Annotated in this window: 35 protein-coding genes and 1 riboswitch (2 of these 36 only partly in view); of the genes, 11 read left to right on the plus strand and 24 right to left on the minus strand. The window is 71.7% G+C overall.

The features are described 5' to 3' along the window. Positions 1-2,142 carry the 5' portion of a cell division protein PerM gene (locus ACZ9QC_RS15265; protein WP_472920637.1) on the minus strand. 15 nt of this gene lie to the left of the window's left edge, so 2,142 of the gene's 2,157 nt are visible here — the first part of the coding sequence; it begins with the start codon at positions 2,140-2,142; the stop codon falls past the left edge of the window. Between the two features lie 402 nt (positions 2,143-2,544). Between ACZ9QC_RS15265 and ACZ9QC_RS15270 the strand changes: the two genes are divergently transcribed. Beyond that, entirely contained in the window at positions 2,545-3,396 is an 852-nt protein-coding gene (locus ACZ9QC_RS15270; protein WP_472921699.1) for a SigE family RNA polymerase sigma factor, read from the plus strand. 146 nt (positions 3,397-3,542) lie between these two features. Here the strand turns inward: ACZ9QC_RS15270 and sucD are convergent, their stop codons facing one another. From sucD to ACZ9QC_RS15300, 6 genes are all read right to left on the minus strand, one after another. Beyond that, complete coding sequence (sucD, locus tag ACZ9QC_RS15275) at positions 3,543-4,427, minus strand: succinate--CoA ligase subunit alpha (RefSeq protein ID WP_086804565.1); 885 nt, start codon at positions 4,425-4,427, stop codon at positions 3,543-3,545. An 18-nt stretch (positions 4,428-4,445) separates the two neighbouring features. Continuing rightward, complete coding sequence (gene sucC, locus ACZ9QC_RS15280) at positions 4,446-5,624, minus strand: ADP-forming succinate--CoA ligase subunit beta (RefSeq protein WP_316726205.1); 1,179 nt, start codon at positions 5,622-5,624, stop codon at positions 4,446-4,448. A gap of 617 nt (positions 5,625-6,241) precedes the next feature. Further along, positions 6,242-7,372, minus strand: coding sequence for a hypothetical protein (locus tag ACZ9QC_RS15285; RefSeq protein WP_472920638.1), 1,131 nt, complete (start codon positions 7,370-7,372; stop codon positions 6,242-6,244). 254 nt (positions 7,373-7,626) lie between these two features. Then, the gene (locus ACZ9QC_RS15290) at positions 7,627-8,793 is read right to left on the minus strand and encodes a VWA domain-containing protein (RefSeq protein WP_472920639.1); all 1,167 of its coding nucleotides are present in this window, start codon (positions 8,791-8,793) and stop codon (positions 7,627-7,629) included. A gap of 151 nt (positions 8,794-8,944) precedes the next feature. Further along, positions 8,945-11,377, minus strand: a complete 2,433-nt coding sequence (locus ACZ9QC_RS15295; protein WP_472921700.1) for a DUF5682 family protein — start codon at positions 11,375-11,377, stop codon at positions 8,945-8,947. 65 nt (positions 11,378-11,442) lie between these two features. Beyond that, the gene (locus ACZ9QC_RS15300; RefSeq protein ID WP_472920640.1) at positions 11,443-12,669 is read right to left on the minus strand and encodes an ATP-binding protein; all 1,227 of its coding nucleotides are present in this window, start codon (positions 12,667-12,669) and stop codon (positions 11,443-11,445) included. Between the two features lie 133 nt (positions 12,670-12,802). On the opposite strand from ACZ9QC_RS15300, the gene ACZ9QC_RS15305 reads away from it, so the two are divergent. Together ACZ9QC_RS15305 and ACZ9QC_RS15310 are read left to right on the plus strand one after the other, a co-directional pair. Continuing rightward, complete coding sequence (locus ACZ9QC_RS15305; protein WP_472920641.1) at positions 12,803-14,179, plus strand: SWIM zinc finger family protein; 1,377 nt, start codon at positions 12,803-12,805, stop codon at positions 14,177-14,179. A gap of 92 nt (positions 14,180-14,271) precedes the next feature. After that, positions 14,272-15,930, plus strand: a complete 1,659-nt coding sequence (locus ACZ9QC_RS15310) for a DUF5691 domain-containing protein (RefSeq protein ID WP_472920642.1) — start codon at positions 14,272-14,274, stop codon at positions 15,928-15,930. Positions 15,931-16,032: 102 nt separating this feature from the next. Here the strand turns inward: ACZ9QC_RS15310 and ACZ9QC_RS15315 are convergent, their stop codons facing one another. After that, positions 16,033-16,449, minus strand: coding sequence for a cobalamin B12-binding domain-containing protein (locus ACZ9QC_RS15315; RefSeq protein ID WP_472920643.1), 417 nt, complete (start codon positions 16,447-16,449; stop codon positions 16,033-16,035). A 648-nt stretch (positions 16,450-17,097) separates the two neighbouring features. On the opposite strand from ACZ9QC_RS15315, the gene ACZ9QC_RS15320 reads away from it, so the two are divergent. Together ACZ9QC_RS15320 and ACZ9QC_RS15325 are read left to right on the plus strand one after the other, a co-directional pair. After that, positions 17,098-17,958, plus strand: coding sequence for an esterase/lipase family protein (locus tag ACZ9QC_RS15320; protein WP_472920644.1), 861 nt, complete (start codon positions 17,098-17,100; stop codon positions 17,956-17,958). Positions 17,959-18,377: 419 nt separating this feature from the next. Continuing rightward, entirely contained in the window at positions 18,378-19,976 is a 1,599-nt protein-coding gene (locus tag ACZ9QC_RS15325; protein ID WP_472920645.1) for a M23 family metallopeptidase, read from the plus strand. Between the two features lie 121 nt (positions 19,977-20,097). Here ACZ9QC_RS15325 and pcrA read toward each other — a convergent pair whose 3' ends face one another. Continuing rightward, positions 20,098-22,614, minus strand: a complete 2,517-nt coding sequence (gene pcrA, locus ACZ9QC_RS15330; RefSeq protein WP_472920646.1) for a DNA helicase PcrA — start codon at positions 22,612-22,614, stop codon at positions 20,098-20,100. 241 nt (positions 22,615-22,855) lie between these two features. Then, positions 22,856-23,027, plus strand: a riboswitch (cyclic di-AMP (ydaO/yuaA leader). Positions 23,028-23,036: 9 nt separating this feature from the next. Here pcrA and ACZ9QC_RS15335 point away from each other — a divergent pair. Then, positions 23,037-24,227: a C40 family peptidase gene (locus ACZ9QC_RS15335; protein WP_472920647.1), complete on the plus strand. Its 1,191-nt coding sequence runs from the start codon at positions 23,037-23,039 to the stop codon at positions 24,225-24,227. 39 nt (positions 24,228-24,266) lie between these two features. Here ACZ9QC_RS15335 and ACZ9QC_RS15340 read toward each other — a convergent pair whose 3' ends face one another. Then, entirely contained in the window at positions 24,267-24,620 is a 354-nt protein-coding gene (locus ACZ9QC_RS15340) for a hypothetical protein (RefSeq protein WP_472920648.1), read from the minus strand. A 482-nt stretch (positions 24,621-25,102) separates the two neighbouring features. Between ACZ9QC_RS15340 and ACZ9QC_RS15345 the strand changes: the two genes are divergently transcribed. Beyond that, positions 25,103-26,182: a C40 family peptidase gene (locus tag ACZ9QC_RS15345; protein ID WP_472920649.1), complete on the plus strand. Its 1,080-nt coding sequence runs from the start codon at positions 25,103-25,105 to the stop codon at positions 26,180-26,182. 234 nt (positions 26,183-26,416) lie between these two features. Here ACZ9QC_RS15345 and ACZ9QC_RS15350 read toward each other — a convergent pair whose 3' ends face one another. Then, entirely contained in the window at positions 26,417-27,292 is an 876-nt protein-coding gene (locus ACZ9QC_RS15350) for a LuxR C-terminal-related transcriptional regulator (RefSeq protein WP_472920650.1), read from the minus strand. Then, positions 27,289-28,614, minus strand: a complete 1,326-nt coding sequence (locus tag ACZ9QC_RS15355) for an ATP-binding protein (protein ID WP_472920651.1) — start codon at positions 28,612-28,614, stop codon at positions 27,289-27,291. The genes ACZ9QC_RS15350 and ACZ9QC_RS15355 overlap by 4 nt, the downstream gene beginning before the upstream one ends. 131 nt (positions 28,615-28,745) lie before the next feature. Between ACZ9QC_RS15355 and ACZ9QC_RS15360 the strand changes: the two genes are divergently transcribed. Beyond that, positions 28,746-30,215 (plus strand): PspC domain-containing protein, encoded by a 1,470-nt coding sequence (locus tag ACZ9QC_RS15360; RefSeq protein ID WP_472920652.1) that lies wholly within the window; start codon positions 28,746-28,748, stop codon positions 30,213-30,215. 618 nt (positions 30,216-30,833) lie between these two features. Here the strand turns inward: ACZ9QC_RS15360 and ACZ9QC_RS15365 are convergent. Further along, on the minus strand, positions 30,834-31,382 hold the full coding sequence (locus ACZ9QC_RS15365) for a DoxX family protein (protein ID WP_472920653.1): 549 nt from the start codon (positions 31,380-31,382) through the stop codon (positions 30,834-30,836). A 496-nt stretch (positions 31,383-31,878) separates the two neighbouring features. Continuing rightward, positions 31,879-33,159, minus strand: a complete 1,281-nt coding sequence (locus ACZ9QC_RS15370; protein WP_472920654.1) for a hypothetical protein — start codon at positions 33,157-33,159, stop codon at positions 31,879-31,881. Positions 33,160-33,515: 356 nt separating this feature from the next. Between ACZ9QC_RS15370 and ACZ9QC_RS15375 the strand changes: the two genes are divergently transcribed. Next, positions 33,516-34,472: a DUF4429 domain-containing protein gene (locus ACZ9QC_RS15375; protein WP_472920655.1), complete on the plus strand. Its 957-nt coding sequence runs from the start codon at positions 33,516-33,518 to the stop codon at positions 34,470-34,472. A gap of 101 nt (positions 34,473-34,573) precedes the next feature. On the opposite strand, the gene ACZ9QC_RS15380 is transcribed toward ACZ9QC_RS15375, so the two are convergent. Continuing rightward, positions 34,574-35,368: a class II aldolase/adducin family protein gene (locus tag ACZ9QC_RS15380; RefSeq protein WP_184904509.1), complete on the minus strand. Its 795-nt coding sequence runs from the start codon at positions 35,366-35,368 to the stop codon at positions 34,574-34,576. A 255-nt stretch (positions 35,369-35,623) separates the two neighbouring features. On the opposite strand from ACZ9QC_RS15380, the gene ACZ9QC_RS15385 reads away from it, so the two are divergent. Continuing rightward, on the plus strand, positions 35,624-36,106 hold the full coding sequence (locus ACZ9QC_RS15385) for a pyridoxamine 5'-phosphate oxidase family protein (RefSeq protein ID WP_472920656.1): 483 nt from the start codon (positions 35,624-35,626) through the stop codon (positions 36,104-36,106). Positions 36,107-36,121: 15 nt separating this feature from the next. Here the strand turns inward: ACZ9QC_RS15385 and guaA are convergent, their stop codons facing one another. After that, entirely contained in the window at positions 36,122-37,702 is a 1,581-nt protein-coding gene (guaA, locus tag ACZ9QC_RS15390; protein ID WP_184904513.1) for a glutamine-hydrolyzing GMP synthase, read from the minus strand. A gap of 677 nt (positions 37,703-38,379) precedes the next feature. Here guaA and ACZ9QC_RS15395 point away from each other — a divergent pair. Continuing rightward, positions 38,380-38,667: a chorismate mutase gene (locus ACZ9QC_RS15395; RefSeq protein WP_472920657.1), complete on the plus strand. Its 288-nt coding sequence runs from the start codon at positions 38,380-38,382 to the stop codon at positions 38,665-38,667. Between the two features lie 406 nt (positions 38,668-39,073). On the opposite strand, the gene ACZ9QC_RS15400 is transcribed toward ACZ9QC_RS15395, so the two are convergent. The 8 genes from ACZ9QC_RS15400 to ACZ9QC_RS15435 all read right to left on the minus strand — a co-directional run. Beyond that, positions 39,074-39,814 (minus strand): hypothetical protein, encoded by a 741-nt coding sequence (locus ACZ9QC_RS15400; protein ID WP_472920658.1) that lies wholly within the window; start codon positions 39,812-39,814, stop codon positions 39,074-39,076. 289 nt (positions 39,815-40,103) lie between these two features. Next, complete coding sequence (locus tag ACZ9QC_RS15405) at positions 40,104-41,885, minus strand: GMC family oxidoreductase N-terminal domain-containing protein (RefSeq protein WP_472920659.1); 1,782 nt, start codon at positions 41,883-41,885, stop codon at positions 40,104-40,106. Positions 41,886-41,936: 51 nt separating this feature from the next. Continuing rightward, on the minus strand, positions 41,937-43,592 hold the full coding sequence (locus ACZ9QC_RS15410; RefSeq protein ID WP_472920660.1) for a succinic semialdehyde dehydrogenase: 1,656 nt from the start codon (positions 43,590-43,592) through the stop codon (positions 41,937-41,939). Positions 43,593-43,764: 172 nt separating this feature from the next. Then, on the minus strand, positions 43,765-45,723 hold the full coding sequence (locus tag ACZ9QC_RS15415; RefSeq protein WP_472920661.1) for a serine/threonine-protein kinase: 1,959 nt from the start codon (positions 45,721-45,723) through the stop codon (positions 43,765-43,767). Positions 45,724-45,783: 60 nt separating this feature from the next. Further along, complete coding sequence (locus tag ACZ9QC_RS15420; RefSeq protein WP_472920662.1) at positions 45,784-47,175, minus strand: diacylglycerol/lipid kinase family protein; 1,392 nt, start codon at positions 47,173-47,175, stop codon at positions 45,784-45,786. Positions 47,176-47,318: 143 nt separating this feature from the next. Then, positions 47,319-47,828 carry an Imm21 family immunity protein gene (locus ACZ9QC_RS15425; protein WP_472920663.1) on the minus strand — a complete coding sequence of 170 codons (510 nt, stop codon included), beginning with the start codon at positions 47,826-47,828 and terminating at the stop codon, positions 47,319-47,321. After that, a complete protein-coding gene (locus ACZ9QC_RS15430; RefSeq protein ID WP_472920664.1) occupies positions 47,809-54,687 on the minus strand; it encodes a polymorphic toxin-type HINT domain-containing protein in 6,879 nt (2,292 codons plus the stop codon). The genes ACZ9QC_RS15425 and ACZ9QC_RS15430 overlap by 20 nt, the downstream gene beginning before the upstream one ends. 242 nt (positions 54,688-54,929) lie before the next feature. Then, positions 54,930-57,671 carry the 3' portion of a LamG-like jellyroll fold domain-containing protein gene (locus ACZ9QC_RS15435; RefSeq protein ID WP_472920665.1) on the minus strand. 894 nt of this gene lie beyond the right edge of the window, so the window shows 2,742 of its 3,636 coding nt (coding positions 895-3,636); the start codon falls outside the window, past its right edge — the gene reads right to left on this strand; it ends in the stop codon at positions 54,930-54,932.

The following is a 57,671-nucleotide window of genomic DNA, read 5'->3' on the forward strand; positions in this document are numbered from 1 at the left end:
GGGCCGGACCTCGGCGCCGGTGTCGACCGCCGACGCGCCCTCGGACGAGGCAGGGGCAGGGGCAGGGGCAGCGATACCTCTACCGGAGCCGCCCTGGTCGGAAGGGGCGGGGCCTCGATCACTTGCGCCCCCGAGCGTCAGCGCCTCGCGCAGCGCCGCCCAGCGGGCTTCACGCGAGGCGGGGTCCCAGACGGGCGGTGACGGGGAGACGGCGGCCGCTTGGACGGACGCGTCGAGGGTGGGACCGGCTCCAGGGTTGGTACGGGGAACAATGCCCGGGCCGGCGTCGGGAACGGTGACTGGGCCGGCGTCTGCCTGCGGGGCCGTGGGCGTGGAAGTGGTCGAGGTCCGCAGTTCAGCCGCGTGCGCCCCAGCCAGCCCGTCCCGCACTGCCACACCCCGCACACCCCGCGCCGTCTCCTCGCGTGCCGTCTCATCCCGTGCTGTCTCATCCCGTGCTGTCTCTGCCCCCGACACCTCCACCGCGCCGTCCTTCACCACACCGTCCTCCCCCGCGTCCCCCGCGCCCCCCGCCTGATCCCGACCGACCTCGGCCCCCTGCATCCTCTCCGGCCCCACCCCAACCGCCGGCGCATCGAGCACCCTCTCCCGCCCCGTTCCGCCCTCCGGCGCCTCCACCGTCTTACCGCGCCCCGTCGCCACCCCCGGCGCCCCCGCCGCCCTCTCCCGCCCGGCTCCCCTCGCCCCCGGCACCCCCGTCGCCGTTCGTGGGCCGGTGGTCGGCGCGGCGGACTTGGGCTTTCGGGGCCGTACCCGTGCCCAGCGCGTCATCAGCGCGACCGGGAGTGCCACCGCTCCCACCCAGGCACCGGCCGCGCCACCCGCACGCCACCACACGGGACCGAAGTCGGTGAGCGCGGCGACGCCGAGGGGGCCTCCGGCGAGGTGGGCGAGGAGAGCGAAGGCGGCGGCGGACAGCAGCGCCGCGAGGAGAGCCGCGGCGGCCGTACGCCGTACGGACCACGGCTTCGACCGGTCGGCGGCGGCCCGTCCCGCGATGAACGACCCGACCGTGACCCCCGCGGCCAGCGGCACCGCCCCCACCACCCAGTACACCGGCGCACCCCCGCCCGCCGGAACGGCGGCGAGCAACGGGAAGGACGGCAGAAGCGGGGCGGGAGCGACCGCGCTCAACGGCGCGACGGTGTGCCCGGCGCTCAGCACGAAGCCGGGCCCGAGCGCGTACGCCGCCGCCCACAGCGCCGCGTTCGGGACGAGGGCGATGCAGAGCAGCAGGACGGCGAACCGCCCGGACAGCCCTTCGGTCAGCTGGAGGAACGCGTCACGGGTCGCCGTTCCGTGCCAGACCAGGGACACGGCCACCAGCAGGGCACCCCCACCGGTCAGGACGAGCACACCCGCCCCGGCGGCCCGTCCGGCGGTGACCGCCAACTGCCGCCGCCCTTCCGTCCCGGGGGCGCCCCCGAGGAGCGCGGGCAGGGGCAGCCGGGAGCCCCGGCGCGCCGCCCACACCCCCGTGCCCGCCGCGAGCGCCGCCAGCAGCGGCACGCAGAGCGCGGCCCACAGCCACGACGGCCGCAGCACGCCCCCGGAGGCGTACAGCGTGACCACCGCGCCGACCGTCCCGTATCCGATGACGAGTCCGGCCCAGGTCGCCCGAGCACTCACCCCGGAGCCGTCCCCCGCGTGATCGCGGGCCGAACGGTGCAGCAGAAACACCGGCAGCGCGAGCAGGAGGAGGGGGACGAGGCCGACCGGGGCGGGAGCTCCGGAGAGCGTGTCGGTGCGGACGAACTCCACGCCGTGGGAGAGCAGCCACAGGGCCGCCGCCACGTGCAGCGCCCCGGCGGGCCCGCTGTCCGGGTACGGTGAACTGATCCAGAGCACGGTCACGAGCGCGGTGAACACCGCACACCCGAGGCCCGCCGCGAGGGCTCCGCCCAGCACACCGGAGACGAGCTTGGACGACCGGCGGCGCGCTCGCCGAAGCAAGGGCGAGATCGGGGACCGCGGCGACGACGAGTACAGGGAGGCGGTCGACTCCCCTGGCCTGAGGGGCATCCCGGGTGCCGTGGACGATGCCGCCCAGCCGTGGCCGGTGGGGTGGCCCGGCCCGGTGGCCGGGTCGTTCGGGTCGGTCGCGTGCGTCACGTCGGCCATGCTCCCAACGACACGCGCTTTACCGGCGTAACGGACGTTTCCTGCACGTGTCGCCCAATATGTGCTTATGTGTTTTTTCGTACGAGGGTTGGTCCAACGGAGGTCGCCACGGCGGGAGGCGACCCGGTGACCGCGCCCGGGGCCGAGCCCGGAGCCGGACATCGAAACAGGACGGGAGCCGGGAGGGGAACCAGGACTGGAGCCAGAAGCGGAGCCAGAACGGGCGCTGGTACCGGCTCCGGCACCGGCACCGGAGCCGGAGCCAGAGTCGGAGCCAGAACGGGCGCCGGGGTCGGCATCGGCGCTGAAAACGGAACCTCATCCGGAACCGCGGCCGCGCCTTCCGGTGAGCCGGCGGTCCAGGGTGAGGCCGAGTGGTATCAGCAGCCCCTTGGCACAGGCATCGACGCCGATGCCGAGGATCCGACCGCGGCCTCGGTGACGTCCCCACCACGCCTGACGCCCGCCCAGGCATTCGACGCGCTCTACGCGTACTGCGCCCCCACCCTCGTACAGCAGACCTATCTGCTCACCGGGCAGCGCCGCCTCGCGCGCGAGGCCGTCGAGCGCGCCTTCCAGCTGGCCTGGCACCGCTGGCCGGAGGTGGCGGTCGACCGCGACCCGGCGGGCTGGGTGCGGGCGGCGGCCCACGACTACGCCCTCTCCCCCTGGCGCCGTCTGCACCCCCGGCCCTTCCAGCGCCGCGAACCACCGCCGGCCGACCCCGCCGACCGTGCCCTGCTGACCGCCCTCCTGGAACTGCCGCCCCCGTACCGCCGGGCCCTGCTCCTCTACGACGGCGTCGGCCTCGACCTGCCCGACACGGCCGCCGAGACGGAGGCCAGCACCCCCGCCACGGCCGGCCGTCTCCTCTACGCCCGCGAGACCGTCACCGCACGCCTCCCCCAGCCGGTCGCTCCCGACGACCTCAACCGTCTCCTCGCCGCGCTCCCGTCGGACGTCCGCCCCGGCCCGACCCAGCCCGTCGACCTGCGCGCCCGGGCCGACCTGCGCGCCCGGCGCTGGATCCACGCCGCGATCGCCTTCACCACCCTCCTCCTCACCAGCACCGCCCTCACCCTCCACACCGCCCCCGACCACTACGAGCCTCCGGTCCCGCCCGGCGCCCCGGTCCAGGGCGTGCCCCCGCGGGCGGCCCCCGGCCCCCTCTCCAAGACCGAACAGAAGCTCCGGGCCAAGCTCAGGTCGGAGGCGGCCGCCGGGCCTGAACGCCTGCATCCGGAAGCCGGCTGACGACTGACGACGAGGGCTGACGGCTGGCAGCTGGCAGCTGGTGATTGACCGGCAACGCCGCCGGACCGGCCCCGCCCGGAGACGCCAGTGGGCCCGCACCCCGTGACCGGGGTGCGGGCCCACAAAAGGCTCGGCCGAGCCGAAGGTCAGCCGTTGAGGATCTCGCGCGCGAGCTTCGCCGTCTCGGTCGGCGTCTTGCCGACCTTGACGCCGGCGGCCTCCAGGGCCTCCTTCTTCGCGGCGGCCGTACCGGAGGAGCCGGAGACGATGGCACCGGCGTGGCCCATGGTCTTGCCCTCGGGCGCGGTGAAACCGGCGACGTAACCGACGACCGGCTTCTTCACGTTGGCCTTGATGAAGTCGGCGGCCCGCTCCTCGGCGTCGCCACCGATCTCACCGATCATCACGATCAGGTCGGTGTCGGGGTCGGCCTCGAACGCGGCGAGCGCGTCGATGTGCGTGGTGCCGATGACCGGGTCGCCACCGATACCGACGGCCGACGAGAAGCCGATGTCACGCAGCTCGTACATCATCTGGTACGTCAGCGTGCCGGACTTCGAGACCAGGCCGATGCGGCCCGGCTTGGTGATGTCACCGGGGATGATGCCGGCGTTCGACTGACCGGGGGTGATCAGACCCGGGCAGTTCGGGCCGATGATCCGGGTCTTGTTGCCCTGCGACACGGCGTACGCGTAGAACGCGGCCGAGTCGTGGACCGCGATGCCCTCGGTGATGACGACCGCGAGCGGGATCTCGGCGTCGATGGCCTCGACGACGGCCGCCTTGGCGAAGGCCGGCGGTACGAAGAGGACGGACACGTTCGCGCCCGTCTTCTCGATCGCCTCGGCGACGGTGCCGAAGACCGGGATCTCGGTGCCGTCGACGTCGACGCTCGTGCCCGCCTTGCGGGGGTTCACGCCACCGACGATGTTCGTGCCGTCGGCCAGCATGAGCTTGGTGTGCTTCATGCCCGTGGCACCGGTCATGCCCTGGACGATGACCTTGGAGTCCTTGTTGAGGAAGATAGCCATGGCTGTGTTCCCTCGTCCTTACTTCGCAGCCGCGAGCTCGGCGGCCTTGTCGGCCGCGCCGTCCATGGTGTCCACGCGCTGCACCAGCGGGTGGTTGGCGTCGGAGAGGATCTTGCGACCCAGCTCGGCGTTGTTGCCGTCCAGGCGGACGACGAGGGGCTTGGTGACTTCCTCGCCCCTGTCCTTGAGCAGCTGCAGCGCCTGCACGATGCCGTTGGCGACCTCGTCACAGGCGGTGATGCCACCGAAGACGTTGACGAAGACGGACTTGACGTCCGGGTCGCCGAGGATGATCTCCAGGCCGTTCGCCATGACGGCGGCGGAGGCGCCACCGCCGATGTCGAGGAAGTTGGCCGGCTTCACGCCACCGTGGTTCTCACCGGCGTACGCGACGACGTCCAGGGTGCTCATGACGAGACCCGCGCCGTTGCCGATGATGCCGACCTCACCGTCGAGCTTGACGTAGTTGAGGTTCTTCTCCTTGGCGGCGGCCTCGAGGGGGTTCGCGGCCGCGTGGTCGACGAGCTCCTCGTGGTCGGGGTGGCGGAAGTCCGCGTTCTCGTCCAGGGAGACCTTGCCGTCGAGGGCGAGGACATCGCCGGAGGCGACCTTCGCCAGCGGGTTGACCTCGACGAGGAGGGCGTCCTCCTCGATGAAGGTCTTCCACAGGGTGACGAGGATGTCGGCGACCTTGTCGGCGACCTCGGCCGGGAAGTTCGCGGCCTCGACGATGCCACGGGCGACCTCGGGGGTCACACCCACGTTGGCGTCGATGGGCGTCTTGGCGACGGCCTCGGGGCGGGTGGCCGCCACCTCCTCGATCTCCATGCCGCCCTCGACGGAGGCGATGGAGAGGAAGGTGCGGTTGGTGCGGTCGAGGAGGTAGGAGACGTAGTACTCCTCGACGATCTCCGGAGCGGTCTCGGCGATCATCACCTTGTGGACCGTGTGGCCCTTGATGTCCATCCCGAGAATGTCCGTCGAACGGGCGACAGCCTCGTCCGGGGTGGCGGCGAGCTTGACGCCGCCGGCCTTGCCTCGACCACCGACCTTCACCTGAGCCTTGACGACAGACTTGCCGCCCAGCCGCTCGGTGATCTCGCGCGCCGCCTCAGGCGTGTCGATGACTTCACCGGCCAGCACCGGTACACCGTGCTTGGCGAAGAGGTCCCTCGCCTGGTACTCGAACAGGTCCACGCGCTTCCGTCCCTATCAGTGATCGCGGTTCGTTGGATGCGTGGGCGTGCCGCGAAGGGCAACGTGACGTCCGCCGAGAGTCACAAGGGAGGCGCACACGGTGTCCGAGCGCGCGGCATGTCCGTCTCGCAGGTTATCGCTGCTTGCGGGAGCCCCCTAAATCGCGGGTCACACCTGAGCGGTGATACCTGTCACATGATGCCGTGCTCACTGGCACCGCGTGCCGCGCGTGCGGAACCTCACCGGACGGGGGTACGTCCGGTGAGGTTCCCAGAGGCCCTCCACCGACGTGGAAGGGGCCCCCGACGGGCGGTCTCCTCCCCATGGGAGACCGTCCGTCACCGCCCCCGGCATCCGCCCGGACCGGGCCGACGGCTTTCGGCCGTCCGGGTTTCCGCACGGAGGGTCGGTCGACTGTGGCCGCGTCCCCTACGGCGTAGGGGCAGCGCGGTGCACGAAAGGGGATCGGGATGACCTGACGGCGGGCAGCGAGGGCGGTGCAACCACCGCTCTTCGTGGTCCGCCGGTCCCCCGCACCGCGGCGGGGCGTCCGGACGGCGGGCCGACGTGGTCGGCCGCCGCGGAGCTACAGGTCTGCGCGGTGAGGAGACCGGCCCTCAGCCGGGGAACTCGGGGATGTCCCGGTGCCGGTCCCGGGTCCCGCCCGGGGTGTCGGTCGCGAGGGCGCCGGGCACGAGGCTCAGCGGCGTCGGGTCGAGAGCGGCGACGGCGTGCGGCTCGGCGTGCCGGGGCCCGCCGTTGTCGACGGCGGAGTGCCGGCCGAGGGCACCCGTGGGAACACCGTCCGGGTCGTGCTGCGCGGGCACGCGGACGCCGGGCGAGCCCTCTGCGTCCAGGTCGCCGGCGGTCCGGTGAGGGGCCGACACAGCGGCCGTACCGCCGACCACGGCCTTCGGCCCGTACGTGACGGAAGCCGGACCGGTGGCCCCTCCGACGCCATGCCCGGCGCCACCGTCCGAGGCCGGGCCCGGGTTCTCGGGCTTTTTCGGCCCCGACTCCTGAGGCACGCCGCCGACGGGCAGGGACTCGACGGGCAGGGTGTTCCATTCGGGCTGCCCAGGCAGCCCGGGCAGTGTCGGCAGCTCCGGAAGCCCCGGCCCCGGCACTCCGGGCAGCGCCGGCAGGGCCACCGGCGGCAGCTGAGACGTCACCCCGCCCAGCCCTCCGGTCACCGACTCCACGAGGTCGCCCACCGGCACCACGACACCCTCGGTGACGGGCCGCACGACGCCGTCGGTGACCGGCCGCACGACCGACTCGGTGACCGGCCGCAGGACATCCCCGACTACCGGCTCCAGGACTCCGCCGGTGACTACCTCAGTGGCTCGCCCGGTGGCTCTCTCGGACGCCGGCCGCGCGGGCTGCTCGCTGACGGGCCGCACCACATGCTTGCTGACGGGCCGCACCACTTGCTCGGTGACGGGCCGCGACACCTGCTTCGCGACGGACTTCACGGCGGTCCCGGTGACCGGTACGGCCACCTCGGCGACCGGCCGCACCCTGTGCTCGGCGACCGGCCGTACGACGTCTTGCGTGACGGCGGCCAGGAGGGACGGGGACGGCGAAGTCGGTGCCCCGTCCGCGGCGCTCGCCCGCTCCCCGCACAGAAGGCCCAGCACGAACAGCCCACCCACCAACAGCGCCACGCGCACCAGACGGCACCCGGCGGCCCCGCGCACCACGCGCAGGACGCCACCGGCACCGGGAAGCGCGGTCGCTGAGGTCAAGACGGAAAAATCCTCCGGTGCGGCGGAACGGCGGAGTCCGGGGCGAAGATGCGCGAGATGCGAACACCCGTGTGAAGACTGTGAAGTGTTGCCGATCCTCGCACGGGACGCCAGCCGCCGCGCAAGCCCCCTGTCACCGACGTGTTCTCATGTCCGTTTTTCAACCTCCCTTGTCCTGTTACCGCCTGCCACCCCGACCACGACCGCCGCCACCCGCGACCGCTCCGCCTTCACGCGCGGCCGCCGCCCCGCCTTCACGCGCTGTCCGGTATCGGCAACGGCCGTTTCTCGATCGCCGCCGCCATCACCTCCGGGAAGAGGTCGGGCGTACAGGCGAACGCCGGTGCGCCGAGCGCCGCCAGGGCCGCCGCGTGCTCACGGTCGTAGGCCGGCGCTCCCTCGTCGGAGAGGGCGAGCAGGGTCACGAACTGCACCCCCGACGCCTTCATCGCCGCCACCCGCTTCAGCATCTCGTCGCGTATGCCGCCCTCGTAGAGGTCGCTGATCAGCACGACCACGGTGTCCGCGGGCCGGGTGATCTGCGACTGGCAGTACGCCAGAGCCCTGTTGATGTCCGTGCCGCCGCCGAGTTGGGTGCCGAAGAGGACGTCGACCGGGTCGTCGAGCTGGTCGGTGAGGTCGACGACGGCCGTGTCGAAGACGACGAGCCGGGTGCTGATGGACCGCATGGACGCCAGCACCGCCCCGAACACGGAGGCGTAGACGACGGACGCCGCCATGGACCCCGACTGGTCGATGCAGAGGACGACCTCCTTCTTCACCGACTGCGAGGCCCGTCCGTACCCGATGAGCCGCTCGGGCACGACGGTCCGGTACTCCGGCAGGTAGTTCTTGAGGTTGGCCGCGATCGTGCGGTTCCAGTCGATGTCGTGGTGGCGGGGCCGGTTGACGCGCGCGCTGCGGTCGAGGGCGCCGGTGAGGGTGGCCCGGGTGCGGGTCGCGAGCCGCTTCTCCAGATCCTCGACGACCTTCCGCACGACGGCCCGCGCGGTCTCCTTCGTCGTCTCCGGCATGGCCTTGTTGAGGGAGAGCAGGGTGCCGACGAGGTGGACGTCGGCCTCGACCGCCTCCAGCATCTCCGGCTCCAGCAGCAGCGCGGACAGCCCCAGGCGGTCGATGGCGTCCCGCTGCATCACCTGGACGACGGAGGAGGGGAAGTACGTCCGGATGTCCCCCAGCCAGCGCGCCACGGACGGCGCCGACGCCCCGAGCCCCGCCGCACGGTCCCGCCCCGTCCCCGCCCTGTCGCCCTTCCCGTACAGGGCGGTCAACGCCTGGTCCATCGCCGCGTCCCGCCCGCCGAGCGCGCACCCGGTACCGTCGGCCGACTCCCCGCCCAGCACCAGCCGCCACCGCCGCAGCCGCTCGGCCGCCGCTTCCGCCCCGGTCCCTGCCGTCATCGGTCCACCCCCGCACGGAACCGGGCCCAGAGGGGCATCACGGTGACCGTTGTCGGGCGGTCGCCCGAGCGCGGCCCGTGTCCCTGTCCCTGCCCGTCCCTGCCGTCCCCCGCCACGGCGGCCCGCCTCGGCTCACGCCGTCCGTCACTCGTCATCCCGCCACCCCCACAAGGTCGTTGTCGCCGGCCTTCTCGTGATCCGTCTTCTCCTGCTCGGCCTGCACCCGCTCGGCCTTCTTCTGCTCGGCGTTCTGCCCGTCGCCGTGATCGTCCTGAGCGCCCTGGGCTCTCTCGTGGGCGTCGTCCAGGCCCAGCAGCAGCCGCACCACCGGCAGCACCGCGTCCGCGCGGTCGCCGTCGAGTTCTTCGGCGAAACCCGGTATGCCGCCGCCGACGGCCGGCGCGCTCGTCGGTCGGCCCGGCCCGCGGCGGACCAGCTCGCCGAGGGTGCGGCGCACCCCCGGCTCGTACGCCGAGAACGTCCGGCGCAGCAACGGCAGTACGTCCGTGAACGCGTCCCCCGGAACTCCGGTGAGCCAGGCGTCCACCAGGCCCAGGAGCCGTTCGTCGTGGACCAGCAGCATCCCGCCGCCGGAGCCTCCGCCGACGAAGCCCTCGATCCAGGCCGCCGCGTCGGCCGGTGCCGTACCCGGCGAGAGCACGAGCCCCATGAGCCGGGCGGCCTCGTCCTGCGCCAACTCCCCGTCGTCCAGCAGGAGTCGTACGGCGCGTCCCCGTATGACACCGGGCACCGTGTCCCGCCCCGCGAGGACATGGAGCACCGAGTGCCAGCGCGGCCGCAGCCCGTCGTCTCCCGGCGCCCGCTTCCCCGGCACGGCGTCGCCCAGCAGCCCCACCGCCCCGTGCACGGCGTCGACATGGCGGCGCATCTCCTGGGCCGCCTCCGTGTCGAGCGCGGCGCACGCGGGCGGCAGTCCGACGAAGACGCGCTCCGCGAGGCCCGCGGCTACCTCGGCCAGTGCCCGGGTGTCGGTGGCGCGGACGTCGCCGTAGCGCAGGGAGCGCACGAGGGCCGGGAGCGCCTGGGCGAGGTGGGCGACGTCGGCGTCGAGGGCGGCGCGGTCGGCGAGGACGCGCATCACCACGGGCAGGGCGTCCGGGAGTTCGGCGAGGAGGCAGTGCTCGGCGAGGCCGGTGATGTCGGCGAGGGAGCCGGCCGTGAGGGCGTCCGCCTCGGCCTTGGCGGTCGTCGCCGCGAGCACGGTGGTCCCCCAGACCCCGGCCTCGGCGACGCGCACGGACAGCTCGGGCTCCCAGCGCAGCCGCCAGGTCTCCCGGAAGGTGCCCGTGCTGCCGCGCGAGGTGGTCGGCTCGCCCCAGGCGACGCCGAGCAGCCGCAGTCGGTGCAGCAGCCGGCTGCGCTCCGCGTCGTTCTCCTTCCGCAGGTCGAGCTCCAACTCCCGCTCCAGGGCCTCCGGCTTGATCCGCAGCCGCCGCTGGAGCCGGGTGAGGTCCCGCTGCAACGGCACCGCCGGCGCGGACTCCGGCACCTCCCCCAGTGCGTCCCCGACCACCAGCCGGTCCCGCACCAGCGACAGCGGTACCTCCGAGCCGTCGCACATCACCGCCCGTACGGCGTCGGTGGTCTCGGTCAGGCCGGGCAGCGGGCGGCCGCGCATCGCGGCGAGCGTCTCGGCGAGCCGTACCGCCTCGATGACGTGCGCGGAGGAGACGATCCGGTCCTCCGCGCGCAGCAGCCCGGCCACCTTGGTGAGCCAGCGCTCCACGGGACGGTCGGGCGCGCGGAACAGGTGCCCGTACCAGCCCGGCGAGTCGATGCCCGCGCCGTAACCGCCGGCCCGGGCCAGCCGCCGGTTCGTCCACGGCACCCAGGTCATGTCCGCCTTGACCTTGGGCAGCCCCTTCAGCAACGCCCGGTCGGCGGCCACGGTCCGCTTCTGCCGCAGCGCGGGCACGTGCCAGGCCCCGCACACGACGGCCACACCGGCGTCCCCGAACTCCTTCTGCGCGGCCCGGATCCGCAACCGCATGTGCGCCTCGCGCACCAGGTCCCGGTCGCGGCCCCCGGTGCCGTACGTCTCCCGGAGCGCCCCCATGGCCTCCTCCAGCACGGTGAACGGCGCGAAGGCGTCCCCGCCCGTCCCCCGGTGCTCGACCACGTCCTCCCACCACCGCTCGGCGTCGTCGTACCCGGCGGCTTCGGCGAGCGCGGCGAGCGGGTCGCCCCGCAGCGGTTCCTCCTCCGGTGACGGGGCAGGCCCCTCCGGCTCGGGGTCGGCGTCCTCCTCGTGCCCCCGGGCGAGTGAGTGCGCGGCCGGCAGGTCGATGAAGCGGGCGGGGATTCCGTGGGCGAGGGCCCAGCGGATGGCCACCCACTCCGGGGAGAACTCGGCGAAGGGCCAGAAGGAGGACCGGCCGGGCTCGTCGACCGCGTGGGCGAGGAGGGCGACCGGGGGCCGCATGTCCTCGTCGGCCGCCAGCGCAATCAGCTCGTCCGCCTCCGGGGGCCCCTCGATGAGCACCACCCGGGGCCGGGCCGCGTCCAGAGCGGCCCGCACCGCCCGGGCCGACCCCGGCCCGTGATGCCGCACCCCCAGCAACAAGGGCCCGTCGGCAGCCCCGTCGGCCCGGACGGCGCCGCCCGGCGGCGCCTGCTCCCCCCGATCGCTCACGCGGTCACCTCCCGGCAGGCGCGGTAGAAGTCGGTCCAGCCGTCGCGTTCGCGGACGACGGCCTCCAGGTACTCCTGCCAGATGACGCGGTCCGCGGCGGGGTCGCGGACGACGGCGCCGAGGATGCCGGCGGCGACGTCGGAGGGGCGCAGAACGCCGTCGCCGAAGTGCGCGGCCAGGGCGAGCCCGTTGGTGACGACGGAGATCGCCTCGGCGGTGGACAGCGTGCCGCTGGGCGACTTCAGCTTCGTCCGGCCGTCGGTGGTGACGCCGTCGCGCAGCTCCCGGAAGACCGTGACGACTCGGCGGATCTCGTCGACGCCGTCGGGCACGGCCGGCAGGTCGAGGGACCGGCCGATCTGGTCGACACGGCGCGAGACGATGTCGACCTCGGCGTCGGCACTCTCCGGCAGCGGCAGCACCACGGTGTTGAAGCGGCGGCGCAGGGCGCTCGACAGGTCGTTCACGCCCCGGTCGCGGTCGTTGGCCGTGGCGATGAGGTTGAAGCCGCGGACGGCCTGCACCTCCTGCCCCAACTCCGGTATCGGCAGCGTCTTCTCGGACAGGATGGTGATCAGTGTGTCCTGGACGTCGGCCGGGATCCGGGTCAGCTCCTCGACGCGCGCCGTCATGCCCTCCGCCATGGCCCGCATGACGGGGCTGGGCACGAGGGCGTCGCGGCTCGGCCCGTGGGCGAGCAGCCGCGCGTAGTTCCAGCCGTACCGGATCGCCTCCTCCGGGGTGCCCGCCGTGCCCTGCACGAGCAGCGTGGAGTCGCCGCTGACGGCCGCCGCCAGATGTTCGGACACCCAGGTCTTGGCCGTGCCGGGCACGCCCAGCAGGAGCAGTGCGCGGTCGGTGGCGAGCGTGGTGACGGCGACCTCGACGATGCGGCGCGGTCCGACGTACTTCGGTGTGACGACCGTGCCGTCCGGCAGCGTGCCGCCGAGCAGATAGGTGGCGACGGCCCACGGCGAGAGCTTCCACCGGGCCGGCCGGGGCCGGTCGTCCTGGGCGGCCAGCGCGGCGAGTTCATGGGCGAAGGCGTGCTCGGCGTGCGCCCGCAGCACCTCGCCGTCCGGACGCGCTTGCGGACTCGCTTCCGGGTGCGTGTCGGGGCGTGCCTGCCCGCGCGGGTCCAGGTGCGTGCTCGTGTGCGTGTTCGCGGGCGCGGACTGGTTGTGGCTCGGGTCGACAGTGGTCGTTCCAGCAGACGCAGGCATGGCTGAGTCCCCCTCCAGCTCGGCCGGTTCGGATCTGCTGACCACACTGCACCACGCCACTGACAATCCAGTCTGACCTGGGGAAATTGGATCGCGCAAGCCAATTGTCAGTGGTGGGATCTACCTTCAGAACATGACTCAGCAGGGGGTGCGCTGGACGGCTGAGCAGGTGCTGGCATTGGCACCTGACGCAGCGTCGCGCAAAGCCGGAAGCAAACTCGCCGTGGCCGGACCTTGGTCGTCGGCGGGTACTTCGGACGAGGGGACGGTGTGGGGACTATGCAAAGGCAGTGGCAGCAAGCCGTATCAAACAGTGATCGACGTCGCGGACTCCACCGGGCCCGCCTACAAGTGCAGTTGTCCGAGCAGGAAGTTCCCGTGCAAGCATGCGCTGGGGCTGCTCCTGCTCTGGGCGGGCGACGACACCGCGGTGCCTCCTGGGCAGGCACCGGACTGGGCGCAGCAGTGGCTTGCCGGCCGCCGCACGCGCGCAGCGGAGAGGACGACGAGGACGGACGCGGCATCTGGGGCCACGTCCGCTGACCCCGAGGCGGCGCGGCGCCGTGCCGAGCGGCGCGCCGACCGGATCACCGCGGGCGCGGCGGAGCTCGAACAGCGCCTGACCGACCTGTTCCGCGGCGGCCTGGCCGCCGCGGAACAGGCGGGATACACGCTCTGGGAGGAGACGGCGGCCCGCATGGTCGACGCCCAGGCGCCCGGACTGGCCTCCCGCGTGCGGGAGTTGGGCGCGATACCGGGGTCGGGTCCGGGCTGGCCCGTCCGCCTCCTGGAGGAGTGCGCCCTCCTCCATCTGCTGGACCAGGGCTGGCTGCGCCGCGACCACCTCCCGGAGGGCCTCGCGGCCACGGTCCGCTCCCGGATCGGCCTGTCCGGCTCCGCGGACGGCCCACCGGTCCGCGACCACTGGCTCACTCTCGCCCAGTACGACACCTCCGACGCCCGTCTCACCACCCGTCGCATCTGGCTGTACGGCACCGGATCGGGCCGTACGGCACTGCTCCTCTCCTACGGAGCCGCCGGCCGCGCGCCCGAGCTGTCGCTCCCGGTAGGGCTGGCCTTCGAGGCGGAGGTCGCGGCGTATCCGGGCGCGGGACAGCTGCGCGCGGCGCTGGGCGAGCGCTTCACCGCGCCCGAGCCGTCGTCCGCACGCCCGCCGGGCCTCCCCCCGTCCGAGGCGGCCGCACGGTACGGCACGGCTCTCCAGGACGATCCCTGGCTCGACTCGTACCCGGTCACGCTCACCCACGTCGTCCCCGCCCCGGACGGCGAGGCCTGGCAACTGATCGACGCCGACAGCGATCTCGCTCTTCCTCTCACCTCCTCCGCCCGCTCCCGCCCCGGCCTCTGGCGCCTCATGGCCCTCTCCGGCGGGGCACCCGTCACCGTGTTCGGCGAGTGCGGGCACCACGGCTTCACACCACTGACGGCCTGGGCCGCGGATCGAGAGGACGCCCAGGGACCCACCGGGCAGGCGGTGGCCCTGTGTTGAGACGAGCCGACGTACGGGCCGCCTCGCCTCTTCCTCGGCCCCGTCACACCCCTCCGGCTTCACCCAACCGTCCGCGCACGGAAGGACCCCACATGAGAGGCCCCACGGGCGACGCTCCCTCCCCCACGCCGACCACGCCAGTGCTCGCCTGGGAGGAGCTGGTCACCACCGCGCTGCTCGGGACGGACCGGCGTACGCCGCCGGGGGCGGTGCCGGGCCGGGACGCGCCGGTCGCGCTGCTGGACGCGGCGGCCGTGGCGACCGTCCGGCGCAGGGCGGGGATACGGCCGGTACGGGCGGCGGCGCGCCCCGAACCGGCGGCACCGGACCCGCGTCCGCCCCTGCCACCGGCCGCGACGCGGCGGCTGACGACGCTGCTCACCGACCGGCCCGGCACCGGTGGGGGACGCCGGGGCGCGGCACCCGACCTGATGGAGCTCCTCCCCCAGTGGCTGGCCCTGGCCAACGCCTACGGTTACGCGGCACCTCCGGAGGTCCTGCCCGCCCTGCTGGACGCGGCCCGCGGCCGTACGGATCTGCGTCCCGCCGTGCTCGCCTTCGCGGGCGCGCGGGCGCTGTGGCTGGCCCGGCTCAACCCTGACTGGCGTTTCGCTCTGCGTGCGGCGCCCGGTGGTGGCGCGGCGCTCCCCGGCCCGGACGAGCCCGAGCGGGTCCGGCAGCTCTGGCAGGAGGGCCTGTTCGCGGAGCGCGTCGCCCTGCTCACGGCGATACGGGCCCGGGACGCCGCCTCGGCACGCGAGGTGCTGTCGTCCACATGGTCGACGGAGCGGGCCGAGGACCGGCTCATGTTCCTCGACACGCTCCGTACGGGACTGGAGGCGGCGGACGAGCCCTTCCTGGAGGCCGCGTTGGCCGACCGCAGCCGTAACGTCCGTGCCACGGCGGCGGAGTTGCTGTCCGCGCTGCCGGACTCGGCGCTCGCGCGGCGGATGGCGAAGCGGGCGACCGCGTGTGTGGCCGTCGACCACACCGGCAGCGCGTCGGCGGCCTCCGGGGCGCCCACGATCGTGGTCGAGGCCCCGCACGAGTGCGACCCGGGCATGGAGCGCGACGGTGTGCTGCCCAAGGCACCGGCCGGCCGGGGTGAACGGTCGTGGTGGCTGGGCCAGCTGGTGGAGGCGGCGCCGCTCGGGGCCTGGTCGCGGCGGTTCGGGGGGCGTACGCCGGAGGAGATCGTGGCGTTGCCGGTCGCGGACGACTGGCAGGGCGAGTTGCACGGGGCGTGGTGCCGGGCGGCTGTGCGGCAGCGGGATCCCGGGTGGTCGCGGGCGCTGCTGGGGGCGCCGTCCGCGCCGGAGGCCGGCGGGCCGGGCGCGGTGTCGCTGGCCGAGCGGGCGAAGCTGCTGGCGACCTTGGAGGGCGGGGAGCGGGCCGAGTGGGTGGCGGGGTTCATCGCCACCCACGGCTTGTCGGAGGCGTTCCAGCTGCTCGGGGTGTGTGCCGTGCCGTGGGCGCCGCCGCTGGGGCGGGCCGTGGTGGACGCGCTCAACATCGCGCGGGACGCCGGGAGTTATCCCTGGAGCTTCAGTGGCGTGATGGGGCTGGCCGAGCGGTGCCTGGACCCCGTGGAAACGGTGCGTCTCGAACCGCTGACGGCCACGCCGGAGGACGCGGAGGATGCGGCGCCGGGGGCCGGGGGGTACTGGGCGGAGGCGTTCCAGCGACTGACGACGACGTTGCGCCTACGGGCGACGATGAGCACGGAGCTGGCACCGCCGGAGGGTTCGTGAGGCGGGGGCGCGGGCCCTGCTTCTCAGGGGCGCGGGGAACTGCGCGAGAAGCCCCACCGGAGCGCACCCGACAACGCGCCCTCCCGGCCGCCCCGCACTCGCTCAAGCGCCCGCAGGCTGCTGTACGTTCGCCCGTACCCACTCCACGATCGACGCCGTTGTCGCCCCCGGCGTGAAGATCTCGGCCACTCCCTTGTCCTTGAGCGGCGCGATGTCCGCCTCGGGGATGATGCCGCCGCCGAAGACGAGGATGTCCTCGGCGTCACGCTCCTTGAGGAGTTCGATGACGGCCGCGAAGAGCGTGTTGTGGGCACCGGAGAGAATGGAGAGGCCGATCGCGTCGGCGTCCTCCTGGATCGCGGTGTCGACGATCTGCTCGGGTGTCTGGTGGAGGCCGGTGTAGATGACCTCCATACCGGCGTCGCGCAGCGCCCGCGCGATCACCTTGGCCCCGCGATCGTGGCCGTCGAGTCCCGGCTTGGCCACCACCACGCGGATCGGACCGGCTGCCACACCCATCACTGCCTCCATGAAACGACTGCACCAACCCGTGACGGAACGGCCGAGAACACCGCCCCAACCAGGCGAACCGCGCACATCACGGTCTCAGGTCCATGAAACACCTACCCACACAGCGCACCGGGGAAGTGAACGAACGTTATCTCCAGGATCGCGCAACCGGCCGTTTCGCGGTGGCGAGCGAGGGGGAAATCACACGGTGGGACACGTTCGCCGCGCACTGCTCCCGGATTCCGCGGCCCACGCGTCGCGGGGACCGAGGTGATCACGGAGGTGATCGCGGCATCCGGACCGTTTCCGGGCCGCCGGCCGGAGGCTCCCCGTGGCGTGCGCGCCACGGGGAGGCGTGCGCAAGGAGAGTCGTCGGAAGGTGCCGCACCGACCCACCGCCCGCGGGAGGCCAGGGTGGAGGACGGATCGGCACCGGCGGACGGCAGAAGGCAGGGCAGCGGGGAGTCGCGAAGAACGGGACCCCTCGTCGCGTGGTCGGCGCCTCGCACGTCGCACACGCACCGCACGTCACGCACGCGCTCCGCACGCACCGCGTCACGTCGCATCGCACCCGCCGTCCGCCGCCCGCACCGCCGGTCTCTCCACTAGGCACACGGGGGACAGAGCCGTCCGCCCGTGTGCGACGGGAGGTCGGGCATGAAGGTCACCAGGGCGGTCGCGCCCCTTGTTCCGCTCTGTGAGCGCTTCCTGCCGACCCGGCTGACCGGTCTGTCCATGGCTCTTCTCAAGGCGACCGCCCTGGAGTTGGCGATCCTCGCGGGACATCTGCTGCTCTATCCGTCCGGGATGACGCAGGAGCGACGGGCCACGCCCACGCTCCCCCCGTCCGACGCGCCCCGGCTCCCCACGGAGGAGAAGCCCCCGGTCGTCCTGCTGCACGGCTTCATCGACAACCGCTCGGTCTTCGTCCTGCTGCGCCGCTCCCTCGCGGGGGCCGGCGCCCGGCACCTCGAGTCGCTCAACTATTCACCCCTCACCTGCGACATCCGCACCGCCGCCGAGCTGTTCGGCCGGCGCATCGAGGAGATCTGCGAGCGCACGGGCCAGGAGCAGGTGGACGTCGTCGGCCACAGCCTGGGTGGACTGATAGCCAGGTACTACGTGCAGCGCCTCGGCGGTGACCACCGTGTCCGTACGCTCGTCACGCTGGGGACCCCGCACGGCGGCACCCGGGCGGTGCCGCTGGCGGACGCCCATCCGATCGTCCGGCAGATGCGGCCGGGTTCGGACGTGCTGGAGGAACTGCGGGAGCCGGCACCGGGCTGCCGCACCCATTTCGTGGCGTTCTGGAGCGATTTCGACCATGTGATGGCACCGGTGGAGAGCGCCTGCGTCGACCATCCGGACCTGATGGCGCAGAACATCAGGGTCACCGGGATCGGCCATCTCGCCCTGCCCGTGCACCCCGCCGTCGCCAACGGGATCCGCGAGGCCCTCGACACCTCACGGACGGGCGCCCGCGCCACCGCCCGCCCGGGCGGCCTGACGGTGGCGTGAGCCACGACCGCCGACCACGGGGCGGGAACCTGACGGCCGGGCCAGTGACGCTCGCCACAGGGCGGCAAAATGCGGACGTAAGGCGGTAAACCTGGCGCGCGCCCACGCGCCCCCACCACGCGCCCGACTCGCGACACCCCTCCCGACGGCAATTTCGCGCCCCACGCCGGACCCGAGGTCACCCGGAGAAACGCCTCGCCCCGGTTCTCACGGGCGTCCTGCATGTCGCATGCAGTGGTCGACTATCGAACAACCTTCGAACGCCAGGCCAAAGTCATGCCCACAGACCGCCGAAAGACGCTCGAATGCCCGTTTCCTGCGCGCGCGAAACCCGTTGAAGATTGTCGCGCCCGCATACCGCCGGGTACAGTCACCGCACTGCTCTGCCAGCCCCTGTCGTCGAGGCGAAAGAGAAGTTGGTGAACGATCGTCACCCGTCGGGGACCGCAACACCCCCGGCTGCGGCTTCTGAAGCCGACCCGGCGCACTACGCGTCGTACGGCCACCAGGAAGCCGGCTACGGCGACTTCACCACGTACGGCGATTACCCCGCCACCGGTTTTGAAACCGGCTCCCACGTGAACGCCACGGGCACCTTCGCGGTCGACCCCCTCTTCGGCGACATGCCGGGCAACGACAGCGGTACCGGCTCCTACGACGCCACCCAGTGGTCGACCGGCAGCCACCAGACGCTGAACTACGACCCGTACGCCGCGCAGCACCAGGCCGCGTACGACACGGGCAGTTACGACACGACGTCCTGGTCGTCCGGTTACGAACACCTCTCCCAGGTTCCGACGCAGCCGTCGGGCCCCGACGCGAGCGGCCAGTGGGACGCGAGCGGCTGGCTGCAGACCGAACAGTCCGACGACGCGGACCAGTTGGGGCAGGGCGGCCAGACCCAGCAGTGGATCGGCACCCAGCACTTCGACACGGGCGCCTTCGACGCCACCCAGTGGAACAGCGACGGCACACCCGTCGGCGACGAGCACGGTGGCGGCGCGGCCGAACACTCCGGCGGCGCCCCCGAGTCGTACGAAGCGCACGACCACCCGCAGACCGTCGTGGTGGACCTGTCGTCCGAGGCCACGGACTTCCACCAGCAGGCGACCGCCACCTTCGAGCAGATCGCCCCGTACGACCAGGACGAACACCCCTCGGCGGACGGCGAGTTCGAGAGCGACGGCGCGGACCGCGCCATACTCCTCGACGGCGAGGAAGAGGTCACCACGGCGGCCACCAGCAGCGCGGGCCCCGGCCGGGCGGCCACCCGCGCGGCCTCACGGTCGCGCCGCAAGGCTCCGGCCAAACGTTCCGCCCTGCTGACCGTGGCTGTTCCGTCGGCCTGTGTCATGGGGGTCGCGGGGATCGCGGCGGCCTCGGTCGGCGCCACGTCGGACGACACGGAGACGACGGCGTCGATCAAGTCGGACGCCACCGCCGTGAAACCGTCCACCGCCAACAACCAGCTCGACACCCAGCTGGAGAGCCTCTCCGCCGAGGCCGACAACTTCGCCGACCGGGCCAGCCGGACGCAGGAGCGCATCGACCTCAAGGCCCAGCAGGAGCTGGAGCAGAAGAAGGCCGCCGCGGAGGCGGCCCGTAAGGAGCGCCTGCGGCCGAAGTTCGCGCTCCCCGTCGCCGAGCGCGGGCTCAGCGCCTACTACGGACAGTCCGGCGTCAACTGGATGTCCCTGCACACCGGCATAGACTTTCCCGTCTCGTACGGCACCGCGGTGATGGCCGCGACCGACGGCACCGTGCGCACCCAGTGGAACAACGCCTACGGCAACATGGTCATCGTGACCGCCAAGGACGGCACCGAGACCTGGTACTGCCACCTCTCCACCTACAAGGTCGCCTCCGGTACGACCGTCAAGGCCGGCGACACCATCGCCTACTCGGGCAACTCGGGCAACTCGACCGGCCCGCACCTGCACTTCGAGGTCCACCCGGCGGGCGGCTCCGCCATCGACCCGCTGTCGTGGCTGCGCAGCCACGGGCTGGACCCGACGTAATCCGACGTAACCCGACGTAACAGGCAGCCGTCACGCGCCTGGGGCGCACAGACACGAAACACCGGGCCCCTGCTCAGGCAGGGGCCCGGTGTTTCGTTGCGCAGGGCACAGGGCGCGTCCGCTACAGCTTCTCCACCGGCGCGTACCGCAGCAGCAGTCGCTTCGGCTTGGTGTCGCCGAAGTCGATCGTCGCCTCCGCGTTCGCTCCCGAACCCCCGACGCCGACGACCGTGCCGAGGCCGAACTGGTCGTGCGTGACGCGGTCGCCCACGGCGAGGGAGACCACCGGCTTCTCGTCGCCGCGGCGGGTGGCGAAGCCGGACGCGCCACGGGCCGAGGAACGGGAGCGGGAGGACGACAGCGACGCCGCGATACCGGCGGCCGGACCCGAGGACACCGGCGCGGAGGCACCCGTGCGCTTCCACTCCAGATGGGTGGCCGGGATCTCCTCCAGGAACCGCGACGGCGGGTTGTACGAGGGCTGTCCCCAGGCGCTGCGCAGCGTCGACCGGGTGAGGTAGAGCCGTTCCCGTGCGCGGGTGATGCCGACGTACGCGAGGCGGCGCTCCTCCTCCAGTTCCTTGGTCTGGCCGAGGGCGCGCATGTGCGGGAAGACGCCGTCCTCCATGCCGGTGAGGAAGACCACCGGGAACTCCAGGCCCTTGGCGGTGTGGAGGGTCATGAGCGTGATGACGCCCGAGCCGTCCTCCTCCTCGTCGGGGATCTGGTCGGAGTCGGCGACCAGCGCCACCCGCTCCAGGAAGGCGGCGAGGCCGACGGGTGCCGCGGCCGGCGCCTCGCCCTCGGTCTCGCCTTCCGCGGCACCGGCCTCCTGCTCGAACTCCAGGGCAACCGCGGCGAGTTCCTGGAGGTTCTCGATACGGGTCTCGTCCTGCGGGTCGGTGGATGCCTGCAACTCGGCCAGGTAACCCGTGCGTTCGAGGACGGCTTCCAGGACGGTCGCCGGCCCGGCGCCGGACTCGACGACGGTCCGCAGGTCCTCCATCAGCGTGTTGAACCGCTTGACCGCGTTGGTCGACCGGGCGGCCATGCCGTACGCCTCGTCCACGCGCTTCAGGGCCTGCGGGAAGCTGATCTTCTCGCGCTGGGAGAGGGCGTCGATCATCGCCTCGGCACGGTCGCCGATGCCGCGCTTGGGCACGTTGAGGATGCGGCGCAGGGGGACGGAGTCCTCGGGGTTGGCGAGGACACGCAGATACGCGAGGACGTCCCGGACCTCCTTGCGCTCGTAGAAGCGGACGCCGCCGACGACCTTGTAGGGCAGGCCGACCCGGATGAACACTTCTTCGAAGACACGGGACTGGGCGTTCGTCCGGTAGAAGACGGCGACGTCGCCGGCCTTCGCGTCGCCCGCGTCCGTCAGTCGGTCTATCTCGTCGGCGACGAACTGGGCCTCGTCGTGCTCGGTGTCGGCGACATAGCCGGTGATCTGCGCACCGGCGCCCGCGTTGGTCCACAGGTTCTTCGGGCGGCGGGACTCGTTGCGCTCGATGACCGCGTTGGCCGCGGAGAGGATCGTCTGCGTGGAGCGGTAGTTCTGCTCCAGCAGGATCGTCGTCGCGTCCGGGTAGTCCTCCTCGAACTGGAGGATGTTGCGGATGGTCGCGCCGCGGAAGGCGTAGATCGACTGGTCCGCGTCACCCACGACGCAGAGCTCCGCCGGAGGCACGTCCCACTCGGCCGGCGGCACGTCCACCGGGTGCTCGGAGGTGCCGACCAGCTCCCTGACCAGGGCGTACTGGGCGTGGTTGGTGTCCTGGTACTCATCGACGAGGACATGACGGAAGCGACGGCGGTAGTGCTCGGCGACGTCCGGGAAGGCGCGCAGCAGATTGACCGTCGTCATGATCAGGTCGTCGAAGTCGAGCGCGTTCGCCTCGCGGAGGCGGGACTGGTACAGCGCGTAGGCCTGGGCGAGGGTCTTCTCGAAGCCGTCGGCGGCCTGGGCGGCGAAGTCCTCCTCGTCGATCAGCTCGTTCTTCAGGTTCGAGATCTTGGCGCTGAAGGACTTGGGCGGGAAGCGCTTCGGGTCGAGGTCCAGATCACGGCAGACGAGCGCCATCAGCCGCTTGCTGTCGGCGGCGTCGTAGATCGAGAAGGAGGACGTGAAGCCGAGCTTCTTCGACTCGCGCCGCAGGATCCGGACGCACGCGCTGTGGAAGGTCATGACCCACATCGCGTTCGCGCGCGGGCCGACGAGCTGCTCGACGCGCTCCTTCATCTCACCGGCGGCCTTGTTGGTGAAGGTGATCGCGAGGATCTGGCCCGGGTGGACATGCCGCTCGCCGAGCAGATGCGCGATGCGGTGGGTGAGCACCCGGGTCTTGCCGGAACCCGCGCCGGCGACGATGAGCAGAGGGGAGCCGGCGTGCACCACGGCCGCCCGCTGGTTCTCGTTCAGCCCGTCCAGGAGGGCCGCCGCGTCGAGGGCCGGGCGGGGGGCGCCGCCCCGGTAGTACTCGTCCCGGTCCGGGGGCGCGTCGAACTTCCCGCCGAACAGATCGTCCGGAAGCGGCTCCGGTACATGATCGTCCTCGGGCGGCGGCGGGGGCTCCTCCGCATGGCCGCGGGGGGCCTGGAGGTCCGCCAGGAAGCTGTCGTCAAAGAGGCTGCTCATCGCTCTCCGAGTCTAGGCGCCCCCACTGACAGCGAGGGGCCGCCCCGGGAAGTCCACACCCGCCACTCACCGCGCTCACCTCACGACGGTGAGCGATCGAGCGTACCGCCTGCCGCACGCACGAGGCTAAGGTCACGAAAACGTATCGGGCATATCGAACATCAACCTTCACACGGGACCCACGAGTTGGCTAGCTTCTTCTCTTGGGCCGTACGACACAACCGGCGAACGTCGCCGGGCCGCACGGCCTCCGCCGAGTCCGGTACGCCTCTCGTGGCGCCGGAGCCGGGGACCCACCGACCTCAGGGGTGAATCGACCCGACCGCCGCTCGCGGCAAGGGTCGTAGGGCAAACCTTCCGAAGCTTGCGCCCGAACCCGACAGCTAACTCGGTAGGCGGACTACGGAAGGAGACGCCGAACCATGGCGCCGCACCGCAAGCCGCGTCCGACCGGCCGGACGCGCGCGGGCATACGCACCCCCGCTCTCGCCACGGCCGCCCTCACCTCCGTGGCCCTGCTCTCCCAGACGGCCACCGCCGCACCCTCCGACGACAGGCCGAGCCTGGAGGAAGTCGGGAAGAAAGTCGACGACCTCTACCGCAAGGCCGGGTCGGCGACCGAGAAGTACAACGCGGCCAAGGAGAGGACGACCAAGCAGAAGAAGAAGGTCGACACCCTCCTCGACGGCGTCGCCAAGCGCACGGAGAAGCTCAACGAGGCGCGGGAGGAACTGGGATCGTTCGCCGCGGCCCAGTACCGCAACGGCGCGTCCGCCCCCGACCATGCCTCGCTGCTCCTCGCGGACAACCCGCAGGACTACTTCGACCAGAACCAGCTGATGGACCGTCTGACGGACCGTCAGAAGCAGGCCGTCGACGCGTACGTCACCGAGCAGGCCGACGCGGCGGAGCAGCGCCGGACCGCGAGCGACAGCCTCGAGAAGCTCACCGAGTCGCAGAACGCCCTCAAGGCCGGCAAGGCCAAGGTCCAGGCGAAGCTCGCCCAGGCCCGCGAACTGCTCTCCACCCTCACCGCCGAGGAGAAGGCCCGGCTCGCCGCGATCGAACAGCGCGAGCAGGAGGAGGCCGACCGCAAGGCGGAGGAACTCGCGCGCCTGCAGGCGGCGCAGCAGGCCAGCCAGGAGGCCCCGAGCACCCAGGAGACCCAGGAGCCCCAGGGAGGGACCACCGCCGGCACGGAGACGTCCCCCGGCACCAGCGGGACCACCGCCCCCGTCGAGGACTCCACCTACGCCACGAAGGCGACCAAGGCCCTGGCCTTCGCCCGCGCTCAGATCGGCAAGCCGTACGTCTGGGGCGCCACCGGCCCCGGCTCCTACGACTGCTCCGGCCTCACCCAGGCCGCCTGGAAGGCCGCCGGCGTCGACCTCCCGCGCACCACCTACGACCAGGTCGAGGCGGGCACCACCGTCCCCCTCGCCGACGCCAAGCCGGGCGACCTCGTCTTCTTCTACGACAACATCGGTCACGTCGGCATCTACATCGGCAACGGCATGATGATCCATGCCCCCAAGCCGGGCACGTACGTCCGCGAGGAGTCGATCTTCTACGACGGCGAGTCCTCGATCCACAGCGTGGTGCGGCCCGCGTAACCGGGGCTCGCCACCCGGGGCCTCACCGTGAGGGTTGCCTCAGGTCCAGAGCACCGCGATGAAGACGTTGGCGGTGGTCAGCGCGCCCACCAGAGCGAAGAGCGGCTTCTCCACCGTCTCCTCGTCGCGCTTCACGTAGACCAGGCCGAGGATCACGATCAGCAGCGCGAGCTTGACGCCGATCTTGATGTTGTCGACGGGCTGGTCGTCGGCCTGGTTGAGGCCGACGAGGAGGGCGCCGGTGACGAGCATCGTGAGGGCGCCGTGCAGCATGGCGGGGACGAAGCGGGCGGCGCCCTGGCCCATCGCCTTCATCTGGGTGAGGAATCCTCCCAGGAGGGAGGCGATGCCGATGATGTGGAGACCGACGAGGATGTGGATGAGTACGTCCATGCGCGGAGCCTAATGAGGTGCCCGAGACCCCTCGGGCACCGGGGCGGCCGGACCGGAACCTTCGACCGGCGCCCTCGACCGGCACCCTCGGATGACCTTGCATATATGCGCTCCATAGCACCGAGACGCACCCGCCCGGTCCGAAATCGCCGCATCGGTCATCGCACAGCGTGAAGTCGGCGGCGCCGGGCCAGGATCTCGGTCACATACGGTCACCTCACAGTCGGTGCGCGCCACTTCCGTACAACGCGTTACCGGGCCATCACAGCCAGGTTTAACGTCCTCCCTCAGGTGACCGGCTCCCCACCGCCGCCCGGGCCAGGGGCGGCAGTCGGCCACCACCGCCGAGAAGGTCCGGCGGCGTCCCGCTCCCCCTGTGCGGGCCGCCGCCGGACGCGTCACCGCTCCCCCCAGGCGGTCCGTACGGACAGACGATGTTCGTACTGCGGACGGCGGTCGTACGGAGAGGACGTGGACTCCACGTGGCAGCGCACCGCAAGCCCAGACAGCGCTCGCTCGGCGGCCATACGGCCCGCACGGCCGCGACGATCGCCCTCGCGGGCGCGGCGACAGCGACCGGTTTCGACGGCACCGGGCACGCCGACCCCCAGCTCACCCCGGAGCAGGTCAGGGCGAAGGTGGCCAAGCTGTACCAAGAGGCCGAGGTCGCCACCGAGAAGTACAACGGCGCGAAGGAGAAGGCCGACAAGGCCCAGGAGAACCTCGAGGAGCTGCGCGACCAGGCCGCCCGCCGCACCGAACGGCTCAACTCGGCCCGGGACGAACTCGGTTCGCTGGCGGCGGCGCAGTACCGGGACGGTGGCATCGCCCCCACCTGGCAGCTCGCCCTCTCCGCCGATCCCGACCAGTACCTGGACGGCGCCGCCCTCGCCGAGCGCGTCGGCAGCCGGCACTCGGCGGACGTGGCGAGCGTACGGAAGCAACTGCTGGACATCGAACGCCTGCGCGGTGCCGCCCGCGTCGAACTGGGCACGCTCAAGACCCGGCAGACCGAACTGAAACGCCATAAGAAAACCGTCACCTCCAAGCTGACCGACGCCCGTCAGCTGCTCGGCCGACTCACCACCGAGGACCGCTCACGCTTCGACACCCGCAGCGGCACCACGGGGCACGCCTCGCGCTCCTCCACCACGGCCCAGCGCGGCCTCACCGGCCCGGTCTCCCCCGCCTCCGCCACATCCGACGCCCCCAACTCCCGCGCCGCCGCGGCCATCTCCTACGCCTACTCCAAGATCGGCAGCCCGTACGTCTGGGGCGCCACCGGTCCCAACGCCTTCGACTGCTCCGGCCTCACCCTCGCCGCCTACCGCGCCGCCGGTGTCTCCCTCCCCCGCACCACCTACTCCCAGATCAACGCCGGCCCCCGCGTCGCCCGCTCCGACCTCCGCCCCGGCGACCTCGTCTTCTTCTACTCCGGCATCAGCCACGTGGGCATCTACATCGGCAACGGCCAGATGATCCACGCCCCCAACCCCTCGGCCCCGGTACGCGTGGCACCCCTGGACGAGATGCCGTACGCGGGCGCGACACGGGTGGCTTGAGCGGGGCCCTGAGGCGAGGGCTCTGAGCCGTGGGCCCGAGTGGCGGGTGGGAAGGGGGCGGGGGCGCCCCGGCGCTGGCGGGCGCGGCCGGACCCACCCCGGCCGACCCACCCCGGCGTCCCACCCGGGCGCTCCGGGCCCGGCCCACCGCACTCGCCCACCGCCCTCGCCCTCCTCCTCGCCGCCAGCGGCCGCGCGACGGTACTTCGAGGGCGCCGGGCCGGACCTTCGGCCTCACACCAGGCGGCGTGCCGTCGCCCACCTCGTCAGCTCGTGGCGGTTGGAGAGCTGCAGCTTGCGCAGGACGGCGGAGACATGGGACTCGACCGTCTTCACCGAGATGTAGAGCTGCTTGGCGATCTCCTTGTACGCATAGCCACGGGCGATGAGCCGCAGCACCTCACGCTCGCGCTGGGTGAGGCGGTCGAGGTCCTCGTCGACGGGCGGGGCGTCGGTGGAGGCGAACGCGTCGAGCACGAAGCCGGCCAGACGGGGAGAGAAGACCGCGTCGCCCTCCTGGACCCGGAAGATGGAGTCCACCAGGTCCGAGCCGGTGATCGTCTTGGTGACATAGCCGCGCGCGCCGCCCCGGATCACCCCGATCACGTCCTCCGCCGCGTCCGACACCGACAGGGCGAGGAAGCGCACGGGCTGCTCGGCGTCCGCCATCAACGACGAACAGCGGCGCAGGACTTCGACCCCACCGCCGCCGGGCAGGTGCACATCGAGGAGCACCACCTCGGGCCGCGTACTCGTGATCACCGAGACCGCCTGATCGACGTCGGGGGCCTCCCCGACCACCTCCACCCCCGTACGGTCCGTCTGCCCGATCTCGGCCTGCACTCCCGTACGGAACATGCGGTGGTCGTCCACCAGCACCACCCGGACATGCCGCCCGGGGCCGGACGGTCCCGGTGCGCCGAGTGCGCTGGGCGCGGCGGCACCATCGGGCGCGGTGGGCCGGTCGGACGGGTCCTGCCGGGCGGGCTCGCCGGGCAGGCCCTCTGCCGAACCCGTGCCCCGCGCGGCCGTACCTCCTGGTCCCCCGCTCGGCGTCGTGCCCGAGCCGCCCTGTGCGGCAGTGTCGTTGGCCCCGTTCGCGTCACTCATGACGTCGTCTCCGCCCTCTCCATCTCCAGCTCGACCTCCGTGCCGCCGCCCGGTACGGCGCGGAGCCGTGCCGTGCCTCCGTTGCGCTCCATGCGGCCGATGATCGATTCTCTGACGCCCATGCGGTCGGCGGGTATCGCGTCGAGGTCGAATCCTGGGCCGCGGTCGCGGACGGACACGAATACCGTCCTTCCCTCGACCTCGGCGTAGACCTGCACGGCGCCGCCCTCGCCACCGTACTTGGCGGCATTGACCATCGCCTCGCGCGCGGCTTGCATCTGTGCGGTCAGTCCCTCGTCGAGGGGGCAGTCGCCGACGACGACCACCTCTATGGGGACACCGTGCTTGTCCTCGACCTCGGCCGCGTTCCGCCGGACGGCCTCGGCGAGGGTGTCGGGCTCGTCGTCCTCGTCCTTCCCCGTGCCCTCGGGCTTGTACAGCCAGTTCCGCAGGTCGCGCTCCTGGGCGCGGGCGAGGCGACGGACCTCGTTCGGGTTGTCCGCGTTCCGTTGTATGAGCGTCAGCGTGTGCAGCACCGAGTCGTGGACATGGGCCGCGACCTCGGCGCGCTCCTGGGCGCGGATGCGCATCAGGCGCTCCTCGGAGAGGTCCTGGGTCATACGCACGAGGTACGGTCCGGCCAGCAGGGCTATGCCCACGAGGACCGCGAGCGCTGCCTGGAGGACCGAGCCGAGGTGGGCGGCCGAGCCCTGGAGGACGAATATCCCGGAGACCCCCGCGGTGACCAGCAGGACACCGGCCACGGAGCGCAGCAGGGTGATCGTGCGTCGACGGCGGCCGACCTCGGCCCAGCGGGCCCGCCGCGCGTTGTCCGCCTGGCGCCAGACCAGGGCGACGCCGGCAGCGACGAGCACCGTCGGCCAGAGATACGCCCTGGCGCCTTCCCCCAGGTTCACATTGCCGACGAAGACCATGGCCACGACGACCATGAGGAGGAGGGCGACTATCTGGCCGCGGTCGGGCTTGCGGGCCACGAGTCTGCGGCGGCCGTCGGGGGAGGTCTCCGTGGCGATGGCCGGAGGCCGCTGGTTGTCGACGCCTCCCACGCCGAGGGGGACGAAGAACCAGAACGCCGCGTAGAGGAGGGCACCGAGGCCGTCGGCCAGGAAGAGGCCGGCGAACACGAGCCGCACCCAGGTCACAGGCAGACCGAGGTGCCCGGCGAGCCCTCGCGCCACGCCTCCGAGCCAGCGTCCGTCGCTGCTGCGGTAGAGCTTGCGCGGGGGCCGCGGAGTGTCGACTGGCAGTGCTGCGGCTTCCGGCATGCCATCGATGTTCACACGCACGGCCGAGCGGGGCATCAGGGTCGACCCCCGAGACGTCCCTGATCTTCGACGCGAGCGTGATCGAACACATCCCCCTGACGGATATCAGGGTTCGACCAGGGTCATCCCGAGTGCCATCGGAACGGCGCGGCGGTCACGATGGACGCATGACGGATCACCAGCACGCGGCAGCGGAGCCGGGCCCCGGCTCGGGTCCGGACGCCCTGCGGCCCACCAGCGAGCCGCAGGACGCCGTGCCCCCACCGGGCACGGCGGCCAAGGAGCCGCGCGCGCACGAGGGCGCGGGCGCTCAGGCGGATGCGGGCGCGCCCGCGGATCGATCGGACGACGACGCTTCGGCCGGTTCCCCCGGTCCCCCGCACAGATTCCGCCGCGACCGGCGGTACAAGATGCTGGGCGGTGTCTGCGCCGGGCTCGGGCGCCAGTGCGACATGGATCCGGTGATCTTCCGCGTGGTGCTGGCGGTGCTCTCCCTCACCGGGGGCCTCGGCCTCCTCTTCTACGGCTTCGCCTGGCTGTTCGTGCCGTACGACGACGAGGAGGAGAACGAGCTACGCAAGCTGCTGACCGGCCGGGTCGACGGCCAGGCCCTCACGGCCGTGCTCTTCGCGCTGGTCGGCTGCGGCGTCTTCCTCACCATGCTGGGCAACACCACCGTCCTGACCTTCTCGGTGGTCGTCTCCCTGCTCCTGGCCGGCGCGGGGTACTGGTCACAGCACCGCGGCGCCCCCGACCCCGATCCGCTGGCCGCCCAGGCGGTGGCCGACGCCCCGCCGGAGGCCCAGGCACCGCCGGTGGCTTCTGCCTACCCGTCGTGGTGGCGCGACCCCATAATCAAGGACGGCACCCATATCGGTGGCACGGGCTATCTATGGGGCCCGTGGGAATCCCGCGACCGGGACATAGCCGCGGCGGTCAACATCGCCCGGGGCATCCGGCCCACCCGTCAGGACATACGCGTGACGCGTCCGCCGAAGCCGCGGGGGCCGCGCTGGATCGGTGGCTGGATCTTCCTGCTCGCGCTGCTCGCCGGCGGCGCGGGTACCGGAGCCACCTGGGAGGACCGCACCCTCACCGCCAGCCTGCAGACCGGTCTGGCCTGCGCGCTGACCGTGTTCGGTCTCGGCATAGCCCTCAGCGCCTTCCTCGGCCGTACGGGTGCGGGGTCGATCTTCCTGGCCGTGGTCACAGCGGGACTCCTGGCGGGCACGGCGGCGCTTCCGTCGAACATCACCACCGACTGGGCCCGTACGAAGTGGACACCGCGGAACGCGGAGAGCGTGGCGGCCCGCTACGAGCTCGGGACCGGAGTGGGCACGCTGGATCTGTCCCGGGTGGACATACCGAAGGGAGAGTCGCTGAGCACGAGCGTGGAGGTGGGCGCGGGCAAGGTGACGGTGGTGGTTCCACCGGACGTCACCGTACGGCTCGATATCGAAGTGGGCCTGGGTGACATCCAGTTGCCGGGTGACGACAAGGAGGACGTGGACGTGGCACCGGACAAGAGCGACCGGCTGACACTGCCCCCCGCGAAGGGCTCGGGCAGTGGGGGCACACTCACCATCGACCTCGAAGTCGGTCTGGGACAGGCGGAGGTGGCCCGTGCTGCGGCATGAGTTCCGGCCCGGGAAGCTCGTCGCCGGCCTCTTCCTCACCGCCGCCGGTGTCGTGTACCTCGGCGACGCGGGAGGCGTCTGGAAGACCCCGTGGTTCGTGGTGATACCCCTGGTGGTCGGGGGGCTGTGTCTCGCGGGGGCGGTGGCTTCTCTGGACCACGAGATACGGGGCCGCCGGCGCGCGGGGCGGTCGGGAGCAACCGGGGCGACGGGGCCGGGGGGACCGGCTGGGCCCACGGGAGCGGCGGGGGCATCCGGGGCGCCGGGGACGGATGGGCATGGCTAGAGCAGGCAGGGCCGGCTGAGAGCGGGTGGGCGAAGCCAGGAAGAAGGCGGGTCCGGCTGGGAGCGGCTGGGGAGCGGCTGGGCGCAGCTGAGAGAAAGGCGGGCTCGGGTGAGAGCGGCTGGGCGCGGCCAAGACGGAAGGCCGGTCCGGCTGGGAGCGGGGCGGGTGGGGCGGGGAGTGAGCCAAGGCTCCTCGGACTCACGCGGCCCGGCCGGTCCGCACGCTCCCCCAGCGGAACAATTCAGCCGGTGTGGACAGACGCAGCCGCGCTCACCTGCCGACTCCGCCTGGCCTCAGCCGTACTCATCGAGCGCGGCGGGGCATCGTGGGGCTCAGTGGTAGATGCCGCCCGCTCGGTGCCTGCTGGGGCCGCCCCGGCGGCGGGAACGGATGGCGGCGTCCACAGAGAGGGCCGGGGCGCCGGCGAGGATCAGCGGGATCCAGGCCATGAGATAGGGGAGGTCGTTGCCGTAGTAGTACGGAGACGCCGACCAGCTGACCGTGAGCCAGAGGCTGAGGGAGATCAGGGCTCCGCCGAAGGCGGCTAGGCGGGTGAGGAAACCGAGGAGGGTGCCGATACCGACGGCGAGTTCGCCGATGGCGATGGCGTAGCCGAAGCCGACGGGGTTGTTCAGGGCCATGTCGATCATGGCTGGAATGGCGGAGGAGTCTCGGGCGGCGCTCATCATGTCGCCGATGGAGCCGGAGCCGGAGTCCGCCATGAAGGCGCTGTCGGTGAGTTTGTCCAGGCCGGCGTAGATGAAGGTGACGGCGAGGAAGACGCGTAGGGGCAGGAGGGCGTAGCGGGTGGCGGTGTCGCGCCAGTCGGGGCCACCGTCGAAGTAGGGGGTGTGGGAGTCCGAGCGAATGTCGTGAGTCATGGTCTGCGCCGCCTCTTGTCCGCCGTGCCGTTGACCCCTCAACAGACGATACGTTCAGAGGGGTGGGGGCGCTCAATGGTTCGGGCGTGTTTTTCCGGGTCGGAGAGCCTGGTCGGGAGGGCAGGGTGGTCTCCGTCCGGGAGGCTTCCCGCCACCGCCGACGGACCTTTTCCTCCGGCCCGCCGGCCCACCGGCCGAGGGACCGAGGATCCAAGGCGCGGACTCGCTGCCCACGCCACCGGTCGAGGATACGAGGCGCCGACTCGCTCCCCGCGCCACCGGCCGAGGGGCCGAGGGTTCAAGGCGTCGACCTGCTCCCCGCGCCACCGGCCGAAGGGCCGAGCCGCTCCCCGCCTCCGCACCCCGCACCTCCGCTGGACGGACAGTGGCTCGCTCCCCCTGAGCTCCCCGCCCCGCTCCTTCGCCCTTGAGTCAGTCGGTCCCCTCGGCAACCGGTCAGCCAGTCCGCCTTGGGTCCCACCCCCCCGGCAACCGGTCAGTCCGCTGCGACCTCGATGGTGTAGCGGTTGGTCTCCACGCCCGCCGCTGTCACGACCTGGACTTCGATCTTGCCGGGTTCGACGTCGACGGGGACCGGGGCGGTGAGGACGGCGTCGGTGGGGTTGCTGAAGCCGCCGGCGACGGGGACGAGCGGGACGTGCACGTGGACGGGGCCGATGCGGACGACCATGCGGGAGAGGTGATCGGCGGTCTGGGCGCCGGGTGGGACGAAGCCGGAGCCGCGGATCTCGATGTCGTCGCCGTTGCGGATGGGGGCGTCGAGGTCGCCGGCCTCGCGGGCGCGGACGACGGAGAGGATGACGGGGCGGCCGCCCTCGGCGTACTTGCCGGCGACGTAGGTGGCCGCGGAGACGAGGACGAGGAGGGCCAGGCTCCAGGGGAGGTCGGGGAGTTGGTCGGGGCGGCGGGCGAGGCGGACCGCCGCGAAGGCGAGGGCGACGGTGCAGATGATCACGTACTGGATGTCGGTGAAGCTGCCGCGGCCGGAGTCGTCGGTGAGGAGGTCGGCGGCGCGGGGGCGGTGGGCGCGGACCTTCTGGAGGCGCTGGGAGAGGACACGGAGACCGACCACGCGGCGGACCAGGACGGCGATGCCGCAGACGACGGCGAGGACGGTCACGATGCCGGCGCCGCGGGCGAGGTCGAGGCCGGCGATGAGGGCGTCGCGTTCACGGTGGTCGGAGGCTGCGGCGAGGCGGCCGACGAGCACGAGGACCGCGAAGACGACGAGGAGCACCCACCCGGCTGCGACCGCGCGGGAGGTGGAGAGACGGTTGTCCTCGCCGATGACCGGGGCGAGCGCACCGCCACGCGCCCGGTGGAGATACCCGGCGCCCGTCAGGGCCGCGGCCACCAGCAGGGCGGCGAGCAGACCGGCGGTGCGGGCCGAGGTCCAGCCCGCGCCGATCGCGGTGAGGGACTGGACGAGGAGGAGGGTGGCGACGGCGGCCCACACCACGATCGCCGTGCGCAGCCACAGGCGGGCCAGCCAGGTCTCGCCCTCGACCCGGCCGCGTTCGGCGACGAGGGCCGCGGACTGGGTGAGTTCGTCGGAGACCCACTGACGGGAGGCGGACGCGGAGTGCGCGACCGCCGCCGGCAGCCCCTGCCCCGACGCGAACTCCTCCCGCTTCAGCAGGAACTCGGCGACCGCGCGCCGGTGTCCCGCGCGCGCCCCGTGCGGGCAGTCCCCGCACGTGCACCCGCCTTCATGGGCGCCCGCGCCCATGCCCCCTCTCGCCTCCTGCACCGCCACGCCCGAGCCCGCCTTCCCGCGCCGTCGTCCGCGGGCGCCATCGCGCCCACGTCCGCGTACTTCGGCATTCGCCGCCACCGTCATTGCCATCTGCCAGCACTGCTGTCACCGCTCCGGCCACGAGGGCGACGACAGTCGCCCGAACGTTGCCGGTACCGCTGCGTCGATACCGCCGTAGCGCGGTGTCGTACATTCGTCCGCTCAATACCACAGCCGTGCGGCCGTACAACTGCCCTGCGATGACAGCGAATTGTGCCGTATGGAACACGGCCCGCATTCGGCAGGGCCACTCCGTGCGTGGGTGGCGCGGGGTGAAGTGCGGGTGCTCGTGTTGACCGGGCTGGGAGAATCCTTCTATGGCCGAGATCATCCAGCGTGACGGCGTCTGGGCCTTCGACGGCGACACGGTCCGGATCACGCCGGGCCTGCACCGTTCCGTGTCGCTGTTCCGGCAGACGTACGGGGAGATCGCGGTGCCGCTGGAGGCGGTGGCCGGTGTCGTCTACGAGCCCGAACGCAAGCGCGGGCGGCTGCGGTTGCGGCTGCGCGAGGGCAGTGATCCGCTGCTGCAGGCCACGGGCGGGCGGCTGCCGGACGAGGCCGACCCGTACCGGCTGACGGTCGATCTCGACCGGTCGGGGATCGCCGAGTACGTGGCCGAGGAGATACGGCAGTCGATGCTGCTGGAGCAGACGCCGAAGGAGCCCGCCGGGGCCTACCTCCTGCCCGGTCCGCCCGTGCCGGTGTCGGTGCGGTCCAGTGACGGCACGGTGTCGTTCGACGGGACGCGGGTCCGGATCGACTGGAACGACACCTCCGACCGGGTCAAGCGCGCGACCGGCCCGCGGATCATCGACGTCGGGGAACTGGTGCAGGTCGAGTGGGTGCCCAACTCCGGTTACGAGGACGGGTTCCTGCGGTTCGTGACGCGCGAGACCGTGTTCTCGAAGCTGCCGCCGGAGCGGGACCCGTTCGCCCTCGACCTGTGGGGCAGTGGGCGTCGCGACCTGCTCACGGCGCTCGTCGCGACGGCGGTCACGGCGCGGCTCCCCCATCCGTCGACACGGACGAACGGCCCCACGAACACGCCCGTGGACGGCGCGAGGCCGGGTGGGGCCGACGCGGCCCGGCCGTCGGTCTCCGACCGCCCCGACGCCTCCGACCGCCCCGGCTCTTCCGACCGCCCCGGTTCCTCCGACCACCACGACACGCTCCTCCGTCGGCTCCGCGAACTCGGGGAGCTGCACCGTGGCGGCGTCCTCACGGACGAGGAGTTCGCGGCCACGAAGGCCGCCGTGCTGCGCGGCTTCTGACGGGCACGCGCGAGGTCGCCGTCCCACCAGGCCGTCACGTGTCGGCGGGGGCTGTGGGGCTGATCGCGCGGTTCCCCGCGCGCCCTTCCGGGTGCTCCGGTTCAACTCAGCAGATCCGGCTCGCTGCGGCTGATGTCCTGCCACAGCGGCTGGTAGTTGATCCATGCCACCAGGTCGCCGCCCGCCTGCTCACGTGTCGCGACGGCCAGCCGGTGTTCGATGAGCAGGGGGCGGCCGGCCGCCTTCGCGGTGAGCTGCACCTGGGCCGAGCGCTCCATGGACAGGAACCACCAGGCCGCCGCGTCGACCGAGTCGCCGACCGTCAGCAGTCCGTGGTTGCGCAGCACGAGGGCCTTGCGGCTGCCGAGGACGGCGGCGATGCGGCGGCCTTCGTCCGCGTCCACGGCGACGCCCGTGTAGTGGTCGTAGAGCGCCTGGTCCTCGTAGAAGGCGCAGGACTCCTGGGTGATCGGGTCGAGCAGCTCGCCGAGGGCGGACAGGGCGCGGCCGTGCACGGAGTGACAGTGGGCGACGGCGACGACGTCCGGGCGGGCGGCGTGCACCTGGGCGTGGACGGTGAACGCGGCCTGGTTCACGTGGTAGCGGCCCTCGATCACCTGGCCGTCCTGGTTGGCGAGGACCAGGTCACTCACCGTGACGTGCTTGAAGGGCATCCCGAACGGATTGACCCAGAAGCAGTCGCTGAACTCCGGGTCGCGCGCGGTGATGTGTCCCGAGACCCCCTCCTCGAACCCCATGCGCCCGAAGATCCGCAGGGCCCCGGCCAGCCGTTCCTTGCGGTGCCGTCGCTCGTCCTCCACCGACTCGTGCATCGGCGGCATGGCGAACCGGAGCTGGTCGGTAGGTAGGGGCAGGGGCGGTGTGGGCCCGTGCATGTGTCCTCCAGAATGACTTCCTTTACGAAGCGGAAGTTACCGTCGGTCCCCCGGGGAGAACAGGTCCGTCTCGTGAAGAGAGTGCGCAACCGTTACGCAAGTCACCGAAGCGCGTCAGGCGGCGCACCGCTCGGCCGGGCCGTACGGCGCCCGTTCGGCGCCCGCGCATCGGCACGTACGTCGGCCGTACGTCGGCCGTACGTCGCTCGGGGTAACCGGACAGTGGTTGTCGGGTATCCGGGTGAGACTCGACGTATGCCGGAGAATCTGTCGAACTGGGGCGCTTTCGCCGCCGCCGAACCTGAGCTCGCCGAGACCGTCGAAGCGCGTTTCGGGGCCTTCACCCATCACGTTCTCGCCACGCTGCGCAAGGACGGCTCGCCGCGTACGACCGGGCTGGAGGTCCGGTTCAAGCGGGGGGAGCTGTGGCTGGGGATGATGCCCGACTCGCTCAAGGCGCTCGATCTGCGCCGCGATCCCCGCTTCGCTCTGCAGGCCAACCCGGGGCCGGGCACGGGGATGGGCGGCGGGGACGTACGGGTGAGCGGCCGGGCGGTCGAGGTCGACGATCCGGCGGAGAAGGCCGCGTACGGCGAAGAGGTGGAACCGCCGGAGCCGTTCCACCTCTTCCGCACCGAGTTGACGGAGGTCGTACGGACCTACGTCGAGGACGACAAGTACCTGGTCGTCCAGGTCTGGAAGCCCGGAGAGCCGGTGCGCACCCTCAAGCGGACCTGAGCCCCTGCCGGGGACTCACTCCCACTCGATGGTGCCCGGCGGCTTGCTCGTCACGTCGAGGACGACGCGGTTGACGTCGGCGACCTCGTTGGTGATGCGGGTGGAGATCTTCGCGAGGACGTCGTACGGCAGCCGCGACCAGTCGGCGGTCATGGCGTCCTCGGAGGAGACCGGGCGCAGGACGATGGGGTGGCCGTAGGTGCGGCCGTCGCCCTGGACGCCGACGGAGCGGACGTCCGCCAGCAGCACCACCGGGCACTGCCAGATGTCACGGTCGAGGCCGGCCGCCGTCAGCTCCTCGCGGGCGATGGCGTCGGCCTCGCGGAGCAGGTCGAGCCGCTCCTTGGTGACCTCGCCGACGATGCGGATGCCGAGGCCGGGGCCCGGGAACGGCTGGCGCTGGACGATCTCCTCCGGGAGCCCCAGCTCCTGGCCGACCATCCGGACCTCGTCCTTGAAGAGCTTGCGGAGCGGCTCGATCAGCTTGAACTCGAGGTCTTCCGGCAGGCCGCCGACGTTGTGGTGGGACTTGATGTTGGCCGTGCCGGTGCCGCCGCCCGACTCGACGACGTCCGGGTAGAGGGTGCCCTGGACGAGGAACGCGACCTCGGGGCCCTCGTCGGCGATGATCTCCGCCTGGGCCTGCTCGAAGACGCGGATGAACTCGCGGCCGATGATCTTCCGCTTCTGCTCGGGGTCGGAGACCCCGGCCAGCGCCTTCAGGAAGCGCTCCTCCGCGTCGACGACCTTCAGCTGGACGCCGGTCGCGGCGACGAAGTCCTTCTCGACCTGCTCGGTCTCGTTCTTGCGCATGAGGCCGTGGTCGACGTACACGCAGGTCAGCTGGGAGCCGATGGCCTTCTGGACGAGGGCCGCGGCGACCGCGGAGTCCACGCCGCCGGAGAGGCCGCAGATCGCGCGCTTGTCGCCGACCAGCTCGCGGATGGCCTCGACCTGCTCCTCGATGACGTTGCCGGTGGTCCAGCTGGGGGTGATGCCCGCGCCCCGGTAGAGGAAGTGCTCCAGGACCTGCTGGCCGTGCGTGGAGTGCATGACCTCCGGGTGGTACTGGACGCCGTACAGCTTCTTCTCGTCGTTCTCGAAGGCGGCGACCGGGACGACGTCGGTGGAGGCCGTGACGGTGAAGCCCTCGGGGGCGGCGGAGCAGGCGTCGCCGTGCGACATCCAGACGGACTGCTCGTCGGGGGTGCCCTCGAAGAGGGTGCTGCCGCTCTTGGAGACGTGCAGGGGGGTACGGCCGTACTCGCGGGCGCCGGTGTTGTCGACGGTGCCGCCGAGGGTGGTGGCCATCAGCTGGAAGCCGTAGCACATGCCGAAGACGGGGACGCCGGCCTCGAAGAGGTCGCGGTCGAGGCGGGGGGCGCCCTCGGCGTAGACCGAGGAGGGGCCGCCGGAGAGGATGATCGCCGCCGGGTTCTTGGCGAGCATCTCCGCGACCGGCATGGTGCTCGGCACGATCTCGCTGTAGACCCGGGCCTCGCGGACCCGTCGGGCGATGAGCTGGGCGTACTGGGCGCCGAAGTCGACGACCAGGACGGTGTCGGGAGCGGCGGCAGCGGGGTTCGCTGATGACACGGAGTGCCTTCCGGCGGTGGGGCGGGGGTCTGTGTGGTCCGAGTCTACCGGGGTGCGCGCTCGTGAAGTGGGCCCACCGGAGGCTCCGCGCATGGACCGCCGCACCTTCGCCCACCCACCACCCCACGCGGTAGGCCAAGAGGACACCGGCCCAGGTCGAGGAGCCCGGCACGGGAGAACCCCTCACGTCGGAAGCACCAGCCGTGAGGACGGGCATGACCACCGCGCGGGAATCGACCACGGCGCGGGCACCGATCAGGGCAGGCACCGGACGGGGACGCCCCTGTGCGGGAGCGACGCCGAACGGCCGGATCGGTTCGTGGCCGACCGGCGCCTTGGTCGGGGCTTGTCACACGGTTCCCCGCGCCCACGACGGGGCGCGGACGTCGGGCGACGGCCGGGCGGCAGGCGGCAGGCGGCAGGCGGCAGGCGGCAGGCGGCAGGCGGCAGGCGGCAGGCGGCAGGGTGGGGCGTGGCATACTTGCGGCCATGTTCGCGCACTCGACCCTTTTCTTTACCTATGGCACCGGGCCCACCGGCTGCCATGGTCGTGCTGCTTGAGCAACTGACAAGCGACTTCCCCAGGCGCCCCGGGCCGACAAGGTCCGGGGCGTCTGGCGTTTTCCGGGTCTTGCCGCTCCGGGGAGTCCGTTCGACTTCCGACGAGGAGCCCCAAGATGAGCATCACCTCCACCGAGAAGACCGGTGCCCGTACCTCCGAGGCGGCGGGTGTGATCACCGGCGCCCGGGAACGCATCGATGCCCTGGACGACCGGATCATCGGCCTGATCCAGGAACGCGTGGCGGTCTCCGCCGTGATCCAGGAGGCACGGATCGAGTCCGGCGGCAGGCGCGTGAACCTGTCGCGGGAGATGGAGGTCCTGGCCCACTACAGGGACGCCCTCGGCAAGCCGGGCACCGCGCTCGCCATGACCCTGCTGGAGCTGTGCCGGGGCCGTATCTGACCGGCGCGCACCGGCGGCGCACGTACGTACGCGTGTCCTCTCACCCGTACGGCGCGTGACCGCCGTACGACGCGCTTCGTTGGTGTCGGTGTCCGCGCCAGCCAGGTGCGGGCCCGAAAGAACCACGCGTGGCTCCGCTGGAGCGATGAGGCGTCCGGATCGTGCCGTGCGCCGTGGGACCTCGCTCCAGGGTTGTGACCGGACGGCAGGGGACAGCAGCCCGGTCACTCAAGAGAACGGCCGGCTCCGGGGACGCCCGGGGCCGACCGGCGGAACTGTTCCGAGGTGGGCGCGACGGTCACGGAGCCCGTTCCCCCTTCACGACGCGGAACAGATCACCGACCCCAAGGGCCCCACGGCGGCCGAGCCGGCCGTTCCGCGGGGCCCTTCGTCACGCCGGGAGCGCTCAGCCGGCGACCTTCTCCACCTTCGCGACCTGTGTGTCCAGGACTTCGGCCGGCACCTCGGCCTTGTCGGCGTCGAGCATGTTCATCGAGGAGAACATGATCAGCGTCGAGCCGCTGCGTACCACGGTGAAGGACATCGGGATCTTCGCGCCGTCGATGTCACCCTTCAGCTTGTACGCGACAGCCTCGTCGCCCTGCTTCGGAGCGGTGAGGGTCTCGATGCCGGTGTACTTGTTGCCGACCTGCTCGTACCCGTCGCAGCTCTCCGTCGCCTTGCGGAGGTCGGCCATCACCTTCTCGGCGTCGCTCTGCTCGTGTGCGGCGAGAGCGAGCGCGATGACGCTGGCGGAGAGCTCGTCCACCGCGGTGACCCTGCGTCCGGCGCGGTCCTTGGCCTGCGGGTCGGACGTGAAGTAGAACATGTTCGCGAGGGGCTGGCAGGCGGCCGGCTCAGCGGGAACAGGCACGTCGGGCATGTCGTCCGCCGGCATCTCGGAGATCGTGTAGCCCTTCACGTCCCCCTTCGCGAGGGCCGCCTCCTTCAGCTGGGCCTGGGTCAGCGCGGCCTTCCCGGCGCCGTCCTCCCCGTTCTTGGCGTCCTCGGCGGCCGAGGCGCTGCCCGCGGCCGACGGCTTCTTCTCCGCCTTGCCCTCGTCGCCGCCCCCGCCACACGCCGCGGTCAATCCCAGCGTGGCCACGACCGAGACGGCCACCGCCACCCGCGACATCGTCGACTTCATGTCCCCCACCCTCATGACTTTCGTTTCATGCCTCACAGGGGCCCCATAGGCCCCATCGAACATGTAGGTGACGGCGGGGCGCGCCCATCGGTTGTACCGGTTCGACGACCCATATATGTGACTCACGTCACACAAGAAAACTGCTATCGCGAGGGCAACCCTTCACGGCACTCACCAGTCACACCTGGCACACGAGAGAAGAACCCGCGCTCGGAGGGGGGTGCGGGTCCTTCTCCGTATTTTTTCTCGACTCTTTCTCGCCCCGGAAAAATGACCACGTGCCCCGTGACTACTTCTTCGGCGGCACCGTCGGAACCGGCATCAGCGGCAGCCGGAGCGCGCCGAAGGCGTCCTCCGGGACCACCGGATGCAGGGGTGCCACGGGGGTGAGGCGTTCGTAGGCCTCCCCGGGGGCAGGGCGCCGGTCCGGCTCGCCCTTGTTGGGCCAGAACGACATCGCCCGCTCGGCCTGTGCCGTGATCGTCAGGGACGGGTTGACGCCCAGGTTCGCGGAGACGGCGGCGCCGTCGACGACCGAGATGCCGGGGTGGCCGTAGAGGCGGTGGTACGGGTCGATCACGCCGTCGTCCGCGCCGGCGCCGATGGGGCAGCCGCCGAGGAAGTGCGCGGTGAGCGGGGTGCCCATCAGCTCACCCACGTTGCTGCCGGCGAAGCCGTTGATCTCGGCGGCGATGGTGGAGGCGGCCCGCGAAGCGGCCTCGATCTGCTTGGGGTTGGGCGCGCCATGGCCCTGACGAGCCGTCAACAGCCCCTTGCCCAGGCCCTTCGACTTCAGGTGGGTCGACAGGGAGTTGTCCAGGGACTGCATCACCAGGCCGATGATGGTCCGCTCCGACCAGCGGCGGTTGGAGAGCGAACGGGCCACCAGCAGGGGGTGTGTGGCCGCGTACCCCAGCCAGCCGAGGACGCGGGCGGTGCCCGACGCGGTGCTGCCCGCGTACGGGACCTGGAGGATCGACAGGCCGCCCATCGCGTTGGAGCCCTTGCCGTAGCGGACCGGCTCGATATGGGTGTTCTCGTCGGGGTGGATGGAGGAGGTGATCGCCACGCCACGGGTGAAGTCGACCTCGGGCGCGCCGTGCGCCTTGCGGTAGCGGCGGTTGTCGGTCTGGGCGCCGACCAGCGCTTCGGAGTTGGTGCGGGTCAGCATGCCCAGGCGGTCGGAGAGGTGCGGGAGTTGGCCGCCCTCCTTCATCCGGTGCAGAAGGGTCTGGGTGCCGTAGGTGCCGGCCGCGAGGACGACGCGGTGGGCCTTGAGCACCCGGCTCTCGCCCTTCCTGCGGTTGTCGGTCGGGAGGGTCGTCACGGCGTAGCCGCCCTGCGAGTCCTCCGTCACGGCCACGACCGTGGTCATCGGGTGGACGACCGCGCCCGCCTTCTCGGCGAGGTGGAGGTAGTTCTCGTTGAGCGTGTTCTTCGCGCCGTGGCGGCAGCCGGTCATGCATGCGCCGCACTCGGTGCAGGCCTTGCGGGCGGGGCCCGCGCCGCCGAAGTACGGGTCCGCGACCTCATCGCCCGGCGCGGCCTTCGCCTTGCCGTCGGCGTCCTCGCCGTCGCCGAAGAAGACGCCGACCGGGGCGAGGTGGAAGCTGTCGCCGACGCCCATCCGCTCGGCAGCGGCCTTCAGGTGCACGTCCGACGGGGTCATCGTCGGGTTGAGCCGTACGCCGAGCATGCGGCGGGCCTGGTCGTAGTACGGCTGCAACTCCTCCTGCCAGTCGGTGATGTCCTTCCACTGCGGGTCCTGGAAGAACCGCTCGGGCGGCACGTAGAGGGTGTTGGCGTAGTTGAGGGAGCCGCCGCCCACGCCGGCTCCGGCCAGCACCATGACGTTGCCGAGGAGGTGGATGCGCTGGATGCCGTACAGGCCGAGGGCGGGCGCCCAGAGGTAGTTCTTCAGGTCCCAGGAGTTCTTGGGGAGTGAGTCGCGCGTGAAACGACGGCCCGCTTCGAGCACGCCGACCCTGTAGCCCTTCTCGGTCAGACGCAGGGCGGTGACCGAGCCGCCGAATCCGGATCCGACGACGATGACGTCGTAGTCGTACGACACGTGCTCTCCTCGTTGAGAACGGTGGGCGGGCCCGAAGAGCTACCCGAAGACCTAGCGGAGCCGGAGTGCCTTCATCGCCCGCAGGCTGCGGCTCATGAACTGGGCGTACTTCTCGTCGTCCATGCCGAGGGACGGGGCCATGGGCAGCAGGCGCTGCTGGGCGACCGTCTGGGCCTCCGTGTACTTGAGGATGCCCTCGGAGCCGTGGCGGCGGCCGAGGCCGGAGTCCTTCATGCCGCCCATGGGGGACTGGACGGAGCCGTACGCGGAGGCGTAGCCCTCGTTGACGTTGACCGTGCCGGCGCGGACGCGGGAGGCGACCTCGCGGCCGCGGCGGCCGTCCTTGGTCCAGACGGAGGCGTTGAGGCCGTACGCGGTGGAGTTGGCCTCCGCTATGGCCTCGTCCTCGTCCGTGAAGCGGTAGATGGAGACAACCGGGCCGAAGGTCTCCTCCGTGCACACGGACATGGGTTCCGTGACGCCGTCGAGGATGGTCGGCTCGTAGAAGTAGGGGCCGATGTCGGGGCGGGCCACGCCGCCCGCGAGGACCTTCGCGCCCTTCTCCACGGCCTCGTCGACGTGGCGGGTGACGGTCTCCAGCTGGCGTTCGCCGACGAGGGAGCCCATGTCGGCGCCGTACGCGAGGGACTTGCCGAGGCGCATGGCCTTGGTGCGGGCGACGAAACGCTCCAGGAAGGCGTCGGCGATGGACTCGTGGACGTACAACCGCTCGATGGATATGCAGAGTTGGCCGGCGGAGGAGAAGCAGGCACGGACGGCGCCCGCCGCAGCCTTCTCGATGTCGGCGTCCGCGAGGACCAGCATCGCGTTCTTGCCGCCGAGTTCGAGGGAGACGCCGACGAGCCGGGCGGCGGCGCCCTGCGCGACCTCGCGGCCGGTGCGGGTGGAGCCGGTGAAGGAGACGTAGTCGGCGTGCCTGACGACCTCGGGGCCGATGACGGGACCCTCGCCGAGGACGACCTGGAAGACCTCGGCGGGCAGGCCGGCCTCGATCAGCAGGTCGCGGGCCCACAGGGCGGTCAGGCAGGTCTCCGTGTCGGGCTTCATCACCACGGCGTTGCCCGCGACGAAGGCGGGGATCGCGTCGCCGACGGAGAGTTCGAGCGGGTAGTTCCAGGGGGCGATCTGGCCGATCACCCCACGCGGGTGGCGCAGTTCGGTGACCTTGGTGAGAGTCGGTACGGCACCGGTGTGCCGCTTCGGCTTCAGGTAGAAGGGGGCCTTGCGGCCGTAGTGCCGGGCGGCGACCGCGACGGCCTGGACCTCCTCGTGGGCGTGCAGGCGGGCCTTGCCCGTCTCCAGCTGGATGAGGTCGAGCACCTCGGCCTGGCGTTCGAGGACCAGGTCGTGGAAGCGGAGCAGGACGGCGGCGCGCTCCCGTACGGACCGCTGGGCCCAGACGGCCTGCGCGGCGCGGGCCGTCGCGTAGGCCCGCTCCACGTCCTCGGGGGTGGACTCCGGCAGGTCGGCGAGCTTCTCGCCGGTGAACGGCGTGTGGTTGGCGGTGCGGCCGGAGCCGGCCACGCCCTTGGTGAGCTGGGCGACCAGTTCGGGGGTCACCACGTCGGCGGCCGTACGGGCGCCCTGCGGGGCTGCCGCGAGGGGGTTGGTGCCGGTCGTCCGCGCCGTGCCGGTCGTACCCGTGGTGGTCGTGCCGGTCTTTTCGGGGGCCTGCGAGTCCGTCATGACGCGCAGGGTATTCCGGACCGGACGACTTTGGGTACCCGGCGGTAACAGGGTTTCACGGGGCGCACACACCATGCCAGTGATCACTGGCAACGAAGTCGCTGATCAGCGCGGCGGGCGGTGGCGTGCGGCCGCGAATGCGGCGTGGATCACGTAGGTGCGCGGCGACGGCCTACGGTCCGATCTCCAGCCGTTCCCGCGCCCCTTTGAAGACGGCCGTCCCCTTCTTCTCGTCCGCCGTGCCCTTCGGCATGTCCACGCGCAGCTCGTACATCCGGTCGTCGTCGGTACGGACGATCAGTTCCAGGACCCGGGTGGGGGTGCCGTCCAGGTAGTGGGTGGTGTCGGCGAGGACGGCCTGCTGGTCGTGGAAGCTCGTGTTGGTGTACTGGGCGGTCGACTTCACGTCGCCCGCCACGATGTCCGTGGAGTCCTTGGCCTGTTCCATGGGCGAGGCGGGCGCCCGGTCCCACTGCGTCAGCCGCACCCGGACGACCTTCTCGCCCTCGTAGGTGACCGTGCGGGGCCGCGTGTCGTCGCCGTCCTCCGCGCGGATCCGTCGGTAGGGGCCGGGGAGGGAGAGGACGGCGTCCATGGCCTCCTCACGGTGGGCCACCCAGCGCGTGCCGGCCGTGCTGCCCGAAGTGGGGCCGGTGCTCGGGGACTCGACGCGGGCGTCCACCCACCCGACCTTGGGCTCGGCGACCTCGGTGACACCGCCACCGGTGTCGAGCGCGACCCCGGCCCAGGCTCCCCCGGCGGTCAGCAGGAGCCCGACGGCGGCCAGAGCGACGAGACGGCCGGCACGTGACAGGCGCCGGGGGCGCGCGGCGCCGACCGTCCCGACTTCGGTGTCCGGCGCGTCCTCGGGTTTCACGCCGGGTGCGTGCTCGGGTTTCGCACCGGGTGCGTTCTCGGGCTTATCGCCCCGTACGTGCTCGGATTCCTCGCCCCGTACGTTCTCGGGCCCCGCCCTGTGCACGGCCTCGGGTTTCGCACCCCGCGCGTTCTGCGGCTCCTCGCTCCGTGCGTTCTGCGGCTCCTCACCCCGTGCGTTCTGCGGCTTCCTCTGCTGCGGCACGGCGGCTCGCTGCGGCTTCTCGCCGAGCCGTAGCGTCCGCGTCCCCGCGTCCTCGTTCAACTCGCGGAGCCCGGACGGGAGCCGGAGGTCGGGCGTCCGGCCCTCCGCCACGTCCTTCAGGAACCCGGCGGTCTCCTCGGCGTCCGGGCGGAGCGCCGGGTCCTTGGCCAGCAGGCGTACGAGCAGGGGGGCGAGCGGGCCCGCCCGCTCCGGCGCCGGCGGTTCGGCGGCGAGGATCGCGGCGAGCGTGGACTCCAGCGTGGTGCGGCGGAAGGGGGACCAGCCCTCGACGGCGGAGTACAACAGGACGCCGAGCGACCAGAGGTCGGAGGGCGGGCCGGCGGCGCCGGGACCGGCCATCCGCTCGGGGGCGACGCATTCGAGCGACCCGACGAACTCCCCTGTCACGGTGAGCGATTCCTCGCCCTGGACGTGGGCGATGCCGAAGTCGGTGAGGACGACCTGGCCGTGCGGGCCGAGGAGGACATTGGCGGGTTTGACGTCCCGGTGCACGATGCCGACGCCGTGCGCGGCGTGCAGCGCGCCGACGACGGCGAGGCCGACGCGGGCTGCCTCGACGGGGGTGAGGGTGCCGCGCCTGAGCACCTCGTGCAGGGACTCGCCGCGGACCAGTTCCATGACGATCCACGGGGCCCCGTCCTCGACCACGACGTCGTGGATGGTGACGGCGGACGGGTGGTCGACGCGGGCGGCGGCACGGGCCTCGCGGTAGAGCCGGTTGGCGGCCCGCCGACGGGCATCCTGCTCAGGGCCGCCGGGACCGCCGGGACCGTCGGGACTACCCGAGCGACCGGGGCCGTACGAACCGTTGAGGTCGTGCGAGCCGTGCGGGTCGCCCGGGAGCTTGGGCTGTTTGACGGCGACTTCGCGGTCGACGAGTTCGTCGACCGCCCTCCAGACGGTGCCCATGCCGCCCGATCCGACGCGTTCCGTGAGCCGGTAACGGCCGCCGACGAGACGACCGGTGCCCCCGGACGCCCGGACGCCGGACGGGAGTTCGTCGCGCGGATGTTCGCCGTCGTTGCTCATGCCCCATCAGTACCGTGCGGGGGCGAAGCTTGTCGACGCGGACCCGGTCGCCCGGCGTCTCTAGCGTCGGCGGTTCCACAACTCCTGGGCCCAGCCGTACCGTTCGCGGTGCTTGGGCAGCGCGGTGCGGCCGACCGCGGCGGCGAGTTTGCGCAACCGGCGCCAGTCCAGGGGCGGTTTGGGCTCGGGAACGCCGGGGCGGTCGCGGGGCACGCGGACGCGCAGGGCCTTCGGCGAGACCCGGCAGTGGACGGGGGTCGGCAGAACGAGAGCCTCGCCGTCGACACCGACCTCGATCTCAGGCCGGTCGGCCTCGACGACGATCTCGTCGGCGACGAGGAGGCTGAGGCCGGGGGCGTTCGGACCGAGGACGAGTCCGGCGGCCTCGGCGGCGCTGTCGACGCGGACGCCGACGACACCGAGCACGCCGGCGTCGAGCCGTTCGCGGCGGCCGAGACCGACGAGGTCGTCGCTGCGGTAGACGTTGTTGCTGACGAGGACGGCCTGGGGCGCGTCGATGACGGCGTCCCCGATGCGGGCGGTGAGCCGTGGGCCCCGCTGGTGCGTGAGCAGTTCGGGCAGCAGTTCCAGGGTGGTGCGGACCTTGTCGTCGCGGTAGGCGGGGCTCTGCACGACGGCCGCGTACGCGCCGAACGAGGCGTTGTTGACGAAGGGGTGGCCGCTGGCGTAGCCGAGGTCGACGTGGAGTTCGACGCCCTTGTCGGTGAGGGCGTCGAGGCAGGCGGCGGGATTGTCGCGGTCGAGGCCGAGGTCCATGGCGAAGTGGTTGCGGGTGCCGGCGGAGATGACGAGCAGGGGGACGTCGTACGCGGCGGCGATGGCGGCGACCTGGGCCTGGGTGCCGTCGCCGCCGGCGACGCCGAGGAGGTCGGCGCCGTTCCTGACGGCGTCCCGGGCGAGGACGGCGACGTCCTCGTGGCGCGCGGGGTCGAGCAGGTGGACGGTGGCGCCGAGTCGTTCGGCGCGCTCCTTCAGCCGGAAGCGTTCGACCTTTCCGCCGCCGGACTTGGGGTTCATGATGAGGAAGGGGCGAGTGGGGGCCGGGACGCGGTGTTCGGGGACGTGCACGTGGTGGGACTTGGTGCTGCTGAGGGCGAACTTGCCGGACCAGACGGCGACGCTCCACAGGGCGGCGGAGACGATCACGACCCAGAGCAGGTTGACGACGGCGAACCACCAGACGACGCCGACCGGTGCGGCCACGGCCAGCGCTCCCGCCGCGACACGGGCGGGGCCGCGCCGGGTCAGCACCCACCAGAGCGAGGCCACGGTGAGACCGGCGCCCAGCACGACGCCGGCGACGAGGAGGAGGCTCGCCTCGCGGGCGTAGCCGAGGGGCAGCAGCACGGCGAGGACCGCGCAGCCGAGGGCGGCCCTGGCCGCCCAGCGTTGTCTCGCGTGTGCCCGTACGTCCAGGTGTTCGATGCCCACGCTCGCTCGCCCTCCGCGCCGATCATGCACTTGACACGGCATGTTAGGGGCTGCGGGCCGGGCGAAGGGAGATTGCCGGAGGACGGGGACAAAAGATCCGGTGGGCCACCGCCGAAGCGGTGACCCACCGGAGGGGGCGCGGACTAACCCGCTTTCACCGGCACGAGCCGGTGCAGTCTCGCCGCGCAGTGCGGAGCGAGCGGGACTTCGGCGCTGTCGATCCGATAGGCACCCGCCTCGCGTTCGAGGACGAACAGGTCGTCCTCGAACGCTTCGGCGCCCGGAAGCGCCGCGTCCATGAGCGCGAGACTTCCGTCGCTCTCCAGCACCGGTCCCTCACGCCAGACGATGGAGTCGAGATCGACCTCGGAGACACGCGCCCGCATCTCGTCCTCGGAATTCGCGTGCACCCACTGGACGATCAGAGAACGCGACTCCAGGACCGTGCTCGCCAGGGGTTCGTCCCCGAGGACCACCACGTTGCGGCCCGGCAGCAGGTAGCACTCCGACCGTCCGGCGTCCGTCCCCTCGATGACGAGATCGTAGTCACCCTCGTACCCCGTCCAGGTGGGAAGCAGCGACACCGGAGCCAGCAGGAAGGGACCACCGTCCGTCTCCAGCCATTCACGGCCCTCAATAGCCCTGTGCGTCATAGAGCCCTTTCATCACCGACTTCAAGCGGCCTGCCCAACCACCCTGTCGACTGCTGCAGGGGCGGCACTGCGGGTAGAGCCGCTGGGGCGTGCCGTCCGGAACCCAGGAGCTGATCGGCTGGTGGTCGGGGACGAACCGGCCGTTGCCCCCCGGGTCGAGCGTGCCGCAAGTATGGCATCCGAACCGGAAGCCCAGCTCGTCGATCTGGTCGTGCTCCTCGTCCGTGAACCGCTGCGACTTGCTCCGGGCGGGAATCGACTCGCCGGCGTAGTTGCCGATGGGGCATACCTGCTCCGGGTCGCTGCGCCTGCTTCTGTTGTGGACGAGGAGCGCCTCGTCCTCGGCCAGCACGTAGTACGTGTGCAGCTCGCTGACGGTGAGGTTGTGCACCGTGGCTGTCGGCTCGCTCCACCGCACCACGGACGTGACCCGGACCCGCGTCCCCTCGCTGGTGCTCAGCCACTGCCCCGCCGCGAGGTCTTCGGCCCGCAGCCACTCCCCGAGTTCGGGCACCCAGAAGGGGTGACCGTCGGTCGCGGTGACCGCCGCCGTCTCGGTGCCCTTGTCGCCGTCGGTGTCGACGGTGACCTCGACGAGGTGCTTGAGGCCCGTGCCCTTGATCTCGGCGGTGACGGTCTCGGTCCTGGTCTCCCCGGTCTCCGGGTCGGTGGCGAGGACCTTGTCGCCGATGTCGACGTCCTCGATCCGCTTCGTCGAACCGTCGGCCATCAGTACCCGTGTGTCGGGCGTGAAGCTGTTGCACGAGGAGGCCGCGCTCTCAGCCGCGTCGGCGGCCTTCTTGCTCTTGCGCCAGTCCTTGAACCCGTTCCACAGCTTCTTGCCAAGTCCCACGACGCGCTTGCCGAGGGCGTACGCCTTGTCGAGCCGGTACCAGTACTTCGACACGAGCTTGCCGACCGGACCACCGCCGATCAGCGAGGTGACGACGTTCACGGCGGTCGCCCCGCAGGAGCCGAGGCTGCCCGTGGTGAAGCAGTCCAGCGCGTCCGTGATGCCCAGCTCGTCGGCGATGATCTTGCCGAGTTCCTTGGCGATGGCGATGGCGCGCTGCTTGGCCGCCTCCTCCTCCGCCCGGGCGTGGTCCGCCTTCGCCTGGGCGGCGGTGTAGGCGTTGCCCGCGGGGGCGACACCACCTGTGCCGTCGGCGTTGGCCGCCACCGCGCCGCGCTTGTGGCCGGTCGGCCACGGGCCGCACTCCTGCCAGCCGCCCACGCACTCCGCGAGTCGCAGTCCGGAGGCGTCGCTGAAGGTGACCGGGTTGTTGTTGGAGTAGGCGTAACCGTTGATCTGCTGCGGGTCGGTGTAGTCGACGATCGGGTCCGCCGAGACGAAACGGCCGGTGTCCGTGTCGTACTCGCGAGCCCCGAGCGTCGTCAGGCCGGTGGATCCCTGGACGGTGCCGCCGACGAAGCCCTTGTCGTTGACCCACCCGGTCGCGGAGGACGTGGAGTCGTCCCGTGCGTTGCCGAAGGGGTCCGTGCGGCGGCGGGTCGTCTCGCCCGTCCTCGCGTCGACCGACAACTGCGCGGTGCCCTGGTGGTCGGCTGCCAGGAAGCGGACACCGTCCGCCTCCCGCATCGCCACGGTGACGGACGCGAAGGTGTAGTAACGCGTCGCCGTCACGGTGGACGTCGACTTGGCCAGGTGGAGCTCCATGCCCGGCAGGTAGAACGTCTTCTCGTCGGGGGCGTCCCGCACGATCCGCTGTCCCAGGGCGTCGTAGGTGTACGACGTCACGGACCCGTCGGCGTTCTCGACCGTCGTCAGCTCGCCCTGCCTGTCCCAGCCCAGCGACTGGGTGTCCCCGTCCAGGACCCGCGTCCTGGTGTTGCCCGAGGCGTCGTAGGTGTAGGTGTCCCGAGAGGTGATCTGCGGGGTCGTGGCCGTCGCCGTGGTCGTCTCGGTGACCGAGGACACCGTGTGGGCTCCCGAGGCCGCTCCCGCGGGACCGGAGCCCTCCTCCCCGTACGCGTACGCACGGGTGGACGTCGGGCCGCCGTTCAGTCCGTGCCGTACCTCGCTCGTGCGGTTGCCGATCGAGTCGTAGCCGTACTCCGTCCAGTACGGGGACGCTCCCCCGACCGTGGTGGACGACGCCCCCGAGGAGCACGCGGTCTGCGAGGCACCCGTGCCCGACGCGCCGCCGGGTGCCACCGACGACGTCCAGGCGTCCGTCAGCCGGCGCAGACCGTCGTACGCGAAGCACTGCACGTCCCTCGTGCCGCCGGTCGGGGTGTCGGCGATGGAGAGGATGTCGCCCACCGCGTTGTAGGTGTAGCTCGCGTCGTAGGCGACGCTCGACGCGCCCTCCACGTCCGTCCGCGTGCTGGTCAGCCGGTCCGTCCCCCGCTCGAACGTGTTCGTGATCCACGTCTTGGGAGCGGAGGCGTCCCCGGTGGACAGCTCAAGCTGTTCCAGGTTCGACGTCGGGGAGTAGGAGACGTCCGACACGTAACTGCCGCCGCCCAGCGACGTGTTCAGCGCCACCGGGCGTTGCAGTTCGTCGTACGAGTACGACAGCGCCTCGCCCGCCAGACCGCCTGCCGCCGGCAAGCCCTGCCCCTGTACGGTGCCGTCGTCGTTGTACTGGGTGGTGAACTCGTAGGTGCCGCCGAGCTGTGGCTCAGCCGTCTTCGAGAGGAAGTACTTCGTCGAGACCGGCTTGTAGTCGTTCTCCGGGTCGAGCGTCGGATAGGTCACCGACGAGTGGACAGCGCCGTCCTTGTAGGTGTAGACGCCGTACAGCTCGCCCTTGGCGACCGTGTCGTACCGGGTGACGGAGAGCCTCGTGCCGGTGGTGGCCTCGCCGTCCCAGGTCGAGACCGGGCGGCCCAGTTCGTCGTACACGGTCGACGTCCTGGCACCGTTGACGGTGGACGAGGTCTGCCGGTCCAGTTCGTCGTACGTGAACGTGGTCTCGCCCGTGTCCGGGTCCACCGCCGACTTCTTGCGGCCCAGCTGGTCGTAGGTGTACGACCATGTGTTGCCCTGGTCGTCCGTCACCTTCGACAGCAGGCCGGCGTCCGTGTACGCGTACGAGGTGGTGACGGCGCCACCGGAGGCCGGGTGCTGGATCCGAGTCGTGGTGCGATCCCGCGCGTCCGTCACGACCGTCGACTTCGTGCCGCCGGCCGGCGGTGTCGTCGTGACCCGGTCGCCGCCGTACGTGTATGTCGTGCGGTGCTTCTCCGCGCCCTGCACCTTGAAGAGGGTCGCGGTGACCCGCCCCGCCCCGTCGTACTGTGTCACCGTCTGCGCGTCGAGGTCGGCGTCGACCGGCTCGAAGAGCGTGGCGGCGGGGGCGCCCGCGACGTGGTAGGTGTCGTTGACCTTCACCACACGGCCGGAGCCGTCGTAGAGGGTGTCCGCGACCATACGGCCGCCGTCGGCGCCCTCGGTCTGTTCCTGACGGGGCCGCAGAAGGCCGTCGTAGAGAGACCACTCGCTGCCGTACGACGTGCCGTCGTTCTCGATCCGCTGGGTGTGGACGGCGGTCGGCGCGTCGTCTCCGCGGACCAGGTACTGGTACTTGATCGAGGCGCTCAGCCCGATGCGGTCCGGCAGCCAGACGGAGGTGAGTCGGCCGAGCCCGTCGTAGGCCAGCTCGGTCCGCTTGCCGTTCTGGTCGACCTTCGCACGGGGCAGGCCCCACTGGGGTGCGTACTCGGTGGACGTCGTCCAGCCCAGCCTGTTCGTGGTCGTCGACTTCGTCGCCAGGCCGAAGGTGTCCGTGTAGGTGGTCGACGAGGTGTACGCCGTGCCGGACGACGCCGTCTGGGCGTCCTTCGCCACCAGAGGGCGACCGTAGTCGTCGTACGTCGTCACGGCGGTCGTCCGGTACGTGGCCGTCGTGCCGTCGTGCGCCGACAGCTTCTTCGTCATGGTCGCGTCGCCCTTGGTGGGGGCCGCGCCCAGGGTGGTCGAACCGTCGTAGTGGGTCAGCTCGTCGGAGATGACGTCGGTCTTGCGGTTCGGCGTCGTCGAGCAGTCGACGCCGACCTTCTCCACACGCGAGACGTACGAGTAGAGGTGGAGGCTCGCGTTGTCGGCGTACTCGGTGCGGGTGCACTCGTTGTCGGCGACGCCCACCTCGCCGGCGTCGTCCACCCGCACGGCGCGCCCGGTCCTGTCGTCGTAGGACGTCGTCGACCTCAGGTGCCGCCAGTTGCCGGAGCCGAGGGAGATGTAGGTGTCGACGGAGCCCTTGTCGAGGTAGCGCGCCCGGCGGGTGCCCCAGTCCTCGACGCGGGTGGCCGTGACGTGGGTCCAGGGCAGGGTGACCGCGCGCTGGGTGATGTCGGAGCCGTTGTAGGTGATCGTCTCCAGCTCCTGGCCGGCCTTCCAGTCGGAGTCCTCGTAGGAGGTGCCGGCGGAGTCCTTGACCGTGGCGGAGCGGGAGTCCCCGTCGGCGTCGACGTCACCGTCGAGCCCTCGGAAGAAGATGTGCTCGGACTTGGTGTTCGAGGCGGAGTTGGTGCCGTCGGAGGTCTCGACACGGACCCGGCCGTAGCCGCGCCAGTCGCCCCAGGTGCGGAACTCGGCGGTGGTGATGCCGTCGGGCCTGACCTTCCGCCAGCCGGCGTCGCCGAGGTAGGTGTACGAGGTGACCTTCTCGGCGTTGCCGCCGGTGAGGTCCTGCTCCACGACGGAGGCGACGACGTACTTGTGGAACCAGTCGACGATCGGCTTCTCGGCGCCCGGTGGGCTCCACTTGACCGGGAAGCAGCGCTTGGTGGAGGAGTCCTCGGCGGGCAAGGTGCTCGACGTGCACTGCGTGCCCGCGTAGTTGACGCTGAGGACCCCACCGGTCTCGTTCTTCACCGCCGACAGACGGAAGCGGTGGAAGGGCTGGAGGTTGTCGCCGGCCACGTCGACCCGGCTGGCGAGCTGCTGTCCGTAGAGCTCCACGGACGGCATGGGGACGTCGGTGCCCACCTTGCCGGTGTGGTCGATGGCTTTCAGCCACAGCGACTTGGAGCCGTCACCGTTGTCGGTGAAGTCGTGGGAGAGGGCCCACTCGTCGACCGCCGAGTACGTGGAGTCACCTGTGCGGATCTGTGTGGTGATCTTCGTGAGCTTCTTGCGGGTCCAGAACGTCGGCGAGTTCTGGCCCGCGCACTTGGTGTCGGCCTTGCAGTTCTGGTCCCAGGGCACGTCCGGCCAGTCGGCGGCCGTGGCGTCCGTCAGGTCGCCGGGCTCGCAGTCGGTCAGATCGCCGATGCAGCGCTCGGCGGTGGTGAAGACGACACGGGCGGACGGCTCGGTCGAGTAGACCTTGCCGGCGCGCTGACCGTAGTCGATCCGCTTGAGGTACCCGCCGCGGACATACGCCTTGCCGTTCTCGCCGGTCTTCAGACCCTGCGTGTAGTGGTTCGTCTCCTTGCCGTAGTAGTACGACATGACGTTGCCGTGCGGGTCGATGACGTGGTCGAGGTTCCAGCGCCATGCCTGCGTGCAGTGGGCGTTCGCGAAGGTCGCGTCGAAGCAGGGCTCGCCCGAGTCGTCTCCGTACACGGGGACGGTCCAGGTGGATGCGGTCTCCTCCTTGCCACTGCTGTGACCGGGGAGGCGGCCCAGGCCGAAGAAGTACTGGGTGCCGTCGGTCGTGGTGACCTTCCAGTGCTCACCGTTGTTGTCGCCGTTGACGGCGTCGGTCAGCTTTTCGACCTTGGAGTTGTCGTCGCCGCTGACCCGCCACTCCCCGGTGGTGTCGTCCTTGACGATCTCGCCGGAGGTGCCGCCCGCGAGGGACAGCGTGGCGTTGTCGTACGCCCAGCACTGGTCGCCGTACGTGTCCTCGTGACCGTCGTCGGCGCAGGCCTTGTAGCTGCGCTCGATGAAGCCGGGCTCGTAGGTGAAGCCCTGGCCGATCCACGAACCCTGGTTGTTGGTGGCCGCGGTCTGGCCGTCCACCGACTGGGAGTTGTAGGAGAGGCCGACCTTGGGTTGCGAGCCACCGGGGACGGGCGGCGTGGTGAGCGGGTACGACCAGGTGAAGGCGCCGGACGAGGTGTCGACGCCCCACTCGGAGGAGGCCTTCAGGCTCGTCGCCTTGTAGTCGCCGCCGTCGCCCTCCGCGCCGGCGGTGGCCGCCAGCACGGTCGCCGAGGAGGTGCTCGCGGTCGCGTCCCGCATCAGCTGGGTTCCGGTGCCGGCCGTGTCGCCCGCCGCCGTGACCTTGGCGGTGAGGGTCTGCCTCGCCGCGTCGTTGGTGCTCTTCAGGTACGTCGGCGTCGAGCAGCTCTTCTTCTCCGGCGTGGTCAGCACGCACTCCGGGTACTGCGCGAGGCGCAGCCGGGAGCCGTACCCGCCGCCGAACGCGTCCGCGAAGGCCGAGTAGTCCAGGGCGACCTGGGCGGTGCCCCTGCTGTCCTCGCCGTCGGCGCGGGCGACCGTGAAGAGGACGCCGTCGACTCCGGCCGCGGTGGTGGCCTTGCGGCCGAGGACCTCTACGCGGAGGGAGTCGGCGGCGTTCTTGCCGCCGGTGGCCCTGGCGGCCAGGGGGAGGCCCTCGGCCCGGGTGGCCTTGTCGCTCGTGAGGGCGACTTCGGCGGTGGCCGCCCTGGGCCAGGTGGTCTTCTCGGCGTCCTTGACCGCGGCCTTCGCGGCGCCGTCGCTCTGCCGGAACTTCTCGGGCTCGGCGTTCTTGCCGCGGACCGGGTCGTCGAGGTTGGTCTGGGTCCCGGGCTTGGTGAGCCCGTCGTCTGCGGCCAGGGCCTGGGGGGAGTACTGCGGCAGCAGGCCGATCGACAGCGCGAGGCCGAGCACGAGCGCGGCGCGGCGCCGGCCGGTGCGCCAGGCCGGTCTCGGGGACCGGTACCAGGGGGGCGAGGACATGATGTCTCCCGTCAGGAGGGGATCGGGAAGGAGAGGGGGTGGGGCCGAAGCGCTCTGTGGGAGGGGCGTTCGGTCGGCGCGCGGCCGACGGCCGGTGGGGGTCGCTCGCGCAGTTCCCCGCGCCCCTGAGAGGCGGGGGCTGCGCCCCGTGCCTCTCGGCCCTCAGGGGCCGTGTCCCTTGGGGCGCGGGGAACTGCGCGATCAGCCACGGACGGCCGGCAGTCGACCGACGGCCGTGTCGGCTAGCTTTCGCTGATGCTGGAACCCGCCGGCATGACCGCCACCAGCGTCACCAGGGACGCGTCCAACGGCCCCTGGTACATGCGGACTTCGTCGACCGCCCCGGAGAAGTACTCGCTTCCGGCCGTTCCCGTGAGCGTGCGGCCGACCTGGAGGCTCGTGGTCGTGAAGTCCCACGTGTTGTCCCAGGGGGCCTCCGCCACCGCGACGCCGTTGACGTAGAGCAGCACGTCACCGAAGACCGCGTTGTGGACGAGCGCCAGATGGTCGCCGTCGCCCTCCGCGCTCGGCAGGTCGCCGTGGTCGAGGACCGTGGTGACCACCGGGGCCGTCGCGTCCGCGTCGGTCACCTTCAGCTGCCAGCGGTTGCTCGCGGCCAGGTACTTGACCGTGATCGCGCTGCCCCTGGCACCGGACAACGAGAGCACCGTCTGGTCCGCGGTGGAGCCGGTCGAGGCGAGCCGGGCGCGGGCGGTGAGGGTGAAGCTGTCCTCGGCGGAGAGCACGCCGGCTGCCCGGGTCGCGTAGGCGTTCGTGCCGTTCAGCGCCAGGTGCCCGTCGCCCCACAGCGGCTCGGCCGGGGGTACGCACTCCGGGTCGGCCTCGGGGTCGCAGGAGTCGTCGGGCAGGTAGACGGAGGCGCCGCCGCCCAGGGTCAGACCGGTGCCGCCGTCGACCTCCGGGGAGATGCCGGACGCGGACACGTCGAGCGGCCAGTACGCGAGCTGGCGGGGCTGGATGCCGCCCAGCTCCTGACCCTCGGCGGGCGGGATCACCCGATCGTGAATCTTGACGTCGGCGACCGTGCCCTTCAGGTGGCCGAGGTAGCCGTCGAGGGCCAGCTTGCGGCCGATCTGTACGGCGCCGCCCGCGTTCCAGGTGGTGCGGCGGGCCTGGACGTCGTCGGCGACCAGGACGCCGTTGACGTACAGCATCATCTTGCGCTGCTCGGCGTCGTAGACCCCGATGAGGTGCGTCCAGCTGCCGGGGACGGCGGCGGCGCCCGAGACCTTCCAGGTGCCGAGCGACTCGATGTCCCCGTACGGGATGCGGAAGGTCCACGACGCCGAGTCCACGTCGTAGCCGAGCTCGAAGCCGGGCTGGGCGGTGCCGTCCTGGCTGACGACGGTCATGTTCTCCTTCGGCAGCGAGGGCAGCATCACCCAGGCGCCGACGGAGAAGGTCCTGCCGGTGTCGACGGCGGGCTCGCCCGCGTCGAGCCAGGCGTTCTCGGTGCCGTCGAAGGAGACCGCGGTGTCGGCGGAGCCGAGCGGTCCCCCGGCGCCGAAGGTCACCCCGGAGCCGGCGGTGGCGTCGGGCGCCTCCCCGCTGCCGGCGGCCTTCGTGGAGCCCCTGGCGTCACCGAGGGTCCAGGCCGCGACCGGCGCCCGGCCGTCGCTGACGAGGAAGACGTGCACCGTCGGGGTCTTCTGCGCGTTGCCCGCCCCGTCGACGGCCGTGACCTGCAGCGCGTACGTGCCCTCGCTGGGAGGCATCCAGCGGATGGTCGCCGGACCGCCGACGGACTCGGCGGCCACCGTCCTCGGGGTGTTCACCGCGTGCGGTCCGGTGAAACGGTACGTGTACTTGGTGACGTCGGCGGAGGGCGAGTCCATGGTGAAGCTGCCGTAGTCGCCGGTGCCGACGTGCCAGGCCTCGTCGTCCGGGTACGCGGCGGAGGTGACGGTCGCCGACTTGGGCTGCGTGGTGTCGTAGATGAACTCGCAGCGGGTCTGCGCGCCGTCGGAGGACCAGGCGCCGTAGGCCTCCTGGTCGTAGCCGCGCACGGCCCAGCCGATGACGGTGTTCTTCGGGAGGGTGAAGCCGGGCTCGCCGTCGTCCTTGACGTCGCTGCCGATGGTGTAGAAGAACGTCGCCTGACCGGTCTGAGTGATCTTCTTGCTGACGTTGGTGGTGGCGCGCTGACCCGTCGTGGCGTAGTGCGTGACCGTCTGGCCGTCCTTCTCCCAGAAGACCTTGAACTGGGCCTGCAGTTTCTCGGAGTTGGAGCCGGTGTCGTTGTGGTCGTGGTCCTTGAGCACGACGCTGACGCGGGGCGCCTCGGTGACGTAGTGCTCCGTGGCCGCGCCGAACTCGCAGGAGCCACCCGGCTTCATCTGCAGGGCGTCCTGGTCCGGCTGCAACGGCGGCCGGTTGTAGGTCACTTCCAGGTGGGCATTGCCGCAGAAGCGCTTCCAGTACGAGACGTCCGACTCGTTGGCGGCCTTGAGGCGGAACGTGGTGGTGTCCCAGCCCTTGTCAGCCGCCGTCCGGATGGTGTCCGTCACGCCGAAGCGCACGTTCTGGTTGGTCGCGGTGCACGAACCGGCGGTGTCGGTGGGCGACTTGGCGGTGATCGTGTCCTTCGAGGAGGGCTGGTTGGACCAGTTCGTCTTCGAGCTGATGGCGCTGGCGCCGGTGCTGTTGACGCGGGCCAGCTGCACCTCGCGCGCGGAGCCGCTGTAGGAGTGGACCAGCGTCACGGCGAACTGCGCCTCGACGATGTCCTTGCCCTCGAACGTCCCGGTCGGGATGGCGAAGAACTGCCGCTTCTTGTCGCTGCTGCTGGAGCAGCGGAACGAGACGTTGGACGGGCAGAGGCCCACGCCCTCGTCGTCGTCGAACTTCCAGAAGGAGTCGGACGGGGAGTCGGAGGACACCATGGTCCAGCCGGTGCGGTTGGCGGTGCGGAACACGGGGTCGATGTAGACCGGGTACACCGTGTCGTCGCCGGTGAGCAGGTC

It is taken from the genome of Streptomyces sp. HUAS MS02 (assembly GCF_055702265.1).

What these genes read in the sequence shown, in the direction of transcription:
- ACZ9QC_RS15350 (WP_472920650.1), bottom strand. Translation starts at nt 27,292, where the DNA reads ATGAGTGACGCGAACGGGGCCAACGACACTGCCGCACAGGGCGGCTCG.
- ACZ9QC_RS15430 (WP_472920664.1), bottom strand. Translation starts at nt 54,687, where the DNA reads ATGTCCTCGCCCCCCTGGTACCGGTCCCCGAGACCGGCCTGGCGCACC.
- pcrA (WP_472920646.1), bottom strand. Translation starts at nt 22,614, where the DNA reads ATGAGCAGCCTCTTTGACGACAGCTTCCTGGCGGACCTCCAGGCCCCC.
- ACZ9QC_RS15340 (WP_472920648.1), bottom strand. Translation starts at nt 24,620, where the DNA reads ATGGACGTACTCATCCACATCCTCGTCGGTCTCCACATCATCGGCATC.
- ACZ9QC_RS15380 (WP_184904509.1), bottom strand. Translation starts at nt 35,368, where the DNA reads ATGCACGGGCCCACACCGCCCCTGCCCCTACCTACCGACCAGCTCCGG.
- ACZ9QC_RS15335 (WP_472920647.1), top strand. Translation starts at nt 23,037, where the DNA reads ATGGCGCCGCACCGCAAGCCGCGTCCGACCGGCCGGACGCGCGCGGGC.
- ACZ9QC_RS15290 (WP_472920639.1), bottom strand. Translation starts at nt 8,793, where the DNA reads ATGACGGCAGGGACCGGGGCGGAAGCGGCGGCCGAGCGGCTGCGGCGG.
- ACZ9QC_RS15415 (WP_472920661.1), bottom strand. Translation starts at nt 45,723, where the DNA reads ATGAGCAACGACGGCGAACATCCGCGCGACGAACTCCCGTCCGGCGTC.
- sucD (WP_086804565.1), bottom strand. Translation starts at nt 4,427, where the DNA reads ATGGCTATCTTCCTCAACAAGGACTCCAAGGTCATCGTCCAGGGCATG.
- ACZ9QC_RS15320 (WP_472920644.1), top strand. Translation starts at nt 17,098, where the DNA reads ATGAAGGTCACCAGGGCGGTCGCGCCCCTTGTTCCGCTCTGTGAGCGC.
- ACZ9QC_RS15315 (WP_472920643.1), bottom strand. Translation starts at nt 16,449, where the DNA reads ATGGGTGTGGCAGCCGGTCCGATCCGCGTGGTGGTGGCCAAGCCGGGA.
- ACZ9QC_RS15400 (WP_472920658.1), bottom strand. Translation starts at nt 39,814, where the DNA reads ATGAAGTCGACGATGTCGCGGGTGGCGGTGGCCGTCTCGGTCGTGGCC.
- ACZ9QC_RS15375 (WP_472920655.1), top strand. Translation starts at nt 33,516, where the DNA reads ATGGCCGAGATCATCCAGCGTGACGGCGTCTGGGCCTTCGACGGCGAC.
- ACZ9QC_RS15425 (WP_472920663.1), bottom strand. Translation starts at nt 47,828, where the DNA reads ATGACGCACAGGGCTATTGAGGGCCGTGAATGGCTGGAGACGGACGGT.
- ACZ9QC_RS15305 (WP_472920641.1), top strand. Translation starts at nt 12,803, where the DNA reads ATGACTCAGCAGGGGGTGCGCTGGACGGCTGAGCAGGTGCTGGCATTG.
- ACZ9QC_RS15395 (WP_472920657.1), top strand. Translation starts at nt 38,380, where the DNA reads ATGAGCATCACCTCCACCGAGAAGACCGGTGCCCGTACCTCCGAGGCG.
- ACZ9QC_RS15360 (WP_472920652.1), top strand. Translation starts at nt 28,746, where the DNA reads ATGACGGATCACCAGCACGCGGCAGCGGAGCCGGGCCCCGGCTCGGGT.
- ACZ9QC_RS15310 (WP_472920642.1), top strand. Translation starts at nt 14,272, where the DNA reads ATGAGAGGCCCCACGGGCGACGCTCCCTCCCCCACGCCGACCACGCCA.
- ACZ9QC_RS15365 (WP_472920653.1), bottom strand. Translation starts at nt 31,382, where the DNA reads ATGACTCACGACATTCGCTCGGACTCCCACACCCCCTACTTCGACGGT.
- ACZ9QC_RS15355 (WP_472920651.1), bottom strand. Translation starts at nt 28,614, where the DNA reads ATGCCCCGCTCGGCCGTGCGTGTGAACATCGATGGCATGCCGGAAGCC.
- ACZ9QC_RS15300 (WP_472920640.1), bottom strand. Translation starts at nt 12,669, where the DNA reads ATGCCTGCGTCTGCTGGAACGACCACTGTCGACCCGAGCCACAACCAG.
- ACZ9QC_RS15410 (WP_472920660.1), bottom strand. Translation starts at nt 43,592, where the DNA reads ATGACGGACTCGCAGGCCCCCGAAAAGACCGGCACGACCACCACGGGT.
- ACZ9QC_RS15385 (WP_472920656.1), top strand. Translation starts at nt 35,624, where the DNA reads ATGCCGGAGAATCTGTCGAACTGGGGCGCTTTCGCCGCCGCCGAACCT.